The organism is Burkholderia sp. Bp9142 (genome assembly GCF_003853415.1).
Classification (GTDB): domain Bacteria; phylum Pseudomonadota; class Gammaproteobacteria; order Burkholderiales; family Burkholderiaceae; genus Burkholderia.
The window spans coordinates 1-46534 of sequence record NZ_QTPP01000053.1; the positions used below are offsets into that span (position 1 = coordinate 1).

Sequence of the window (46534 nt, forward strand, 5' to 3'; positions counted from 1 at the left end):
AACCCTTGCGCGCGCAACTGGATCGCGACCTGCTTGCCGTAGTCGTACGACAGGCGGCGATCCCAGCTCGCGGCGACAGCGATCGTGGCGGGGAACGTCGAGCTTGTTTGCCAGCTGCTGCCGGAGCCGGTCGCCGAGTCGACCATATCCAAATCGGGAATGCCGAGCCGTGGCACACCCTGGATGTAGCCAGCACCACCACCGGGGACCTTTATCCACTCATATTGTGAATGGATGAACTGCAGTTTTTCGTCGAGCGTCATCTTGCGCACGAGGAGGTCGGCGCGCTGCTGCGCGGCGGACGACGCGAATGCGTCGGCGGCGTCGCCTTGTGAATTGAAATCTGTGTCGCCTGCATATGCGTTGATACAGAGGATTACTGACAGAACGGCGGCTGGCAAGATTTTGTCCCGCATATTTCTCTCCATGTTGAAGTTTGCTCGTTATTCGAATGAGGTCTGGAGTTGCATGCGTCCGATGGATTCGCATCGAACACAAGCGGCTGACAATGCGGGATGATGTGGCGTCGGCATGCCAGATCAGGCGAGGAGCCGCTACGGCCGGTTAAGCCCGAACGGTCGACGTGAGTGCCTGCATACGGGCAGCCCGGCGTTACCGAATCGGATGTAGCGATTCTCTGCAGTGACCAATGGTAGGGGTGTAGTCTCGCTACGGCAATGGTATTTCTACTTATGAGTAGGTTTTTTGTTTCTCGTAGTGGAGCGGCGAAAAAATGACGGTCGTCGTTGCCGATTGCGTTGTGCGGTGGAGTAAGAAGTACTCGTGTAGTAGGCCATAAGGAAGTATGCCGGCGCGCTACGCGGACTGAGTTGAGTGCCCAGTGCCGTGAACTAACGCGGCAACGATCCGTCGGGTGGTTTGGGTGCGCCTGGACAGACGCGCGGCACTGTTGCTGCATGCACTGCGTGTGTTCTGATGCCGAACGTCTTGGTTTTGCGGAATGAAGCGGAAAGGGAGGGATGGAACTCAATCGTGGCGCAGCATGTGACAACAGTCACCGGATGCAGGAGTGGATACGGCGGGGTTCGATCCAGTAGTCGCCGATTGCGCATCGGCCAAGCCTTCATCGTGCTCGCAGGCCGTTCAACAAGATGGAGGTGGCTTGGCGAGCGATTTCCTCGGCGGTCATTCCCCCGTCTTCACGATACCAGCGGCCAATCCAGCTCAGCGCGCCTGCGACTACGAAGGCGCCAAGCTTGGGCTCGATAGGGGCGAAGGCCTTCTCCTCGATGGCCTTTTCGAGAAGAATCCGGAACTCGTGATCGATGTCTGCCTTGAGCCTGCGAAGCTTGACCCGGTTCTCCGGAATCAAGGATTCCTCACCGATGCGAATCACGCACATGCCAAAATCCATCGTGACGATCTTCGCGTATTCGAGCATGGCAGCTTCAAATTTCTCGACTGCGCTGCCACCCGTCACGGTGATATTGCGGATCGCCTGCTGCATCATGTCCAGGCCCATGCGTACGCATTCGAACAGGATTTCGTCCTTGTTCTTTGCATAGTAATAGACCGTCGGCTTCGTGATGTGGAGCCGCTCGGCGACCTCATCCAGCGACGAGGCATGAAACCCCTTTTCATTGAAAAGACGTGCGGCGGTTCGAAGAACGGCTAGCCGTTTTCGTTCTCTCTCGCTTTCGCGAGCTTCAGCCTTCTTCCACGGTGAAGCGGTAGCGCCCATGAAGACTCCCTCGGATTCGTCGTGTCCGCCTCCCGTGAATGTCTGCCTTTCACAAACAGATCGACACCCGGTGGCGGCAACCGCAGTATGCGAATGGCGGATGCTACCATGACGTCGAATCTATACTTTCGGGTAGTGCCGCGCGTCGGGAAGTCTTCCCGGGAAGCGTATCGCCTGCCCGGCATCGCGAGACACTGGCTTCGGCGAGGCGCTGTTGCAAGAGTGAGTTCGTTATCCAGGTGGTCACCCAGATAACGAGTCAATCGATGCATTACCGGGTTACGATCGTGGCAACCTGATCCAGCGGAGCCCTTTCGGTTCGAAATGCATTCGCGGGATGCGAAGGATCCGCGTAACCGAAGGAGATGCCGCAGACGACGCGTCGCTCCGGCGGGATGGACAGGATCTCGCGCAGGGCATGCGCCTTGGACGCAAGGGCGGCTTGTGCGATCGCCGACACACCAAGGCTCGCCGCGGCCAGCATGAAGTTGTTCACGTATGCGCCGCAATCGAGAACACCATAGGTGCCGAGCAGCGCTTCGGTCGTGACGACGGCCACATGTGGCGCGCCAAACAGCCTGAAATTCTCCTCGGCTTGACGGGCGGAGGCCTCCCGATCCCCAGCGGCAATACCGACACTCTCATACAACTGCAAGCCGCAGGTGCGTCTGCGATCGCGGTAAATTCCGCGGTATTCCGCCGGCGGCGCGATTTCCCACTGGTCGTTGGGTAACGCGGATGCTGCCTGTAACGCGGAACGAAGCCGGTTCGTGGCGGCGGGCCGGGTGACGATGATTTGCCACGGCTGCGAATTGCACCAAGACGGCGTGCGTTGAGCGATCGAGAGAATCGCGTCGATCGTTTCGGCGGGCACCTCTCGGGAGAGGTAGCCGCGGCAACTGAATCGCGCGTCGAGAACGGATCGCAGAGCGTCGAAAAGGGGCGTGTCTGTCATGGACTCTATCGCGCGTGTGCGCGTGTGGCTTGGATCGAAAAAGAGGCGGCGTACGGGGGATCGGACGGCATCAAGCGTAATGAATGTTTCCCGCACGATCGGGTCGCTCGGTCACTCCGTTCACCAGCCGAGTGGCCTGCCAATTGATATTAGCGACGCCCGGGATGGTCTCCTATCGTCCTAATGGACGACCTTGTTTGTCGGCTTGAGCTCACGCGAACTATCGCATGTTCGCGTCGGGAGATCTCACAAGCCTTTGAAGACCGGTCTGCGTTTCGCGAGGAAAGCAGCAATACCCTCTTTCGCGTCATCGGTTTCAAGCACACGCCGCATGAGTGCAGCCTCTCTGTCCATTCCGGCCTGGTCGGCAGGGCCGTCGGTCGGGGGAAGACAGTCGAGGATGCTCTGATACGCGATGGCGCTGAATCCCGCCACCTCGGTCCCTAACGCTATTGCATGCTCCAGTAGAGCAATGCGGTCTTCTTTCACGAAGCTCACGAGCCCCCACATCAGGGCTTCCTGAGCGTCCAGCACTCGTCCGGTCAGCATCAATTCCGCCGCGCGCGAGCGACCAATGACCGCCGGCAGGAATTGAGTCCCGCCGTATGTCGGCATCACACCCAACCGAATTTCCGGCATCGCGAATGTGGCACTTTTCACAGCGGTCCGAACGGTGCAAGCGAGGGCGAGTTCCAGCCCTCCGCCAAACGCGGTGCCATTCATCGCAGCGATAGTGAACAATGGTGATTGTGAAAGTCGCAGCAGCAAATTGCGAATGCGGTCGTTCTTCCTGGCTTGCTGATCCCATGTCTCGATAGCGTTGTCCTTCAGATCGCTACCGGCGCTGAAGGCACGTTCTCCTTCGGCGGTAATCAGCAGAAATCGCGTGCCATCCCGTTCCACTGCGTCCAGACAAGACTCCAGTCCGTCCCAGACGACTCGATTGAGGGCATTCAACCGATCGGGACGGGTGATGGTGAAGACGGCACCGGACTCGATGCGCTCGAATCGACAATCCAAAGTTGCTCTCCGCGGAGCGGGCACCACCGGACGGCGCCCGCGAAACATCAGCGACGTCACTTACCGCTGCCGAACACGCCGGCCATGAGCTCGTAGCGTGTGCCGTCGAATTGCATCAACTGCAGCTTCTTGATCGGATAGGCATCTGCTGGCGACGTCTGCACGTTGATTCCGGGTTGAAGCATCGGCAGCGTCATGTTCAGGCTCAGCGCCTGCTTCATCACGTTCTCTCGCGTGAGGTTGTCGCCCGCCTGCTTCAAGGTCTGCACCAGCGTCTGGGCAATCGAGTAGCCGAGCACGTTCAGCGTGTCCGATACGTCACCCGCGGGGTAGTACTGCTTCATGAAGGCCGCGTAATCCTGGTACTCCTTCGTTGCCTTCGTGGCCGGATCGGTCGGATCCCTCAGATAGGTCGCGCTGATAACACCCTTGGACGCGCCAAAGCCGGCCGGCTTGAGCACCGTGCCCACTGAGCTTGCGGAGCTGACGACATACCGAGCCGGTTGCCAGCCGATTTCGGCCGCTTTCTTGATGGCCATGGCCGAGAACTTCGGCGTGGTCAGCAGAATCAGCGTATCGGCGCCCGAGCCCTTCATCGACACGATCTGGCTGTCGACCGTCGGGTCGGTGGTCTCGTACGTCTGGAACGAAACCATCATCGACTTGGCCTTGCTTCCCAGACCGTCGATGATGCCTTGGTAATAGTCCTTGCCGAAGTCGTCGTTCTGCATCAGGATCGCGACCTTTGCATTCGGCTGGGTTTGCAAGATGTGCTGTCCATATGCGATGGCCTCGGCATGATTGGTGGGCTGCCAGCCAATGGTCCAGGGATTCTGCCTGACGTCGCCGAAACGGGTGGCGCCCGAGCCGACGAAGAGTTGCGGCACCTTTTTGACCGTCAGGTATTTCTGAATCGCGAGGTTGTTGGCCGTCCCGAGCGGCAGGAAGATCGCCAGTACCTGATCCTGTTCGACCAGTTTGCGAGCCTGCTCGACCGTCTTGGACGGCGTGTAGGCATCGTCGACCGAGACGAAATTGATCTTGCGGCCATTGACACCGCCTTCGGCGTTGATCTTCGCGAAATAGGCTGCAGCCGATTTGCCGATCGTGCCATAGGCCGACACCGGGCCCGAGTAGGGCAGGATGTTGCCGATCTTGATCTCGGTATCGGTGGCACCGGGGTCATATTTCTTCTGGGCGTAGGTCCCGGTCGTGGCCAGCATCAGTGAAGCGGCGGCCAAGCCTGCGATAAACGCTCTGCGGTCGATTCGGACGGTCATGTTGTCTCCTGGAATGCAGGGTGCGGATGCCCCTGGGTTTTTTTCTGCTAGTAGTCCCTTGGCATCCTAGGCGCGGCGCGGCCGGCCCCCCATCGTCGGAAGCGACGAATTGCACATCCGCAGGCAAGCTGTTCAGCGTACGATGCCCAACCGGCGCGCGATTGCCACGGCCTGGGTACGGCTGCGACTGTTGAGCTTGGTGTTGATGTTGCGAAGATGTGTGCGTACGGTACTGTCGGAGATGAACAGCTTTTCAGCCATCGCGGTATTGGAGTAGCCCTCTGCGAGCAGCTGGAGAACGCGAATCTCTTTACGCGTAAGCGGTTCGGCTGGCCCGGATACGGCCTGGCCGGTGTCGGCTTCGTCGTCGGCGCCGACCGGGCCCAGGCGATCGGCCAGACGCTGGACGTACTCCTGCAGGATCGGGTCTTGGGCGGAGTCCGCCGAACCCGATTGCATGCGATGCAGGAGCGGAGCCACGATAGGCCCTTCATCCAGCAGCAAGCGAACGAATCCCTCGCGACAGGTTTCCTGCAGAAGCGGATTCGCCCAGTTCATCGCTCGACCCACGTCACCATTGCGGAAGAAGGCCAGCGCCAGAAACAGGCGGAGCTTGAGGGCGCGATGCTGGCGGCCGGACTGCTGGGCAAGTCGCAACTGGGCTTCTAGCGGTTGCACCAGGGAACCGGGATCGCCAGCATGAAGATCAAGCCGCATCTGTGCGATGAATGAATCATCGACGTCCTGTGCGGGCTTCGTATCGGAATTGAGGGCGTCCAGCGCCAGGGCCCGCCCCAATTCCTCGCGCGCTGCAACGGCATGACCTTGCAACGTCAGAAGTCTCGAACGTTCCAGCTTCGCGCTGGCAGTGACGCGTGGCAACTGGCGCTGATGGCCCAGGTATTCGAGCTCCGTCAACGTCAGCAACGCGGTGTCCACTTCTCCGCGGAAGAACGCAAGGCGCGCGCGCAGGCGGTGACTGGATATCATGTGGTCGGGCAGCCCGACATCCCTCGCCAAGGGCAGGTAGACGTTCAGCAGGCGTTCGGCCGCCACGAGGTCGTCGGCTTCGTAAAGCGCCGCGGCATAGGGCACACCGGCCCATGCGTTGCCATGTGCGTAGTTGTAGGCAGAGGTGCTCGACGTAGCCGTGACCGCCATACGAAAGCGGGCCGTCGCCTGGCGCAGATGGCCTTCGCGCAGGTCCAGCATTCCCCCGACGGTCTCGGTGTACATGCGGTTGAAGGCTCCGTCTGCCTGGGCATGGCGTGCGTCCTCGAGGAAGCGGTGCGCTTCCTTGCGTTCGCCGATGACCGACAGGATATGGGCCATCGCATTGAGCAGCACGCTGTCGACGAACGCATTGCCGGTCGGTAGTCGAGCCAGGCCGGAATGTCCCGCTTCATTGGCCTCTTCGTAGCGATCCATCATCGCCAGCAGCACCGGAAGGAGTGCCCGGACATGGGCCTGAACCTGCGGATCGGTGCTGTCCTGGCAGCCTGACTCCTCCAGCCACTTCATCGCGGTCCAGGGGCCCTGGCTGAAGCAGCGTGCCCATACCGCGATCACCTGCAGCCGCGGTCGAGCGCGCAGCAATTCGGGAGTGATCGTGGCAAACCAGCGATCGAGCAGGCGCATACGGCCTTGTTCGAGGAGTCCGTGCGCATGGTGTTCGAGCAGTTCCAGCGCGTGCGGATAGTCACCGCCGGCAATGGCGTGGTCGATTGCGGGCACGGGGCGCTGCTGCGACTCATACCAGCCGGAGGCGGCCAGGTGCAGTCGCGCGGCGTCGTCGGGGCGTTCCCGCTCGAGCTGGCGGCGCAGGAAGTCCGCGAACAGGCTGTGGTAGCGGAACAGATCGGGCGTGTCTTCCACAGGGATAAGAAAAACGTTGCCGCGATGCAGCGACTGCAGCATGGCATCGCAATCCACCTGCGGGAGCAACGCCTGGCACACGGGTGCGCTAAGGTGATGCAGCACGCTCGTGCGCAGCAGAAACTCCCGAACCAGGGGCGCTTGCTGAGAGAACACCTCTTCGGTGAGATAGTCCGCCACGTCGCGGTCCGATGCGGATAGTCGTGCGACGACATCCGCGGATTGATCCGAACGTTGCAGCGCCAGCGACAGCAGCCAAAGGGCTGCTACCCAGCCTTCGGTTTTTCCAAGGACGCGGTCCAGCGTTTCCAGTGACAGTTCGGCCCCTCGCAGCCTAAAGAATTCAGCGGCCTCCGACGGCGAGAAACGCAACGAATCCGTTTCGAGCTCCAGTAGCAGGCCCCGCGCGCGCAGACGACCGACACCAAGGTCGGGCAGATTGCGCGAGCCGATGATCACTTGGCCGTTGCGCGGCAACTGCTCCAGCAACTCACGCACCAGGCCGAGCACGCCACCTTCCCGGATGACCTCGAAATCGTCCAGGAACAACGCGTAGGGGGTTTGTTCCGATACCAGTTGGGCCAGTGGGTCCTGCGCGGAGGCCCCTCGCTCGAGGCCCATCTGGCCGAGTGCGGCTGACAAGCCGGCCAGAAAACGCGGCACGTCGTTGTCGGCGGCATCCAGCGTCAGCCAGGCAGTCGCCACCCCGCGATCTTCGAGTGCTTCGCGGATCTGGACCATTGCCATCGTTTTGCCGAAACCGGCGGGGGCGCGCACGAGGATCAACTTGACCGCGCCGGCGTTAGCGAGTCGGCTGGCGACGCCGGCGCGCTTCACCTCGGCCGCGCGTTGCACCAAGGGTGCCAGCTTGGCCAGGGAAATCATCGGCGTGGTCTGGTGGGGGGGATAGGCGGACACTGGGGGCACTGAAGTGGATCGCATGCTGGGATGTGTCGAATTGTTGCGTGTGAAGGTCCTGCGTGCACTCGTCTCTTCCGACGATGGTATCGCACCAGGTGCGTCCCTAGACTACGAATCGCAGTGGACGGATGGCCGTCCAGCAGACATCGCGCTCACTATGCTTCTTGATTCTTCTATTGCCGCCGTCGTGACCGGTGGCGCCTCCGGCCTGGGGGCCGCAACCGCCCGCCGTCTGGCGGCCAGCGGCGTCAGGGTCGCCGTATTCGATCTCAACGCCCAACTGGGTGAAGCCCTGGCCAACGAGATCGGCGGGATCTACTGCTCCGTGGACGTCACGTCCGATGAGCAGGTGGACGCTGCTTTCGTCAGGGCGCGGGCTGCACACGGTCAGGAACGCATCATGATCAACTGCGCCGGTATCGGCCACCCCGCGAAAACGGCGAGTCGTGACAAGACCACCGGTACCGGGCGACATTTTCCAATGAAGGATTTCGAGCGAGTCATTCAGATCAACCTGCTCGGGACCTTCCGCTGTGCAGCAAAGTCCGCGGCAGGCATGCTCGATTTGCCGCCGGGCCCGGACGGAGAGCGCGGCGTAATCGTCAACACGGCGTCGGTCGCCGCGCAGGATGGCCAGATGGGGCAGGTGGCGTACGCTGCGTCGAAAGCAGCGATCGCAGGTATGACGCTGCCGATCGCCCGCGACCTGATGGACGACGGTATCCGCGTCAACACCATCCTCCCCGGCATCTTCGACACCCCGCTGATGCAGGCCGCGCCCGACAAGGTGAAGGACGCGCTGGCCGCGTCGGTTCCGTTCCCCAAACGGTTCGGTTCGCCGACCGAGTTCGCTCAGATGGTCGAAATCACGATTACCAATGGATACCTCAACGGCGAGTGCGTCCGCCTCGATGGCGCGATTCGCATGGCGCCCCGCTGATCAAACCCTTCATTACCGCAGGAGAAGCATTCATGGCTGAAGCATATATCGTCGCTGCTCGCCGCACCGCTGGCGGCCGTCGCAATGGCCGCCTGTCGGGCTGGCATCCCGCCGACCTGGCATCCGTCGTCCTGGACACCCTGGTGGGGGACACCGGGATCGATCCGGCTGCAGTCGAGGACGTGATCATGGGCTGCGTCGGCCAGGCCGGCGAGCAGTCGATGAACATCGCCCGCAATGCGGTGCTGGCATCCACGCTGCCGAATTCGGTGCCCGCGACGTCGGTCGACCGGCAGTGCGGTTCGTCGCAGCAGGCTCTGCATTTCGCGGCGCAGGCCGTGATGTCGGGCACCATGGACTGTGTGATTGCCGCAGGCGTCGAGAGCATGACGCGCGTGCCGATGTTCACGCCCAGCGAACTTCCGCGAAAGGCCGGACTGGGCGTATACAACAGCCCGCGCATGGACGAGCGATTCCCCGGTGTCCAGTTCAGCCAGTTCTCCGGCGCCGAGATGATCGCGCGGAAGTACGAACTGACCAAGCAACAACTTGACGCGTATTCGCTCGAAAGCCACCGGCGTGCTGCCGTGGCAACGCGAGAAGGGCGTTTCGCGCGCGAGATCGTCGCGCTGGAAGCCCGTACCAAGGAAAGCGGCGCCACGGGTGAAATGCATGCCGCGGACGAGGGCATCCGCTTCGATGCAACCCTCGAGGGCATCGCCGGCGTGAAACTGCTGCAGGACGGCGGGCTCATCACTGCGGCCAATGCCAGCCAGATCTGCGATGGTGCCGCTGGCGTCCTTGTGGTCAGCGAGCGTGCCCTCAAGACCTTCGGGCTCGAACCCATCGCACGCGTGCATCACATGTCGGTGATGGGCCACGATCCGGTCATCATGCTCGAGGCGCCCATTCCCGCGACCGAGATTGCGTTGCGCAAGGCCGGTCTGACAATTCAGGACATCGATGCCTACGAGGTCAACGAAGCATTTGCTCCGGTGCCTTTGGCCTGGCTGCAAGCGATCGGTGCGGATCCCGAGCGGCTGAACGTCAATGGCGGCGCGATCGCGCTGGGCCACCCGTTGGGCGCGTCGGGAACCAAGTTGATGACCACGCTGATCAACGTCCTTCGACAGCGCGGTGGTCGCTACGGCCTTCAGACCATGTGCGAAGGCGGTGGCATGGCGAACGTCACGATCGTCGAGCGACTCTGATACAGCGCCGCGGGCCGGGCAGGCTCACCCATGGAGACTGGGATGCAACAAAGACAAGAACGCGCGGAGGCGCCTTTGCTCACGGTGGACAGTGTGTCCGTGCGCTTCGGTGGGATCGTGGCACTGGACCGTGTCAGTTTCGATGTGCGTCGGGGTGAAGTTCGTGGCTTGATTGGCCCGAACGGCGCGGGCAAGAGCACCTTGTTCAACTGCCTGTCCCGACTCTATCGCTGCGACAGCGGCACGATCCACTTCGATGGCCATGCGTTGTCCCGAATGCCGCGACATCGAATCGCGAAGCTGGGCGTGGGCAGAACCTTCCAGAATCTGGCGTTGTTTCGGACCATGACGGTGCGCGACAACGTACTGGTCGGTGTCCACTCGCATCACCACAACGGCTTCCTTGCGGACGCGCTTCGACTGCCGGGGGCTGTCTGCACCGAGCGCGCGGCCCAGGCACGCGTGGATGAAGCACTGGAACTCGTCGGATTGCAGGCGTTTTCCCACCGGATCGTCGCCGACCTGCCGTTCGGAACGCAGAAGCGGGTCGAACTGGCGCGTGCGCTTGCAAGCGAACCGTCCTTGCTATTGCTGGACGAGCCGGCATGCGGCTTGAACCACGAGGAGCTAAGCGGTCTCGGCGAACTGATTCTGGACATTCGCAAGCGCCTGAACCTGACGGTATTGCTGGTGGAGCACCACATGGGTCTGATCATGGGGGTGTGCGACCGAATCGTTGCATTGAACTTCGGCCGCAAGATCGCCGACGGGAGCCCTGAGCATGTGCGCAACCATCCCGACGTGATTCGGGCCTATCTCGGAGCGGAAGAAGGGGAGACAGCATGACTCGGCTCTTGGAAATCCGCGATCTGCGGGCGAGCTATAACGCGTCGGAGGTCTTGCACGGCATCGACATGAACGTGGAAGCCGGTCAAGTGACGGCTCTGCTCGGCGCGAACGGAGCGGGCAAGACGACCACGTTGCGCGCGATCTGCCGCTTCATGGCGCGTACGAGCGGCAAGGTGACGTTTCGTGGGCAACAGATCGAAGACCGTTCGACCGAACAGATTGCCGTGCTCGGCGTCGGGCACGTGCCTGATGGCCGTGGGACGTTCCTGGGGCTGACGACCAAGGAAAACCTGTATCTCGGGTGTCATGCGCGCAAGGACCGGCGGGCGGTCGAGGAAGACGTGGAGCGCATGTACGACTACTTTCCCCGTTTGAAGGAGCGTCGCGCGCAGCAGGCCGGCACGCTTTCCGGTGGGGAGCAGCAGATGCTGGCGATCGCGCGCGCGCTCATGGCGCGCCCCGCGTTGCTGTTGCTGGATGAGCCTTCTTTTGGCCTGGCACCGATGATGGTGCGCGACATCTTCGCCATCATGCGCCGTATCCGTGACGAGCAGCAGGTTGCCATCCTGCTGGTGGAACAGAACGCGCGGATCGCGCTGGAGCTGGCAGACACGGCCTATCTGCTCGAGTCGGGCCGCATCGTCAAGCACGGCACCAGCGAGTCGATGCGTGGCGACGATGCCGTGCGTCGCGCCTACCTCGGAGAGTGAGCATGGAGTCTTTCATTCAACAACTGGTAACCGGCCTGTCGACAGGCGGTATCTATGCCTGCCTGGCGCTCGCGCTCGTCATGATCTACCAGGCGACTCATCAAGTGAACTTTGCACAAGGCGAGATGGCGATGTTCTCGACCTTCATTGCATGGGCGTTGATTCAGGCAGGCGTGCCGTACTGGGGTGCGTTCTTCCTTACGATCGTGTTGTCTTTCGCGATGGGGGCGGCACTGGAGTTCGTCGTGATACGGCCGTTGCACAAGGCGCCCGAACTGAGCGTCGTGGTGGTTTTCATCGGTCTCCTGGTGATCTTCCATAGCCTGGCCGGCTGGCTGTTCGGCAGCCAGATCAAGGCGTTTCCGAGCCCGTTTCCGAAAGATGCGTGGTTCGGAAGTGCGCTGATGTCGGCGCATCAGGTCGGAACGATCTTCGTCGCGCTGTGCATCGTCGCCGCACTGTTCACCTTCTTCCGCTTTACCACGCTGGGTCTCGCAATGCGCGCTGCCGCGCAAAACCCGGGATCATCCCGTCTACTCGGCATTCGTGTGGGCCGGATGCTGATGCTCGGGTGGGGCTTGGCGGGCGCCATCGGCGCGGTTGCCGGAATGATGGTCGCGCCGGTGGTTTTCCTCGACCCCGGCATGATGAGCGGTGTCCTCATCTATGCGTTCGCGGGGGCGCTCATCGGGGGCATCGACAATCCGGTCGGTGCCGTGATCGGCGGATTCCTGGTTGGGGTGCTTGAAAACTTGATTGGTACCTACGTTGTAGGCACCGAACTCAAGCTTTCGGTGGCTCTGGTTCTTATCGTCGTCGTCCTCATCGTGCGGCCCGCAGGTCTGCTGGGTCGTCGCATCGTACAACGTGTCTAAGCCATGAATCTGAAGTCCATGACCTCTCATCCCGCTCCCTTTTCGGGACCCGCGCGCAGTCAGCGTGCCCGTTTGCCGCGAAGTCTGATTCTGCTGGCCCTCGCGATCGTCCCGATGTTCGTCGTTCACGGGTATGTCCTGTTCCAGATCACCATGGTGCTTTCCTATGCCGTCGCGCTGGTCGGACTGAATATGCTGACTGGTTACAACGGCCAGATTTCCTTGGGACACGGTGCTTTCTACGCGATCGGCGCGTATACCGTTGCCATCCTGATGGACAAGGCCTCGGTTCCCTACTGGCTTTGCATTCCTGCAGCCGGTCTGGTCTGCTTGCTGGTCGGATACCTGTTCGGTCGCCCGGCGCTGAAGTTGCAGGGGCTCTACCTGGCGCTCGCGACCTTTGCTCTGGGTGTGGTGACGCCGCAGTTGCTGAAATACAAGTACCTGGAACCGTGGACCGGCGGTGTAGGCGGTATCGTCTTGACCAAGCCGGATGCGCCGTTCGGTCTGCCACTCGACTCTGATCAGTACCTCTACCTCTTTGCGCTCATCGTGGCAGTGGTGGTTTTCGTACTGGCCCGGAACATGATCGACAGCGGGACGGGGCGTGCCCTGCGTGCCATTCGTGACCACGAGATCGCCGCCGAGTCCATGGGGATTGACAACCGACACTACAAATCCATGACCTTCGGCGTGTCCGCTGCGTTCACCGGTATCGGAGGTGGCCTGTCTGCGCTGGCCGTTCAATTCGTTTCACCGGATTCTTTCACGATGTTCCTGTCCATCTCGCTGCTGGTCGGCGTGGTCGTCGGTGGCATCGGTACGCTGTGGGGCGCGCTGTTTGGCGCCGCTTTCATCATGTTCGTACCGAGCGTTGCCGAGACTATTTCCAAGGATGCTGCCTGGGGAATCTACGGTCTCGTATTGATCCTCTTCGTCTTTGTTCTTCCGGGCGGCGTGATGGGTCTGATCACACGCGTGCGAACGCGTCTGCAGGGGCAAGGGGGGGCGCAAGCATGAGCCACCACCTCGAGTTCGATCCGGTTGTCCTTGCCGACTATCTGCAGACCTCTATGCCGGAGTTGCGTGGCCGGATGGCGCTGGAACGCATTGGAGGCGGTCAGTCCAATCCGACGTTCTTCGTCACTTTCGAAAAAGGTCCGCGCCTGGTCCTGCGCAAGCAGCCGCCGGGGGAATTGCTCAAGTCGGCGCATGCGGTAGATCGAGAGTTCCGGATCTTGCGTGCGTTGCATGAGACTGACGTACCGGTACCCAATGCACTCTTGTACTGCGAGGATCGCGAAATCATCGGAACGCCGTTTTACGTGATGGAGCGCCTTGAAGGTCGGGTCATGAGCAACTACGCGATGCCTGAAATTGACCCGGGACAACGGCGCAGCTATCTGTTCGCTCTGGCCGAAACGCTGGCTCAGCTGCACGCAGTCGATTGGGCCAGTGTCGGTTTGGCCGACTACGGAAAGCCGGGCAATTTCTTCGCGCGTCAAATCGATCGCTGGACTCGCCAGTGGCAAGCGTCCAAGACCCAGGACAACTCGGATATCGAGCGTCTGATTGAATGGCTGCCGAGCCATATTCCGCTAGGCGACGAAACGACGATTGCCCACGGAGACTTCCGGCTCGGCAACGTGATGTTCCACCCGACCGAGCCGCGCGTGATCGCGGTGCTGGACTGGGAACTCTCGACGCTGGGCCACCCGTTGGCGGACGCGGCGTACAGCAGTCTGCCATGGCTGACCGAGCCGGACGTGTTCGAAGGCGTCAACGGCCTGGATCTGCAGGCATTGCATCTGCCCGATCAGCGGGAGTATCTCGCAGCCTACTTGGCCGCGAGTGGCAGAGGGGACGATGTTCGCCCCTTCCATCATGCGTTTTCGCTTTTCCGCTTTGCCGTGATCCTGGAGGGAATCACGGCCCGAGCGAAGGCTGGAAATGCCGTCGGCGATGACGCCGTGGCGGTCGGTCGCTTGTCGTCCCGCTTTGCGCGTTATGCGGCGGAATTGATCGCAATCGATAAGGGAGAGCAATGATGGCGGGACCCCTTGCAGGATTGAAGGTTGTGGAATTCGCGGGGATTGGTCCCGGCCCTTTCTGCGCCATGGTGTTGGGTGACCTGGGCGCCGACGTGGTGCGCATCGCACGGCCCGGTCAGTCACCTGACGCGCGTGACGTGACTACCCGCAACAGACGCACGGTACAGCTGGACCTGCGGGCCGCTGGCGCGAGGGAACAAGTCGTGTCGTTGATTGGTGCGGCCGATTGCCTGATCGAGGGATTCCGGCCCGGCGTGATGGAGCGGTTGGGCCTGGGGCCACAGGACTGCCTTGAGGCCAACCCTCGGCTGGTCTATGGCCGAATGACGGGGTGGGGTCAACATGGGCCTCTGTCGCAGGCGGCCGGGCATGACATCAATTACATCGCCATCTCCGGTGCGCTCAACGCGATCGGTCGGCCTGACGAGGCGCCACCGCCGCCGCTGAATTACGTGGGCGATTTCGGTGGGGGCGGCATGCTGTTGGCCGTTGGACTGCTGGCGGCATTGCTCGAGGCCAAGGGGTCCGGCCGCGGTCAGGTCGTCGATGCGGCGATGACTGATGGTTCGGCTTTGTTGTCGGCTTTCCTGTATGGCCTCAAGGCCATGGGGCAATGGGGCAACCAGCGCGGTGAAAACCTGCTCGATGGTGGCGCTCATTTCTATGACACGTATGCGTGCGCTGACGGCAAGTTCATCGCGATCGGCGCCATCGAGCCTCAGTTCTACGCAGAATTGCGCACACTGTGCGGACTCGATGATCCGTTATTCGACGAGCAACTGGATGCTGCACGGTGGCCGCTGTTAAAGCTGCGCTTGGCGAACGTCTTCCGCACGCGTACTCGCCAGGAGTGGTGCGACCTTCTTGAAGGTACCGACGCCTGCTTCGCGCCGGTGCTGGATTGGGATGAGGCGCTGGCGCATCCTCACAACGTCGCCCGGGAGACCTATCTGACAGTAGAGGGTGTGGCTCAGCCGGCACCGGCGCCGCGATTTTCAAGAACCGTCAATGCTGCACCGCAGCCGACACGCTCCGTGTCGATACAAGAAGCATTGGCGACCTGGAGCGTCAATGCGTTACGCAGCACCGCCTGACGCTTGCCATCCATGGAAACGTCAAATTTTGATGGTGAAATCGTGAGGCATTGATTCCGTTCCTTGCAGTGCCTTTCGCCTCTCACTCGTGAGGGGCGGTTTTTTTGAGACGAATATTTCGTAGTGCGACTTATATAGGTGTGTCGGACGGAGCAGTTTTTCGGGGCAGTAGCCACCTTTGCGACCCACGATGAAAAGCTGATTGATGAGGTTGTCGCACATATTCTGCGACGCGGCGTTGATCGGGCTCGGTTCGAGTTTCAGATGGTGCTCGGCGTGCGCGAAGATCTGCTCGACGCTGAAGCGCTTGCGTTTCATCGTGCGGCTCCTTTCTTACTGGAAACGTCCGCCGAAAACTCGCTTACATCATGGCACTGTTATCTGGCATACGCGATCAGCTCGTCGGCCGAGCCGAATCCGAAAAATTGAAGCGCGGCAACAGGCAGTTGCCCTGTCATCGTCGTAAGCCTGAACAAGGCAAGCCAAGCAGCTGAAGGGGGAACTGGCCGCTCCTTCCCCCAAATCAGCTGCAACAGCGCTCTAAGCTCCACGTGACGCACCCGGGCACCTGGTCAGGCGTTTCCTGTCACTTGGCGGGAAAGCTCGCTCTCGTTGGAGTAGCCGGAAACAAAGGGTTTCAGGGTGCTCGTGTCGGGATCGAAGACGTACCGCGAAATTCTTCCGATGTTTCCACCGTAGACGTGAATACTCACCGAGACGCGATCTTCATACGTGTTGGATACCCGATGAATGTCGCCGGTGCACGGTGAAATGCTTTCGACAGTTCCCGGCTCGAGATAGTCGACTCCGCATGACTGCATGGGCTGACCCTGGCGACCGACTTCAAATGACTCTGCACGCTCTCCGCCTCGCAGCATGCCGATCAATGCCCACACCGTATGGTTGTGGATTGGCGTTTTCTGGCCAGGGCCCCAGACAAAGCTGACCACCGAGAACCGATCGGCGGGATCGGCATGGAGCAGGTACTGCTGATAGTACTGAGGATCCGGCCGAGCGTATTCGTCCGGAAGCCAGTCGTCATGGCGGACAATTTCAGCAAGGAGTTCACGTCCGCGCTCCAGGATTTGCCGCTCGTCGTTGGCGAAAGTGTCGACGAGCTGCGTAAAGTCGCTGACGAAGCGATTGAAGCGAGCAGATGGAACTGGCATCAGATGTCTCCGGGTGATTGATCTTGTCGCAACTGCCCCGAAGGTTTTCCGCAGACTTTTGCGAAAGCTCCGTAGTGAGTCTTCGGGCATGACAGATTCTTGCCTCATGAACCGTCATGAGCAATTGAATCTTGTTTCAATCATCCGGCCAACTTCATGTTTGTGCGGGATTGTCCGGAGCGTCAGGCGCGAGGTGCCGATTTGAGGATCGCTTGATGTCGACGAGTTTCTTGCCAGAAGGCGCGAGCGACAGGTGAAAGGCGATTTTCGTTCAGGCATACCAGGCCGATACGTCTTGACGAACTGGGTGACAGAGGACGGAAGGCGGTGCCGGCGTACTGATCCGGGAGTGCGAATTTTGCGAGGACCGAAACTCCTTTCCCGTTCGCAACCAGTTCAAGTATCGACATCAGTTGTAGCAGTTCGTACGTCACGCGTGGACGTAGCCCGTTCCGTGAGAATAGCTTGGTCACCAAGGCCTCCGAACCCGCGCGGGTGAGGATGAATGGGTCTACCGTCAACGCCTTGAGCGGAACAGTGTCCAGCTTTGCCAGCGGGTGGTTGGAGGGTACAACAGCGACGAGCTCGTCGACGGCGAGCGTTTGTGCATCGAAGTCCGACTTCGGCAGCGTAACGGCGGCGAGCTCCAGACGACGCTCGATCAAGTCTCGCGATGTTTGTTCATCCGGCTTTTCCGTGACCAGGATTTCAACGCCAGGGTAGCGAGCCTTGAATCGCTCTATCAGCGGTGGAAGAACCCGGATCGTCGCGCTCGCGCCGAAAGAACCCAGACGCAGCAACCCGGTCTTCAGCTCAGCGCCCGCCAGTGCCGTCGCCTGAACCAGTTGAAGAGACGCAAACACATCGCGGACATGAGGAAGAACATGCTCGCCGGTGTAGGTCAGCGTGATGCGCGATGTGTTTCGATCAATCAACTCCGTTCCCAGCGCTTCCTCCAGTGCCCGCAGTGCGTGACTTGTAGCGGAAGGGGACATACCAAGCTTGGCGCCGGCGCTGGCAATCCCATCCGAAGATGTCAGCGCGAGGAGAAGCTGAAGCTGTCGAAGCGTCGGTGTCGTCGTGCCGGATCCATGCCCCATTTGAATTTTCCCTCAAGCCGTGCTCAGCGAAATGAACATCGTATGGGCAGGCGGATGCCAGGGCAAGTCCGGTGGCTTAGGGGAAACCATTGCTCCGAGCGCGAACTTGGTCACTGAAGACATGTTGATTTAAATATCAATTGTTTGTGAATCTGATGAACCAATACGATGACTCCAGTTCGAGGTCGAGCTGAGATCGGTACCACGTGACCTGTCCTTCCTGACGACCGCGAGAGGCCCGAATTTCGTCGAGGAGACCACGCCATGCATGCGCTCGCGATACAAGACCGCTATCCGCCCGAGTTTGGCCACTGCTACGGCTGCGGCGCACACAATCCGCATGGCCATCATTTGAAGAGCTACCTCGTCGGAGACGAAACGGTTGCGACGTTTACGCCAGACCTCCGATACAGCGGTGGTGTTCCGGACCACGTCTACGGCGGAATGATTGCCTCGCTTCTCGACTGTCACGGCGCCGCATCCGCAGCCGCCTTTTCTTGTGTCATTGAAGGTCGGCATGAAGACGAAAGGTCAGCGCCAATACGTTTCGTGACGGCGTCTCTGCGAGTCGACTTCAAGCAACCGACTCCATTCGGAGTTGAGTTGGTGATCAAGGGGCGCCTTCGTTCACTCGAGGGACGAAAGGCATGGATAGATCTTGCGCTAACCGCTGGCGAAATGACGTGTGCTGTCGGCGAGATGTTGGCGATCCGGTTGCCGGATCATCCGCGCCACTGAAGAGGACTCGCTGTTCGTGCCGCGCCAAAGAGGGCCAGCGGGCGGCTGTACGGCTTTTGAGGCGCTCAGCCTCGCGATAACAAGAACGATAAAACGTAGCGATGCCTTGTCGCGTTTGCGCGTCATGGTGTTCACATACAAGGAGACAGGCTTGAACACGTTCACTGAGTTGGAAATTTCCGCTGAATCGCTGGGCAGGGTACCGTTCACCAGATACGACATGGGGTGGGTCATCCTGTGCATTGGGATGGCAATTGGTTCCGGCATCGTATTTCTGCCGGTGCAGGTTGGTATCACCGGTGTCTGGGTGTTTGCTGCATCAGTAATGATCGCGTATCCGGCAATGTACATGATGCAGAAGCTCTACTTGCAGACGCTATCTGAAAGCGAGGAGTGTGAGAATTATGCTGGGATCATCACGCAATATCTTGGAAAGAATTGGGGCATCTTTCTCGCGGTGGTGTACTTCTTCATGCTGGTCAAAGGGATGCTGACTTATTCCCTGGCGGTTACTTTTGATACGGCCAAGTACTTGCAGAGCTTTGGTGTGACGAAGGGATTGCTCTCCGATAGTCCGCTCTTCTCCTTGACGCTACTGTGTCTCCTGGTGCTCGTTGCGTCGCAGGGGGAAAGGCTGATCTTTAAGGTGTCGAGCCCACTGGTGCTCTTCAAGCTCGGTGTCGTGGTGCTTCTCGGGGTAGTGATGATCCCGCATTGGGATTTCCGAATTGGTTTGCCGCAGGTCCCGCAGCTCAAACGGTTCGTGATCGACACTATTCTGACCGCCCCGTTCACCCTGTTTTCGATCATGTTTGTGCAGATCCTGAGTCCGATGAACATCGCGTTTCGCAAGGTGGAGAAGGATCCGCGCATTGCAACGTATCGCGCATTTCGTGCCAATCGCATAGCGTACGTCATCCTCGTAGTTGCGATTCTGTTCTTCGCCACTTCGTTTTCCTTTGTACTCACGCATGAGGAGGCGCTGTCGGCCAAGGCGCAGAATATCTCGGCTCTGGCACTGGCGGGCAGCGTCATTCCCGGTAACGGCGTGCTGTATATGGCGACCGCGCTCAATCTGTTCGCTATCGTCACCGCGTTTCTGGGCATTTATCTTGGACTCGAAGAGGCAATCAGAGGCGTAGTGATGAACGTCATCACCCGGTTCATTCCGTGCGAACGCATCAATGTTCGTCTTGTATCCGTCGGAATCTGCGTCTTCATTGTGATCGGCCTGTGGTGCTGGGTGCAGACTCGGTTTTCGATCCTGTTGCTTCAGCAGCTCGCGGCACCCATCTATGGTATTGCCTCATTCGTCGTTCCTTGTCTGCTGGTGTATAAGGTGCCTGCCCTCAGGAAGTTCCGCTCTCCCCGCGTGTGGTGCGTGTTCGCGTTTGGCATCGTTTTGTGTCTTTCTCCGGTCATGAAAGCTTTGGGATACTAATATTTCAAATGACGCGATTCGTGCAATGGAAAATTGAAAGAGGGTGAAAGCAATGAGGCAAGATGCGGGCGTGATCCCGATCAGCGGGACTCGATTCGACTTCGACACCGTGGTAGACCGCAGCGGCACCAACTCCCTGAAATGGGGGGCCGCGAGCGACGCCATGACTCCAGCACAGGCGCAGGCGAAACCATTGCCCATGTGGGTTGCGGATATGGACTTTCGATCTCCACCTGCCGTGATCGATGCGTTGCACGACGCCGTCACACATGGTGTCTACGGCTATGCAGCGGGCCCCACGAAGCACTACTTGAATGCGGTGATCGGCTGGCAGCAACGGCGTTTCGATTGGGATGTACCCCCTGGATGGGTGGTGCCGATTGCCAGCGTGATTGTTGCGCTCAAGACGGTGGTGCAGGCGTTTTCGCAACCGGGTGATTCCGTCCTTATCCAGCCACCGGTCTATGCGCATTTTCATCATGACGTGATGATCAATGGTCGCCAGGTCACCACGGCACCACTGCGCTTCGACGGGGGCCGCTACCGATTCGACGCAGAGGCGTTCGAAGACGCCATTCGCGGGAACACCAAGATCTTCATCCTCTCGAATCCGCACAACCCGACGGGAAATGTGTGGACCGAAGAGGAGCTGTGGACCATGGGAGAGATTTGTCAGAATCACGGCGTGCTCGTGGTAGCTGACGAGATTCACTGTGATTTCGTACTGGCTCAAGGACGCAAACACATACCATTTGCATCGCTGGATCGTCGGTTCGCTCACAACAGCATCACGTGTACATCTGCGAGCAAGACATTCAATCTCGCCGGGCTGCAGTGCGGCAATATGTTCATTGCCGACAAGGTCAAGCGGGATGAGGTCATGCGGACCATCGACAGGAACCATAACGCCCGCATCAATTTGCTGGGCATGGTTGCCACCGAAGCGGCGTTCACGCATGGAGGCGACTGGGTCGATGAGCTTGTGGCCTATATCGCGTTGAACCAGCGGCACTTCGCCGAGCGTATCAACGCATTGGACGCGGGTCTGAAGGTTGTCGACATGGATGCGCTTTACCTGGCGTGGATCGATTGCCGAGGACTGGGCATGTCAGGCGACGAGCTTGAAGATTTCATGCTCACGAAGAGTCGAGTGTGGCTCGACAGAGGCACCAAGTTCGGTGTTGAGGGAAATGGCTTCATGCGGGCTAACCTCGGTTGCCCACGTCAGACGGTGGACCTGGCGATCGAGCGAATCTCGCAGGCGCTTGCTCGGCATTGATCGCCGATGTCGAGTTGGCAATTTTTAATGTTTCCCGGAGTGCCGTCCTCGCTTCGATCTGGATCAAACTCTTCTGGATGATGATCCTTGTAGTGTTCTCATGAAATCGATGGCGAGTACGGATTTTTGTAAGCTTTACTAACGTTATAGTCAATGGAGAAGGAAATGATCAACGACTGGACCGAACTTCTTTCGAAGCAACGCGCTGCCGGTGCAAACCTCTCAAAAGCAAACGTGCCGGTTGTCAAGGCATTCTTTGGCTTGAACGAGTCCTTGAGTGAGGGGCAGGCGCTCGATCTCAAGACCCGCGAACTGATCGCTTTGGCGGTGGCGGTGACGACGCGATGCGAGGGTTGCATTGCGTCCCACGCAGCGGCCGCACAGAAAGCAGGGGCAACGAAGCAGGAAGTTGCAGAGGCATTGGGGACCGCGATTGCACTCAATGCCGGCGCTGCCTTTGTCTATTCCGCGCGAGCACTGGAAGCCTTCGATCAGTTCGGTAGCTGATGTGGAACATCCCGACGGTGATATCGCATGAAATCTGACCAGATGGTGGCGCTGGCAGGCATCAAAGTCCTGGATCTATCCCGCATCCTGGCGGGACCGAGCGCAGCTCAATTGCTTGGCGATCTCGGGGCTGATGTCGTCAAGGTGGAAAAGCCCGATGAAGGAGACGACACGCGTAAATGGGGACCACCCTATGTACGTGGAAGTGCGGGCGAGAAAACGAATGAGAGTGCCTACTACCTTTCGGCCAATCGCAACAAGCGATCGATTGCGATCGATATCGGCTCTGACGAAGGGCAGGAACTCGTGCATCAGCTGATCGCCCAGGCCGACATTCTGGTGGAGAACTACAAGGTCGGTGGTCTTGCCAAGTACGGTTTGGCTTACGAGCAGATAAAAGAGCGCTATCCGCGACTCATTTATTGCTCGGTCACTGGATTTGGTCAGACGGGGCCCTATGCCAACCGCCCCGGTTACGACTTCTTGATCCAGGGTATGGGCGGCATCATGAGTCTTACCGGGGAGCCGGATGGTGAGCCGATGAAGGTGGGAGTTGGTATTGCCGACGTCATGACCGGTATGTATGCCACCGTCGGGATCCTGGCGGCATTGCAGCATCGACAGCGAACAGGGGAAGGGCAACACATCGACATTTCCCTCCTCGACACCCAGATTTCCTGGCTCGTGAATGCAGGAACCAACTACCTGAGCGACAGAAGGCTGCCGGCCCGGTTGGGTAACGGGCACCCGAACATCGTGCCGTACCAGGTCTTTTCGACGGCAGATTCACCGATGATTCTGGCGGTTGGAAACGATGCCCAATTTCGCCGATTTTGCGAGGTGGCGGGGTTGAACGCGCTTTCGTCCGACGAGCGCTATGCAACCAATCCGATGCGAATCCGTCACCGAGCCACGCTATGCGAACACGTTGACAACGCCCTCGGAACTCGGACGCGTGCCGAGTGGCTGCGGGAACTCGAGGCGGTCGGTGTTCCGTGCGGGCCGGTGAACAATCTGGAAGAGATATTTGCCGACCCGCATGTCAAAGCCCGCGGTTGCGAGCTGCGCATGCCGTGCGAATGGGCAGAAGGCGGAGAGATTGGTCTGCTGGCAAACCCGTTGAAGATGTCCGCAACGCCGCCGAGCTATAAGCGGCCACCGCCGCGGCTCAACGAGCATGCAGCTGAAGTGCTGGCGGATTGGCTTGGGAAAAACTAGATATTTTGGGAGGCGTCATGTATCACCTTACCCCTGAACAGTTGAAGCTGCAGGCTCGCGCGCGCGAGCTCGCGCAATCGGCATTTGCGCCGACGGCCGCAGAGACGGACCTTACGGAGCAGTATCCTTGGGCGAATGTTACGCAGCTCCGCGATTCAGGATTCATGGGGATGACCTTGCCCAGAAGCATGGGCGGAGGTGGGCTTTCTTACCTCGATACGGTGGTCGTCATTGAGGAAATGGCCAAGGCGTGCGCCACGATGGGGCGCATCACGGTCGAGGCCAATATGGGAGCGATCGGCGCAATCGCGAAGTACGGGACCGAGGAACAGCTGAAGTTGGCGGCCGAACTGGTTCTATCGGGAGATAAGCCGGCGATCTGTATCTCGGAGCCGAACGCCGGCAGCGCTGCCAGCGAGATGACCACGCACGCGGACAAGAAAGGGGATCACTACATCCTCAATGGAGAAAAGTACTGGATCACCGGTGGCGGCGTATCGAAGCTGCACCTGATCTTCGCCCGCGTGTTCGATGACGGTGTCGAGCAAGGCATCGGTGCTTTCATCTGTGTGCGGAATGATCGCTCGCCGGCGGAACTCGTGGTGGGACGGAGGCTTTATGCAATGGGGGTGCGCGGGATCCCCGAGACTCACCTCGAGTTTCGTGACCTCCAGATTCACAAGTCGATGCTCGTGGTACCGCCGGGCGGCCTGAAACGCGGTTTTGCGTCGCTGATGACTGCCTACAACGCACAGCGTGTCGGCGCCGGGACCGTGGCCCTGGGTATTGCGCAGGGCGCATTCGAAGAGGGCATGGCCTACCTGAAGTCCAGGCATCAATTCGGACGTCCCATTGCCGAGTTCCAGGGGTTGCAGTGGATGTTGGCCGACATGTCGACCCAGTTGGAAGCGGCCCGGTTGCTTCTGCGCTCCGCTGCTTCAAGCGGTGTCGATTTTCCGGACATCGACAAAGCTGCGCGAGCAAAGATCTTTGCGGCCGAAACAGCCAACAAGGTCACGAACGATGCACTGCAGTTCCATGGGTCGTCGGGTTACGGGCGGCACAATTCGATGGAACGACACGTGCGCGACGCTCGTATGTTTACTATCGCCGGTGGCACGGCTCAGATTTTGCGCACGCAGGTCGCGTCGACGCTGCTGGGAATGAAACTGCCACAGACACGCGACGGGTATCTTCGAGCAGCACAGGGTGGCCACGCCTGATCCAGGGAAAACAATGCTGCAAGGACGGGATGAGCCACGAGATGCAGCATGCCGTGCCGCGCTTGCAACACGCTGACTTGGTGGAAATCAACAGGCTGCGCTAGCCGGCTCACCGGCTAGCGTACGCTAGAGCGTCCTTCGGACGTCGTTAACCCTACATCGGAGACGCGGACACTTCCGTTAGCCGTTGATCACGCATTTCAATTTCCTGGCAATTACCGTGCCTCGCACCCACTCTAGTCATCGTGCACGTCATTCGAGGCGATCCGAGTACACCGCCACGCGGAGGCGGATATGAATCGCCAATTCCTGCTGTGCATGAGTCGTGTCGGCACGTGCATGGGCACGATGGCATTCGCCGGCGCGTTGCCGGTACTGCGTTCGACGTGGCACATGGACGCCGCGACTGCCGGAAGCATCCAGACCGCGTTCAATCTCTCCAACGCATTCGCGCTTCTGGTTACCGCATGGCTATCCGATGGTCTGGGGGCAAGGCGAGTGTACTTGGCCTGCACATGGGCCGGTGCCGCTGCGTTGGTGATCTTCGCGATTTTCGCCCGAACCCCTCATTCAGCATTGCTCTTGATCGTGCTGGTGGGGCTGACGCAGGGAGGCGCTTACGCCCCCGCGCTACTTCTGATCGCGGACTTGAGTTCGCCGGCCGACCGCGGTCGCGCAATGGGACAAATACTCGCCGCAGCTTCGCTGGGCTATCTCCTTTCCGTCTTTTTCTCGATGTGGGCGGCCAGTGCTTACGGCCCGGCAGCAGGATTTGCCATGTGCGCGACAGGTGCATCGGCCGGGGCGGTATTGGGTCAGATCGGTCTCAAGGGGGTGGAGAATCGACGACACGGACACGAGACGGCAGCACGTTCCGAGCCTCTGGAATGGCGTCGCGTATTTGGCCCTGCGTCGCTATGTCTTCTTGTTGGCTATGTGGCGCACTGTTGGGAACTGTTGGGCAGTTGGGCGTGGACTCCGACGTTGCTGGCGGCCGCACTTCAGCCCAGCAAACTGGGGGCAATGACCACGAGTCTGATCGTGAGTGTCACCATCCATCTATCCGGCATGATCGCGACAGGAGTCGTCGGTGCGCTGTCTGATCGATTGGGCAGAGCGCGCGTGCTGATTTGCGTTGGGGCGATTGGAGCCATTTGTTCAATGCTGATCGGCTGGTCGCAACAGTGGGGTCCCGGTTGGGTGATCGCTTTGGCAGCCATCGGCAGTTTCTTCATCCTGGCCGATTCGGGCGTGTTATCAGCCGCGATGACCGACGAGGTGCCTGCTGCCTACCTCGGCCGCGTCATGGGGATTAGATCGATTCTGGGGTTCGGGGCTGGCGCGTTCGCCCCGATGACCTTCGGGGCAACGCTCGACTGGACTCATCGATGGGGCTGGGCCTATATGCCGCTCGCTGCGGGCGGGATCGTTGCGGCCCTCGCGGCGTGGGCATTGCGGAAAATCGGCCAACCGGTCGACGCAGGTTCAGACCGTAGGCAATCTGCCGTTTCCTGATGACGATGCGCCGGGGAGCGGCGATTGCCGTCGCGACCCCGGTCGACCTTGGGGACAAAGATTTTTCTTTTGATGATCGCTACTTGAAATGAATCCTTGATTCGCCATAGGTCGAATTCATGATGCCTGGTTCAAGACTCAATACCTCCGTCTGGCGCCTGAGCGCCGCACAAGCACTGTCGGGTGCCAACACGACTGTCGTGTACGCGACGGGCGCGATCATCGGCAACATTCTTGCGCCAAGGCCTGCGCTTGCAACATTACCGATCTCCGTGTTTGTCATCGGTATGGCAAGCGCGACACTGCCCGTCGGCGCATTGGCTCGTCATCATGGCCGGCACGCGGCCTTCCTGTTCGGAAATCTATGCGGCTTGATTGCGGGGCTCGTCGCGGCGCTCGCACTGTTCATTTCGTCATTCTGGTTGTTTTGCCTTGCCATGCTGTTTGGCGGCGCGTATGCGGCTGTCGTGTTGACATTCCGGTTTGCAGCGACAGAATGCGTTGGCGAAGACAGCCGCCATCGCGCACTATCCGCAGTTCTGGCCGGTGGCGTTGCGGCGGGTGTATTCGGGCCGCAGCTCGTGACGGCGACGATGAATCTTTGGTCGCCCCATGCATACATGGTGACCTATATCGCTGCCGCGGGTGCTGCGATACTGTCAGCCGTCGTACTGTTGGGTGTGAAATTCGAACATCAGCCTCCTGTCGCGCGTTCGGAACGAGGGCGGCCGATAGCAACGATTCTCCGGCAACCTCGATTCATCGTGGCTATGCTTTGCGGTGTCGTGAGCTACACGATGATGAATTTCATGATGACATCGGCACCACTTGCGATGGAGTTCTGCGGGATTTCGCGTACCGACTCCAACTACGGTATCGAAATGCATGTCATCGCGATGTACGCGCCGAGTTTCGTGACGGGGCGCCTGATTTCCCGATTCGGGGCACTCAACGTGACATTGGCCGGTCTTGTGCTGATCGGGTTCGCCGCGATCGTTGGAATCGGTGGCATGACCGTTGGCCATTTCTGGGGCGCATTGGTGCTGCTGGGTGCGGGCTGGAACGTCGGATTTCTTGGCGCCTCAGCGCAGGTGCTCGCTTGCCATTCTGCGGACGAAGGACCGCGCGTTCAGGCGATCAATGATTTCGTCGTGTTCGGCGCAATGGTCATCGGTTCGTTCATATCCGGTGGACTGTTGAGTGCGCTCGGGTGGTCGATTGTATCTGGCCTGATCCTCCCACCGCTCCTGCTTGCGGCCGTCGGTGTGATGTGGATGAAATGGTCGCGGCAGGGATCGACTGTCCGTGCACTTGAGTAGTCCACGGAGCGCTCTCCGGATTGTGAATCAGATGATCAAACGACAAGATGCGCGTGTTCCAGGAGGAGATCTTCGGGCCGGTCGCGTCGGTGATGACGTTCAAGGACGAGCAGGAAGCGATCGAACTCGCGAACGACACGTTCTACGGGCTCGGCGCGGGCGTGTGGACGCGCAACGGCACGCGTGCGTACCGGATGGGCCGCGAGATCGAGGCCGGCCGCGTGTGGACCAACTGCTACCACCTGTATCCGGCGCACGCGGCGTTCGGCGGCTACAAGCAGTCGGGCATCGGTCGCGAGACGCACAAGATGGCGTTGTCGAACTACCAGCAGACGAAGTGTTTGCTGGTCAGCTACCAGGCCGAGGCGCTCGGGTTCTTTTGATCGTGACCTCCTGCGACCAGGGGGGAGCCGGGCGCTGCGACGAGTCAGAACTGCTTACGTTACGCCGGCGGGTCTGATAGGGAGCAGGGCGTGGAACTCAACCGGGCCGCATGCCGTGCGGCCCCTTTTGAGCATTCATTTCCTATCGGCGGACGCAGTTCATTCAACCCCTTCCACGATCATCAGATCGGCGACTGCCTTTCCGTCGCGATGGGCCTTTGCCGCTTGATATTCGGGTGAGTTGTAGCATGCAAACGCGGTTTCCATGCTGTCGAACTCGATCACCACGTTTCGCGGCCGCTGCTGTCCTTCCAGATGCCGAGTGAATCCGCCTCTCGCCAATGGCTTTCCGCCGTATTTCTCAAAACTCTCCGTCGCTCCCTTTGCATAGATTGCATAGGATTCGGCGTCGAAAACTTCCACATGAGCAATCCAATAGGCCTTGGCCATGACAGTCTCCTTGTTCAATCGGGTTGCGGGTTTTTGTAATAAAAATGCTGGATGCTGGATATATCGAGCAACGAGTTTTCGTCATTCGCTTCGTCATGCAGGGCAAAGAGGTTTCTTGCCAATGCCCCAAGTGGAACGCTCGCCTGCGCGGCCTGGGCGCAGTTCAATGCCAGACCCAGATCCTTGAGCATGAGATTGACCTGGAAGCCGCCGTTGTAGGCATGGCTGGACGGTACGTCCGGCAGCACGCCGGGCCACGGATTCCACCGGTCCACCATGAAGTTGCGTCCGCTGCTGTTCCGGATCACATCCGACAGGATGCGGGGCGAGAGCCCGTTCCTGGCACCGAGTGCCAACGCTTCCGCGGTGCCGATCATCAATACGGCGGCGAGCAGGTTGTTGCAGATCTTCGCCAACTGTCCCGCACCGTGTTCGCCTGCATGAATCACGGTCTTGCCCATGGCGCGAAGGATCGGATCGATTTTCTCAACCGTTTCAGTTTCGCCGCCGACGATGAAACAGAGCGACCCTTCCCGCGCGCCCATGATTCCGCCGGACACCGGTGCGTCGACCACCTCGCGGCCGTGCCGATGTGCTGCTTCCGCGATGGTCTTTGACGAACCCGGGTCGATCGTCGAGCAGTCGATATAGACCGGGTTGCGGTTGGCAGTCCGCAAGATCCCGCTGTCTCCAAGGTACGTCGACTCGACGACCTGGCCGTTCGGCAGCATGGTGATCACGGCGTCCACATCCTGCGCTGCATCGATGGCATGCGTTGCGACTGCGGCGCCAAATGCTTCGGCCGCTTCCCGTGCGGCCGGATTCAGATCGAATACCTTCAGACGATGGTTGGCCTTGAGCAGGTTTTTCGCCATCGGCAGCCCCATATTGCCAAGCCCGATGAAACCGATGTCTGACATGGATGTGTCTCCGCATGTTGAATTTATCGATTGACGTCAGGGGATTGCAGCACGCGTCCGCCGTTCGCTATTGCGTATGTCCACCTGTATTTCCGTCGTTCGATCGAACGTATCATGAGAGAAACCTCGGAGGCAGTCGGGTATGGTGCACAGTCGATGTGCAGAATTGCACACGGCTCCATGTGGAACGCGCGATGAACCGGGATGGCCTCGGATTCGTTCTGGCTGAATACCAGAGAGGCTGCGTAACGCCGGCAGCGACCGAGACAGGTCGGTACATCGAATGGCTCGCCCACGAACTGGCGGGCCATTTTTTCGTCGGGCGCCCGCGATAGCGGGTGGGCCGCACGGTCATCGGCGGATTCAGCCATCACTTCCGACATTTTTGCACAGCCGTTGGCCGCAGGTGCGCTGTGCACCCCGGATTCCCGATCCTAAGATTCCTCGCAGTCTCGGAGCATGCCCTTGTCCAGGAGACGCAGGGACCGAGCGATCCAGACTTCGTTGCGACTACCCACATCGTTAGAAAAGGAGCACCGTCATGCCCACTATTGCGTGGATCGGCCTTGGCCTGATGGGTAACCCCATGTCCAGACACATGGTCAGATCGGGCTACGCCGTTCGCGGCGTAGACATCGATGCCACGGCGCGCCGGAACGCCGCCGCCAATGGCGTGCAGGTAAGCGATTCGATCGCGGACGCATGCAGGGACGCCGACGTGGTGTACACCATGCTGCCTTCGGGCGCAGACGTCCACGACGTCATGACGTCGGCCGATGGCGTATTTGCAAGTGCTCGTCCCGGCACGATCGTGATCGACTGCTCGACGATCGGCATCGACTATGCGCGCAAGCTGCATGTCGCCGCCGAGAAGGCCGGTATCGTATTCGTCGAAGCGCCGGTGTCGGGCGGAACCGAGGGCGCGCGCGATGGCACGCTCACGTTCATGATCGGCTGCGACAAGAAGCATGCGGGGCAGGCCGCGGAGTTGCTGCAACCGCTTGGCGACTACATCGCGTATGTCGGCGGCCCGGGTGCGGGCCAGGCCGCCAAGGTTGTGAACAACCTCATCATGGCGGTCAGCGTCACGGTCAACTGCGAGGCAACGGCATTGGGACAACGGCTCGGTCTCGACATGAAAGCCTTTTTCGAGATCGCGACGCGTTCGTCCGCCGACAACTGGTCGTTCCGCCTGTGGAACCCCGCACCGGGCGTCGTCGACGCATCGCCGGCGTCGAATGGGTACAAAGCCGGCTTCAAGACCTGGCTGCTCGCCAAGGATCTGAGCCTCGCCGTCGAAGCCGGGCGCGAAGTCGGTGCGCGTCTCGAAACCGCGGAAACCGCATATGCGCTGATGACGCGGCATGCGGAAGCCGGCGGTGCCGATCTCGACGCGACATCGCTCGTTCTGCATTTGTCCAAGAACGGCTGACGGGTTTTCAATGCCCAAAACGGCGATCGGCGCCAGGCGCCGTTCGCCGTCGACGCTGGCATTCCGCAAGCATCAGCCGAGATGCGTCAGCCCCTTTGCGCGGCTGATGCAAGCCGTTGCACGCAGGCCGCAACGCGGCACCCAAAGGAAAGTGGCTCACGAAAGTCACTTCCAGTACGGAGACATACCATGATAAGCACGACAATCGACAGGTCGGCGCGGCCCGAAGCAATGACGGTCCGCAGCCGGACAGTAGTGTTCGCGTCATCGTTGGGGACCATCTTCGAGTGGTACGACTTCTTCCTGGCGGGCGCCCTTGCGCCCTTCATCAGCAAGGCCATCTTTTCCGGAGTCAGCCCGTCTGCTGCTTTCATCTTCACGCTGCTCAGTTTTGCCGCCGGCTTTGCCGTGCGACCTCTCGGCGCCGTCGTGTTCGGTCGTCTGGGCGACAAACTCGGCCGCAAATACACGTTTCTGGTGACCATCCTGCTGATGGGTGCGTCTACGTTCTTCGTGGGGCTGCTGCCCGGGTACGCCACGATCGGCATGTCGGCCCCGATCCTCTTCGTTGCAATGCGGCTCGTGCAGGGGCTGGCACTGGGTGGCGAGTACGGCGGCGCTGCAACGTACGTGGCCGAGCACGCGCCGGCGAACAGGCGGGGCACCTGGACGTCATGGATTCAGATGACCGCCACGCTGGGGCTGTTCCTTTCGTTGCTCGTGATTCTTGGCGTGCGCACCGCGATCGGAGAGGAGCGATTCGGTGCCTGGGGCTGGCGTATCCCGTTCCTGCTGTCGATCGCATTGCTGGGCATCTCGGTATGGATCCGCATGAAGCTCAGCGAGTCGCCGGCATTCCAGAAGATGGTGAACGAAGGCAAGACGTCGAAGGCGCCGGTCAAGGAGGCCTTCGGCCAGTGGAAAAACGTCCGGTTGATGCTCATCGCACTTTTCGGCGTCACGGCCGGGGAAGCCGTGGTCTGGTACACCGGACAGTTCTACACGCTGTTCTTCCTGACCGAAACGTTGAAGCTGCACGGGTCGATGACGAACACCATCCTCATTGCCGCCCTGCTGATTTCCGCACCGTTCTATGTCGTTGCCGGGATGCTTTCGGATCGGATCGGCCGCAAGCCGATCATGTTCATCGGTTGCCTCCTTGCCGTGTTGACCTATATGCCGCTGTTCAAGGCGTTGACGCACTACGTCAATCCTGCACTGGAAGCCGCGCAAACGCGTTCGCCGATTGTCCTCGTCTCCGATCCGAAGACGTGTTCGTTCCAGTTCAATCCGGTCGGTACCGCGAAGTTTACGAGCGCGTGCGACGTGGCAAAGGCGGCGTTGTCGAAAGCGGGGGTGAGCTACGAGAACCAGGCAGCGCCGGCGAGCCAGCAGGCCGTGATCGTGGTGGGCTCTGTCCGGATCGCCTCCTATGATGCGACTTCCGGGGATGCCAAAGCCAAGGCGGATGTATTCAACGCCGCGCTTCGAAGCGCGTTGAGCGACGCCGGCTATCCCCATGCCGCGGATCCGGCGCGTGTCGACGTGCCGATGACCGTTCTCGTCCTCGTGGTGCTCATGCTGTACGGCACGTTGGTCTATGGGCCGATGGCGGCCATGCTGGTCGAGTGCTTTCCCGCACGCATTCGCTACACCTGTCTGTCCGTCCCGTACCACATCGGCAACGGCTGGTTCGGCGGCTTCTTGCCGGCGTCGGCATTTGCAATCGTCGCGGCGCGAGGCAACGTCTATTCGGGATTGTGGTACCCGATCGTGATCGCCGCGATGAGCTGCGTCGTTTGCCTGCTCTTCGTTCGGGAGACACGTGGCACGAGCATCGACTAGGCGTGTCGTATCGGCTACGCGGACCAACCGGCGAGGCGCTTGCCCGGCTTCGTCACGGTTTTGACTGATGGTTCATCACAAGGAGTGTTTCGTGAATATCGCTGTTGAAAACAACCACCATGCCGCGCAAGGCCTGCGCACCGCAAAGCTGCTGATCGATGGCGCGTTCGTCGAATCGACAAGCGACGAATGGCGCGACATCGTCAATCCGGCGACGCAGGAGATCATTGGCCGGGTGCCGTTTGCCACCACGGACGAATTGAACCGCGCGGTAGCGTCCGCAAAGAAGGCATTCCGTACGTGGAGCGTGACGCCGATCGGTACGCGTATGCGGCTGATGCTGAAATTCCAGGCACTGGTTCGCGAGAACATGCAGCGCATTGCGCGGACGCTGACTGCCGAACAGGGCAAGACGCTCGCCGATGCCGAGGGCGACGTCTTCCGTGGCCTCGAAGTGGTCGAGCACGCATGCTCCGTCGGCACGCTGCAACTGGGAGAGTTCGCGGAAAATGTCGCGGGCAAGGTGGACACATATACGCTGCGACAGCCGATCGGTGTGTGCGCAGGCATTACGCCGTTCAACTTTCCGGCGATGATTCCGTTGTGGATGTTCCCGATGGCGATCGTCTGCGGCAATACCTTCGTCCTCAAGCCGTCGGAACAGGATCCCCTTTCCACGATGGAGCTGGTGGAGCTCGCGATTGAGGCGGGCGTCCCCGCAGGAGTCCTCAATGTGGTTCACGGCGGGAAGGATGTCGTGAATGCCATTTGCACGCATCCCGACGTCAAGGCCATCTCGTTCGTGGGCTCCACCCAGGTCGGCACGCATGTCTACAACCTCGGCAGCCAGCACGGAAAACGCGTTCAATCGATGATGGGCGCGAAGAACCACGCCGTGGTCCTGCCGGACGCAAACAAGGAACATGCGCTCAATGCGCTGGTGGGCGCCGGCTTCGGCGCGGCAGGACAGCGGTGCATGGCCACGTCGGTGGTGGTGCTGGTGGGTGCATCGAAAGCATGGTTGCCGGAGCTCGTGGATCGTGCGCGCCAGCTCAAGGTCGATGCCGGCACGGTTCCCGGTACCGACGTCGGGCCGGTCGTGTCCCGCGCGGCCAAGGAACGGATCCTCGGCCTGATCGATGCCGGTGTGAAGGAGGGCGCCACGCTCGAGCTCGACGGGCGCGATATCGCGGTAGAAGGCTACCGTGACGGCAACTTCATCGGCCCGACGATCTTCTCGAACGTGACGCCGGGCATGACAATCTACGAAACGGAGATCTTCGGCCCGGTGATCTGCGTCATGGAGGCGGATTCGCTGGACAGCGCGATCGACCTGGTCAATCGCAACCCCATGGGAAATGGCGTCAGCATCTTCACCCAAAGCGGGGCAGCGGCACGCAAGTTCCAGAGTGAAATCGATGTCGGGCAGGTCGGCATCAACCTTCCCATTCCGGTGCCGGTCCCGATCTTCAGCTTTACGGGTTCGCGCGGCTCGAAGCTCGGCGACCTGGGCGCGTACGGCAAGCAGGTGATCCAGTTCTATACGCAAACGAAGACCGTGACGGCGCGCTGGTTCGACGACGCGACGGTCAGCGAAGGCGTGAACACCACCATCGCACTGAAATAACGGCAAGCGGCACGATCGGTGGACCGGGCGAACCGCTGTCGCGCACGTCGCGTTGCCCGGTCCGCATCCACGACAAGGAGAGGAGCGCAATCATGCATTTCGTCATCTACTGCCTGGACGATCCGGCGACACCGCACGCACGCGAGCGGCACTATGCGGCACATCGTGCCTATCTTTCGTCGGTGCCTGTCCCGATCGTGGTTGCCGGACCGCTGACCGACGCGGTGGGTGAGCGGCGCATCGGCAGCATGCTGCTGGTCGACGCGCGCGATCTGGAAGAGGCGCGGGCGTTTGCGGCGAACGATCCGTTCCATGTCAACAAGGTCTGGAAAGACGTGGCTGTGCATCCCTTTATCAAGGCGGTCTAGGCCTTCACGGTCGTATCGAGCGGACCGCGCGGGTCCCGCGCGCCGGTCGCGTGCGACATTGCTGCAACGTATGCAGCACAACGATGCATGGGATGCCATTGATGAACACGGATCGAGTGCGTACTGTGGTCACCGACGATTGCATTCCCGGAATACAAGGAGCAGACGAATGGCCGTGACGGTTCGGATAGCAGGAACAGGTGACGTGGACGTGCTGGAATGTCTCGAAGTCGGCCGCGAAAGTCCGGGGCCGGGTGACGTCTGGCTCGAGCAAGAGGCGATTGGCGTCAACCCGCTCGATGTCAGTCAACGCCGGGGAGATGCGCCGGTGGCGCTTCCGTCGGGCCTTGGTCTCGAGGGGGCCGGCGTCGTTGCCGCGGTTGGCGATGGCGTCGTCGATTTCCGGGTGGGGGACCGAGTCGGTTATGCGACCGGCCCACTGGGCGCCTATGCAAGCGGCAGACGATATCCGGCGGAGCGGTTGGTCGCGCTGCCGGATGCCGTGAGCTTCGATGAAGCGGCCGCCGTGCTGTTCAAGGGGATCACCGCGCAGTATCTGTTGACCACGACCTTTCAGGTTCGCGACGGCAGTGTCGTCGTCATCTACGGCGCAGCCGGCGCACTCGGACAGATCATGGTCCCTTGGGCCAGGCATCTGGGCGCGCATGTGATTGGCGTCGTCTCGCGATCGGCGAGTGTCGAGCGTGCCCGCCAGGCCGGTTGCGATCAGGTGCTGGTGTTCGACGCGGCAACGCTGGGCGAACAGGTGACCGACATCACCGGGGGCCGGAAGGCGGATGTGGTTTACGACGGCGTGGGGAAGGCGTCTTTCGATGCATCGCTCGACTGCCTTCGTCCGCGGGGGCTCATGGTCTCGTTCGGCATGACCTCCGGTGCGCCGTCGCCGGTCAACGTGTCGACATTGAACGCGAAGGGCTCCCTGTACCTGACTCGCCCGTCGCTGGCAGCGCATACGGCGTCGGCCGAGGTTTACCGCCAGCGTGCGCACGAGGTGCTGGGCGCGATCCGGGCGGGATTCATTCGCGCCAATCCGCGGCACACGTTCCCGCTCGCCGATGTGCGGAAAGCCCATTCGCTGCTGCAGCAAAGCCAAACGGAAGGGGCCGTTATACTGAAACCCTAATGTCATTGGAAGCCGACTCCACGGCGTCGTATGTCATCTGCCACAACGATGAGCGCATTCGGAAGTCAATACGCGGACCAGATCGGGGCGCTGCTTGCGTTGCATGACGGCGGTACGTTCGCGCAGGCCGGCAAGATTCTGCAACGACATCCGACCGTGATCTCGAAGCGTGTCTCGGAGCTCGAGGCGAGGCTTGGCATCCGGCTGGTCGAGCGATCGACACGTCATGTCCGCTTTACCGAGGCGGGGACGCGCTTCATCCAGCGATTGCGCGAAGCGGAGGCGGTACTGGCGGATGCCGAGCGGGAAGTGTCCGAATCGGCGATACGGGCGACGGGGTCGCTTCGTCTCGCCCTTCCAGGCGCACTCGGTCGGATGTGGCTGGCGCCGTTGATCGCCGAGTTCGCATTGGCCCATCCCGACCTGATCGTTCACGCGGAATATTCCGAACAGTTCGCGGACATCATCGGCGAGGGGTTCGACGCGGCAATTCGTGTAGGCAGACTGAACGACAGCGTCCTGCGGGCCAGGAAGCTTTGCGACCACCAAAGGATTCTGTGTGCATCGCCCGCTTATCTGCGGGCGCACGGCGTACCGGAAACGCCGCGTGATCTGAGCCGCCACAATTGCCTCGGCTTCACCGGTCTTGCGACCTATCCCGCGTGGAAGCTCTCGAACGGCAGCCAAGCGGAGACGGTTACCGTACGCGGCAACCTCTCCAGCAACGAGAACTCGACGCTGCTTCTCGCCGCGGTGCGAGGGGTGGGCATCGTGGCTGGCGGCGACTGGCTGATGAGCAAGGATATTGCATCGGGGCGACTCGTCAGGGTGCTGCCGCAATGGCATCTCGACGAGCGTTCGGGCGTCTATCTGGTGACGCCGTCGATCAAGCACACGCCGGCGAAGCTGAAGCTTTTCAAGCAATGGATCGAGGAGCAGTTCACACCGAAACCGCCTTGGGCATCCGTGTGAATTTGCCGGGCAGCATCCTCGGGAACGGCCTCGTAGTCAACGAAGGTGCATCGTGGCATCCAGAAAGCTATTGGAAAACTGGGACGATTATCGCTACTTTCTGGCCGTCGCGCAGACCGGAACGCTATCCGCGGCCGCGGAGCGACTCGGCACGGAGCACACGACAGTGTCCCGGCGGATTCGCTCGCTGGAAAGCGGACTGAATAGCCGACTGTTCCATAAAAGCACGACAGGCTATGTGCTCACGCCGGAAGGGGAGCGCGTACTCGAGGTCGTGCAAGGCGTCGAGAGCGCGTTCCATACGTCGCGCGCGATCGCTGCCGCGGATGCCGATGCGGTGGAGGGGATCGTGCGCATCGGTGCACCGGACGGATTTGGTTCGATCTTCCTTGCTCCGCGCATTCCCGAACTGAGCGCAATGAACCCGCGCCTGGAGATTGAAATCCTCGCCGCGCCGAGGATCTTCAGCTTGTGGAAGCAGGAGGCGGATATCGCGATCAGCCTGTCCGGCGCGCAGCATCTCCGGGTGGCGTCACGGCGGCTCACCGATTACCGGATGTTCGTGTACGGCTCCAGAACCTACCTCGATCATGCGGAGCCAATCAGGGCGATCCAGGACTTCAGGAAGCATCCCTTTGTCGGCTACGTCGAAGCGGGCCTTTTTGCGCCGGAGCTGAATTATCTGCACGCCATCGATGCAGGTATTCAGCCACGTATCCGGAGTTCGGCACTGTTGCCCCAAGTCTTCGCAACCGCAGCCGGGCACGGTCTCGGGATCCTGCCGGCATATGTCGCTGAATCGTTTCCGCATCTCGTTGCGGTGCTTCCAGCCGAGTTCAGCCTGACGCGTTCGTTCCACATGCACATGCATGAGGACCATCGCAAGGCCGCGCATATTCGAGTGGTGGCCAACTTTATCGCGAAGGTGGTCCAGGACAATGTGGCGCTGTTCATGCGAGATGCCTAGTCGCGGCACCTGGGGCGACGTTGAGACTTCGCATCGTCTTGACTCCGCGGCGGCGTGACATTCCGCGGATATCCGGGCCGAAGTCGCGACGGCGCTGCTCGCCGCCGTCCGCGTGCGTCGGACGGTCGGCGGCGATGCGTGTTTCGCGGACATCTTCGGCGACCGCGACCGGACATCGCCGGGATCCGGGCTGTGGCAGCGCGTCCGCGGAGACGTCGAAGGCCGCGCGGCCTCGCGTTTGTCCTGTTCGCCGCCGGACCGACATTTACTTCGAAACAGCAGCGGTCGCGTCGAGGATCACCTTGGCGATTTCAGACGGCTGCGACAAGTGAGGCGCATGGCTTGCGCGCAGCGTCGTGACATGCGCCGAAATCTTCTTTGCCATCGCGACCTGCAGAGCCGGGTCAAGCATGTGGTCGTGCTCACTGACCACGTACCAGGACGGCTTCGTCTTCCAGGCCGCGGCCGTCACCTTCTCCTCGAAGTTCTTTCCACGGGTAGGCGTTTGCGTCGCATACATCAGCCGGGTTTGTTCCGCCGGAACGTCCTGTGCGAGATGCTTTTGCACGCCCTCCAGGCTCAACGTCAGAAACCCGTCCTTGTCCGCAACGATGTGGCTGAAACCGGACGGAGTCGGGTAGTCCTTCGAAACATCGGCAACCGACTGCCCTTCGGAGGGCGCGAATGCAGCAACATAGACGAGGGCTTTGACGTTGTCCCGCGCTCCTGCTTGAGTGATGACGGCACCGCCCCACGAATGCGCCACGAGAACGACCGGTCCCGTTTGCTGGTCGAGAACGCGTTGTGTTGCCTTGACGTCGTCGGCCAGCGAACTCAGCGGATTTTGCACGGCCACGACATTCAGCCCCTTTTCCTGGAGCAAGGGGATGACCTTGTTCCAGGTCGAACCATCCGCGAATGCCCCGTGAACGAGCACGACGGTGGGCTTATGTACCTCTGCCGCAATGGCGGACGTGGAAGTCGAAACGGCTGCTGCGCTCCCGAGAGCGGCTGCGACGATCGCTGCTTTTGAGACGGACATCTGATTTCCTTGGAAATGGGTCTGAGGAGGCCGCCGGGCAATGTGGCGCCGATGGCGAAGTTGCACTGTAGACATGAAACAAATTGAGTACAATTTTCGTACCATTTCAAAACTGGAAACAAAATTTTTCTAATGGACAGACTGGCATGCATGAAGGTGTTCGTCAGGGCCGTCGAAGCGGGTTCGATCTCGTCAGCAGCCAACGAACTGAATATGTCGCCGCAACTGGCTGGCAAACAGATACGCGCGCTGGAAGAGGGGCTCGGGATCAAGCTGCTAAGCAGAACGACACGTCGGCAGAGCCTGACGGACAGTGGCCAGCTGTTTTACGAGCGTGCGAAAAGCATCCTCGCCGAGATGGAGGCTGCGGAGGCGCTCATGGCGGAAACGCGCGCCGAACCAAGGGGCAGGCTGCGCATCAGCGCGCCCATCACATTCGGGAGTCATGGGCTCGCGCCCGAGATTCCCGAATACCTCAGCCAACATCCCGAGGTATCGGTGGACCTCAACCTTTCCAATCGCACGGTCGACCTGGTGGAAGAGGGCTTCGATGTCGTCTTTCGAACCGGAGATCTTCCCGACAGCAGCTTGATTGCGAGGCGCCTCGGTTGGTATCGCCTGGTGCTCTGTGCGGCACCCGATTACATCAGGTCTGCAGGGAAGTTACGGAGTCCGGAGGATCTGGCGAACCATGAATGTCTTGTTTTCTCGCACACCGTGCTTCGTACCCAGTGGACATTCGACGGCCCGGATGGGCGGGTGTCCGTGCCGATCAAAGGCCGTTTCTCCACCAATAGCGGAGAAGCGCTTCGCTCGACGGCAGTCGCAGGCATGGGCATTCTGCTGCAGCCCTATGAACTTGTGGCGGACGAGATTGCGGCCGGACGACTGGTACGGCTTCTGCCCGAGTATGAGCCACCGGCTCGTGCGCTGCATGCGCTGTACGCGTCAGACAGGCAGATGACGCCGAAGCTGCGGAGCTTTCTGGAGTTTGCGGTCAACCGGTTCGGCGAGAGGCGGTAGTCCTCGCCGAAATTCGCTGAATTCCTCTACCGGAGCGACTTTCTATTTTCAAGTGATTCGCGCTGCTGCGGGTGCGTGTCATTCAAATATAAACAGATTGGTTCGTTACTTAACGGGCGAGCGCCTTGAATGGATTTGTAATAAATGTCGGGCCGATGGCATGCGGCAGTTCGAAAATCTCGTGGCGCCACCAGTATCATTTTTGAAAGAATGTTGGAGAATTGCCTTCCCGAAAATAGCTCGTGTCGATGTTTACGATGGCATGGCTTCGATCTATCGCATGAAATTCTTCAATAACGTTTCTCCACGAGGGATCGATGCGATGGAACATTCGCTGTCGGGTCAAGCAACTGTATGCGAGGTAGCGATTATTGAACAAACATGACGATTGTTTCTGCTTTCGATCGTGTTGAGAAATAATCGAGCCCTATTTATTTAGATTCCCGAGCGAATAAATCCCTCTACACTGTCTTGAGCAACGGCTGCTATTCAGTCGCCCGGATTGCCACAACCGGGGCCGAACGGTTGGTGTGTGAAATGCCGTGGTGGTGTCTGGTTTTAAAAAAACAAGAAAATTGAAAAAGAACCGCTCTAGAGCCTGACCGTATAGGAAAGAGCATGCAAAGACCGGGGACAGATGTCCGCAGCGCGGGCACATTGCACGATTTCGGCGCGACAGCGTGCACCGAGGCCACCATCCATCGGCTCGACATCGTCTTGCCTGCCCAGGTATCGCGATTGCCGGGCGTCGTGCGATGAAGGGGATCCGGAACAGGGCCGCTTGCGGCCCGGACGGGTGCGCGCACGGCGGCGACGGTACGCTTGACGCGCATGTCCTGATCGGCGTGTCGACGGCATTTCGCCAACTGGTCAGGATGATCGATCGGGTGGCGCCGACCGACCATACGCTGCTGATCGTCGGACCTACCGGCTCCGGAAAGGAACTGGTGGCGCGGCGCCTTCACGCAAACGGCCCGCGGTGCGACAAGCCGTTCATCGACGTGAATTGCGGCGCCATTCCCCATGATCTGATCGAGGCGGAGTTCTTCGGTCATGTCCGTGGCGCCTTTACGGGCGCTGTCGACGACCACCGCGGCCTGTTCGACCAGGTCGGGGCCGGCACGCTCTTTCTCGACGAGATCGGCGAACTGCCGCTTGCGCTCCAGCCCAAACTGCTGCGCGTGCTCGAAACGCGCACGTTCCGGCCGATCGGCGCATCGGCAAGCCAGCGCTTTGCCGGACGCATCGTGGCGGCCACCCATCGAAACCTGCTGGAAGAAGCGCGCGTTGGCCGGTTCAGGGAAGACTTGTTCTACCGGCTTGCGGTGTTCATCCTCAATGTGCCTGGGCTCGCGCAACGAAGCGAGGACATCCCGCTGCTGGCCGCGCATTTTGCGGCCCAGCAAACGCGCGCGATCGCGTTCACGCCGGCGGCGATCAAGCGGATGTGCGAGCATCCGTGGCCGGGCAACGTTCGCCAGTTGCGCAATCTCGTCAGCCAGCTCAGCGTGTTCGCGGAGCATGCGCGGATCGACGCCGAAACGCTCGCGCCGTTTCTGGCCACGGACGCGCCCGACGCGACGGCATGTGCGCTGCTCGCGGACCGCCTGCTCGAGTTCGGCGGCAGTGACAAGCTGGCCGCGGCCGAACGCCTGCTCATCGACCGCGCGCTCGAGAGAACTTCGTATAACAAGAGCGCAGCGGCCGCGTTGCTCGGTGTCGGCCGCAAGGTCGTCGAGCGCCGGCTCAAGGCGCGCGAGGCGCAACACGGGGAGGCCCGACAGTGCCTGGAGCGCGCGGAAGCGCTGGCCGGCGCCACCCAGTATCGCGAATCCGTCGCGCTGCTGCACCGCTGCCTCGATCTCCTGCAAAAGGCCAGTCCGACCGAGGAGAGCCGCCGATTGCAGTTTGGCGCGTATCGCCTGCTTGCCGTCGTGCTGCGAGGCGTCCATGGCTGGCAGTTTCCCGAAGCGACCGCTTGTTACGAGGCGGCGTTGTCGATCGGCGATGGCGTATGCGACGCGCGCGAACTCGCCACGGTGCAGTTCGGCATCTGGACGACGCAACTGGTGACGCTGCAACTCACGCGGGCGCGTGCCACGGCGCAGGAACTGCTTCACCGCGCGCACGCGTTGGACGACCGGGCGATGCTCGACGACGCGCACGTTGCACTGGCCAACACGCTGTTCTGGCTCGGCGACAGTGAGGAAGCGCTGGCGTTGCTGTCCCGTGGCGGGCTGACCGGCCTCGGCCGCGCCGATCGGCGGCTCGGCGTCTCGGGCGCCGATGTCGCGGGACTTGCATTGACGTTCGAGGGTCTCGCCGCTTACCAGACTGGCGCACTCGACGACGCACGCGCTGCGATGGACCGTTTGACCGAGCGAGCGGAAATCGATCCGCCTGACCTGCCCGGTCGCGCGTTCGACCTGCAAGGCGCCGCGTGGCTTGCGATGCTCTTCAACGACGTCGAGCGGCTCGGGAACCTGACCCGTGCGTTCGACGCCCTACCGGCGACCGGCGCACCGGCCTGTTCGGGCGGTGCGCTCCGGATTTTCAGGGCGTGCTATTTGAGTGCGATCGGCGAGTTCGGCGACGCCGAGGCGATGCTGCTGGACGGCTATGAAAACGAAATCGAAAAGCAGGGCGGCGCGCTGTTCCATTCGATCAAGGTCTGGAAGCATGGCGAGATTCTGTTGAACACGGGGCGCGCGCGGCAATGCGAAGTGCTCGTTTCCGACGCGCTCGACAAGGTGATCCGCAGGCAGGAGCGTGCGTATCTCGGTGAGCTGTTGATCCTCAAGGCGCGTGCGCAATCGATGCTGGGCGATACGGCGGGTGCCGAGCAAGGGTTGCGCATCGCGATCTCGACGGCGTTGGCGCTGGGCTCCGTGCCCGCTCGCGTTGCCGCAATGGGACGTCTCGCGGATCTGTCGCGACAGACCGCCCGTCCGGCGTCGATCATCGAAGCGATCGACCGGCCATTGCACGTGCCCGTCGCTGCACGCCCGCCCGCCATGCCGCTCCAGGATCCAGGCCTGCTGTAGCGATCGCGTCAACGCGATGTCCTGAGCGCGCGGCTCGGCGGCTTGCGCGCGTCACCCCCTTCATCCCGAGACCGTGGCGCGAGGCGAATGCTGGCGCCTTGTCGACGTGCGCCGAGCCTTTTCCGACATGTCACGCCGGTACGCGTCCCCGGCACCGGACCTCGCGCGCTTGCATCCGGGAGATCGGGCGATCGCGCTGCACATGGACACATTCGTCCATCGCGCAGCAAACGGCCGGACGAATTCGTCCTCGGATTGTCGAGCGGCAGCACCGCGCACGGACACAGGCTTGTCGATCCACGATTGGCACATCGGTTGCTTGATCTCGTGTTCGCGGAGATTCCGCGAATCGGCACGACGACCTTTTTAGCGAGAACGTTTATGAACAGGGAAACCGGCCATGTCATTCCGCCTTACGGCGTAGCGATCCACCAGGCCATATCGGAAGGCGATGTGTCAAGGATGAAGGCTTTGCTCAGCCAGGCCGAAGAGGTTCTGAAGCAGCACGAGGACCTGGCTGCCGCGGTCGGCAAGCTCAAGCAGGAGATCGTGAGGCGCGAGCGGGCCTGAGCTGCCGTCGCACGCATCGTCGTTTCGTTTACCACCCAGGAGGACCAAATGTCAGAGAACACACGTACCGGGCTGTTCCCGGCGGGCTACGTCATCGGCACCGGAATGCCGGGCGCACCGACGCTCAGGCTCGCATTGCTCGTGGATGCGCCCGAGGGCAGTGTGGTTGGCACCGCAACGATCGGGCAGGCGGTGAATCCGCCGGTCGACTTCCATGCCGACGTCTGGGGCAACTACACCTATATGGCGCTGATGCCGCCGGTCAACACGCGCATCCTGGTGACGCTGCAGGGCAACGACGGCGGCCCGAACTCGAATTCGATCGTGACGTTCCGGCTGCATCTCGTGCTGGAAAGCGACTGGCAAAGCGGCGTTGCGTCGTACAGCTATTTCGACAACGGCAGCTGGCATGCCTTCGAGAATGTGCCGGCAAGGATCGATCGGGAATTCATCCCCCTCGAGCCCGGCCCGGTGATCGTCGAGCCGCACGGCGGGCCGCGGCCTCTATACGGTGCGCCCATTCAGCAAGCGACGGCCTCCGGCGATCTCGCGCACATGAAGACGGTCGCGGCCGCGGCGAAGCATCAGTTGCAAAGCCGTGACGAAATTGCTGCCGCGCTGGCTGCGCTGAAGACTGAAATCGCGCGCCTGGAAGCCGGGAGCTGAAACCGGCCCGGTCGTCCCGATCCTTATTCGTTACAGGAGCCATCCCATGTCCGTCGCTCTTTTTCCCGTGAATTTCCGCGTCGCAACGCCGGCTATCGGCGCACCTGTCCTCACGCTGGCGCTACTGGTCAACGCGCCGGCCAAGAAGGTCAGCGGCGTGGCACGCATCACCCAGACAACCTGGCCGCCGCTCGAATTCAGTGCGCAGGTGTGGGGCCAATTCAGCCAGATCGTGCTGACGCCCGGCGGCAAGACGCAACTCGTCCTCAGCCTGCTGGGCAACCCTTCCGGGCCGACCAGCGGCCTGGCCGAAACGTTCCGGCTGCAGGGCATCGTCGAGGCGGACTGGAAGTCGGGCGTGGCCAGCTACCGGTTCTTCGAAGGGGAGCGCTGGCATGAAGTGGATCACGCGATCATGACGGTGGCCGGTGCGCTGCAACCGTTCGAACCCCGGCATCCGGTCACGCCGCTGTATGGCGTCGGCCTGCAGCAGGCGAGGCAATCGGGCGATCTCGGCCGAATGAAGGCGCTCGCCCGCCAGGCCGAACAACAGCTCGCCGACGCAGGCCGTATCGAGGAGGCCCTTGCCGGCCTGAACGCAGAGATTGCCCGGCTGGAAGCCGGGCGCTGAGCACGCGCGAGGCGGCGGTGCCTGCCGCGGTTTGCGGCGGCCGCCGCCGACCGGTCGGTGAGTGGCGGGTGCGGGATGGACGATATTCGAGGACATCGAAATGGACGAGAATCAAGTGCGCCCGGTTCGCTTCCTGAGCGAACAGGACTACGAACGGTTCGTCCCGGTTCACGTCGTGTGGGAAATCACGCTGGCTTGCGACTTGAAGTGCCTGCACTGCGGATCGCGTGCGGGCCACCGACGCACCAACGAACTGTCGACCGGCGAGTGTCTCGAAGTGATCGATGCGCTGGCGAGGCTCGGTACGCGGGAAGTGTCGATGATCGGAGGTGAGGCTTACCTGCGCAAGGACTGGGCGCAACTCATCAAGGCAATCCGGTCGCACGGGATGTACTGCGCGGTGCAGACGGGTGGCCGCAATCTGACCCCTGCCCGGCTCGCGCAGGCCGTCGAAGCGGGCCTCAACGGACTGGGCGTATCGCTGGATGGCCTGGCGCCGCTGCACGACAAGGTGCGCAATGTCCCGGGATCGTTCGACCGGGCCGTGGATACGCTGAAGCGTGCCCGTGCGCACGGTCTCGCGGTCAGTGTGAACACGCAGATCGGCTCGGCGACGATGCGCGATCTCCCGGCGTTGATGGATACGATCATCGAGATCGGGGCGACACACTGGCAGATTCAGTTGACGGTCGCGATGGGCAACGCGGTCGATCACGACGAATTGCTCCTGCAGCCGTACCAGCTCGAGACGCTGATGCCGCTGCTCGCCGATCTCTACAAGCGGGGGCTGGAGCGCGGCCTGCTGATGAATGTCGGCAACAACATCGGCTACTTCGGGCCGCACGAGCATCTGTGGCGCGGCTTCGGCGACGAGCGGGTGCACTGGACCGGATGCGCGGCCGGGCAGACCGTCATCGCGCTCGAAGCGGACGGCACCGTCAAGGGGTGCCCGTCGCTCGCGACGGTCGGTTTCGCCGGCGGCAACGTTCGGGATCTGTCGCTGGAGGAGATCTGGCGCACGAGCGAGGCGATCCATTTCGGCCGGCTGCGCTCGGTGGACGACCTGTGGGGCTTCTGTCGCACGTGTTACTACGCCGATGTGTGTCGTGGCGGCTGCACGTGGACCTCGCATTCGCTGCTCGGCAAGCCGGGCAACAATCCTTATTGCCACTACCGCGTGCTCGAACTGAAGAAGCAGGGGCTGCGCGAGCGCATCGAGAAGATCGAGGACGCGGCGCCCACGTCGTTCGCGGTGGGTCGCTTCGACCTGGTCACCGAACGCATTTCGGACGGCACACCCGTATCGAGCATTTCCCGCTCGGGACAAACCGTCGAACTCGCGTGGAAACACAAGGGCAAGCGTGCGCCGGAGGTCGGGAGAGTGCCGCCGAGGCTGGTCGTCTGCCGCGCCTGTAACAGCTACGTCCATCAGCACGAGTCGCGGTGCCCGCACTGCGGGGCGGACATCGCGGCAGCCGAGCGTGCTTACGAACACGACGCGCGGCGTCGTCATGCACTCATCGAGGAAGTCGAGCGGCTGTTGAGTTGAGTGAGCCGGAGCGCATCTCGTCGATCGTCGAGTGGAGTCCAGGAACCACTATAAAAACGGTGACCATGTTCGATCGGTCATGAAATACGGACTTTATGGGGAATATTCATGAGCAACGTCCAAGCGGAAGTGGCGCCGGTGACCGGTGTCGGTACCTACACCTGGGAGCTGTCGTTGTATGAATACCAGGGAACCTGCTGGATCAAGTGGTCCACGAATGCGCCGTTTCGAGCACAGCAAGGGCGCGTCTGCCTGTATTCGGGAAGCTTTCCATCCAATCCGACCGATGCGAAGGCGTGGAGCTGGGATAACGAGAACGGCCACAATTTCAATACGAAGCAGCCGTGGGGGGCCGGGTGGTGTGCGGCCTACATTGCCGAAAAGAGTCCGAACGGGCCGTACACCTATCTCGCGAAAACCCAGGTGACGAAAACCTGAGTCCGCTTGTCGCCCGACAGGACTCACACCGGCAGGCGATGGGGGCGCCGTCCCGATTTCACGGGTTGCTGTCGAATCGTTCGATGTGCCGGCGTGCAACGCGCACGCCCCTGTCTGCCACGCGTGCTGAATGGTCAGTCAGAGGCCGGATCGGCGGACGATCTTCTTGCGAGCCGGGACACGCCGGCTGGCATGCTGCTCAGGCTGGACGGCAACCGCGTGAGCGGCATGCATGTCGTCTAACGGCGCGTGTCTTCCGGTCTCGCCGGATTCATGCGGTGATGCGGGCAGGCGATGGCGCCTGCTCGTCGGCAATGGCAGTATCTGATCCGCTACGTCGACGACAGCCGTCTGCCCATAGACAACAACTGGGTTCATGCCGCTAGCGGCATGAACCCAGTTATGCCGACTTCCGGATTATGCCGCGTCATACATGCACGTGGCGGTGGGTATGGCCCTCCGTGATTGCTG

At 61.0% G+C, this 46534-nt stretch carries 43 protein-coding genes and 2 pseudogenes; 33 read left to right on the top strand and 12 right to left on the bottom strand.

Annotated features, from left to right (window positions below; translation table 11 throughout):
• From DIE22_RS34600 to DIE22_RS34625, 6 genes and pseudogenes are all read right to left on the bottom strand, one after another.
• A pseudogene (locus tag DIE22_RS34600) lies at positions 1–416 on the bottom strand (glycosyl hydrolase); the annotation flags it as partial.
• 668 nt (positions 417–1084) lie between these two features.
• Positions 1085–1702, bottom strand: coding sequence for a TetR/AcrR family transcriptional regulator (locus DIE22_RS34605; RefSeq protein ID WP_124607204.1), 618 nt, complete (start codon positions 1700–1702; stop codon positions 1085–1087).
• Between the two features lie 271 nt (positions 1703–1973).
• A complete protein-coding gene (locus tag DIE22_RS34610) occupies positions 1974–2657 on the bottom strand; it encodes a nitroreductase (protein ID WP_124607205.1) in 684 nt (227 codons plus the stop codon).
• Positions 2658–2903: 246 nt separating this feature from the next.
• Positions 2904–3737: an enoyl-CoA hydratase/isomerase family protein gene (locus DIE22_RS34615; RefSeq protein ID WP_124607206.1), complete on the bottom strand. Its 834-nt coding sequence runs from the start codon at positions 3735–3737 to the stop codon at positions 2904–2906.
• Positions 3734–4957 (bottom strand): ABC transporter substrate-binding protein, encoded by a 1224-nt coding sequence (locus tag DIE22_RS34620; protein ID WP_124607207.1) that lies wholly within the window; start codon positions 4955–4957, stop codon positions 3734–3736. Before DIE22_RS34620 ends, DIE22_RS34615 begins: the two co-directional genes overlap by 4 nt.
• Before the next feature lie 132 nt (positions 4958–5089).
• Positions 5090–7717: a LuxR C-terminal-related transcriptional regulator gene (locus DIE22_RS34625; protein WP_124607208.1), complete on the bottom strand. Its 2628-nt coding sequence runs from the start codon at positions 7715–7717 to the stop codon at positions 5090–5092.
• Positions 7718–7910: 193 nt separating this feature from the next.
• Here DIE22_RS34625 and DIE22_RS34630 point away from each other — a divergent pair, with 193 nt between their 5' ends.
• The 8 genes from DIE22_RS34630 to DIE22_RS34665 are packed head-to-tail and all read left to right on the top strand — an operon-like array spanning position 7911 to position 15483.
• Positions 7911–8693, top strand: coding sequence for an SDR family NAD(P)-dependent oxidoreductase (locus tag DIE22_RS34630; RefSeq protein ID WP_124607237.1), 783 nt, complete (start codon positions 7911–7913; stop codon positions 8691–8693).
• Positions 8694–8725: 32 nt separating this feature from the next.
• On the top strand, positions 8726–9904 hold the full coding sequence (locus DIE22_RS34635) for an acetyl-CoA C-acetyltransferase (protein WP_124607209.1): 1179 nt from the start codon (positions 8726–8728) through the stop codon (positions 9902–9904).
• 42 nt (positions 9905–9946) lie between these two features.
• Positions 9947–10750, top strand: a complete 804-nt coding sequence (locus tag DIE22_RS34640) for an ABC transporter ATP-binding protein (protein WP_124607210.1) — start codon at positions 9947–9949, stop codon at positions 10748–10750.
• Positions 10747–11463: an ABC transporter ATP-binding protein gene (locus DIE22_RS34645; RefSeq protein WP_124607211.1), complete on the top strand. Its 717-nt coding sequence runs from the start codon at positions 10747–10749 to the stop codon at positions 11461–11463. Before DIE22_RS34640 ends, DIE22_RS34645 begins: the two co-directional genes overlap by 4 nt.
• 2 nt (positions 11464–11465) lie before the next feature.
• Positions 11466–12338: a branched-chain amino acid ABC transporter permease gene (locus DIE22_RS34650; RefSeq protein WP_124607212.1), complete on the top strand. Its 873-nt coding sequence runs from the start codon at positions 11466–11468 to the stop codon at positions 12336–12338.
• A 3-nt stretch (positions 12339–12341) separates the two neighbouring features.
• On the top strand, positions 12342–13358 hold the full coding sequence (locus tag DIE22_RS34655) for a branched-chain amino acid ABC transporter permease (RefSeq protein WP_124607213.1): 1017 nt from the start codon (positions 12342–12344) through the stop codon (positions 13356–13358).
• Entirely contained in the window at positions 13355–14386 is a 1032-nt protein-coding gene (locus DIE22_RS34660) for a phosphotransferase family protein (RefSeq protein ID WP_124607214.1), read from the top strand. The genes DIE22_RS34655 and DIE22_RS34660 overlap by 4 nt, the downstream gene beginning before the upstream one ends.
• Positions 14386–15483, top strand: coding sequence for a CaiB/BaiF CoA-transferase family protein (locus DIE22_RS34665; RefSeq protein ID WP_124607238.1), 1098 nt, complete (start codon positions 14386–14388; stop codon positions 15481–15483). The genes DIE22_RS34660 and DIE22_RS34665 overlap by 1 nt, the downstream gene beginning before the upstream one ends.
• A 21-nt stretch (positions 15484–15504) precedes the next feature.
• Here DIE22_RS34665 and DIE22_RS34670 read toward each other — a convergent pair whose 3' ends face one another.
• The 3 genes from DIE22_RS34670 to DIE22_RS34680 form a co-directional block, all read right to left on the bottom strand.
• Entirely contained in the window at positions 15505–15801 is a 297-nt protein-coding gene (locus DIE22_RS34670) for a hypothetical protein (protein WP_124607215.1), read from the bottom strand.
• Positions 15802–16055: 254 nt separating this feature from the next.
• Positions 16056–16652, bottom strand: coding sequence for a cysteine dioxygenase (locus DIE22_RS34675; protein ID WP_124607216.1), 597 nt, complete (start codon positions 16650–16652; stop codon positions 16056–16058).
• Between the two features lie 182 nt (positions 16653–16834).
• Complete coding sequence (locus tag DIE22_RS34680; protein WP_124607217.1) at positions 16835–17752, bottom strand: LysR family transcriptional regulator; 918 nt, start codon at positions 17750–17752, stop codon at positions 16835–16837.
• A gap of 264 nt (positions 17753–18016) precedes the next feature.
• Here DIE22_RS34680 and DIE22_RS34685 point away from each other — a divergent pair, with 264 nt between their 5' ends.
• The 9 genes and pseudogenes from DIE22_RS34685 to DIE22_RS34725 form a co-directional block, all read left to right on the top strand.
• Entirely contained in the window at positions 18017–18490 is a 474-nt protein-coding gene (locus tag DIE22_RS34685) for a PaaI family thioesterase (protein WP_124607218.1), read from the top strand.
• A 151-nt stretch (positions 18491–18641) separates the two neighbouring features.
• Positions 18642–19931, top strand: a complete 1290-nt coding sequence (locus DIE22_RS34690) for an amino acid permease (RefSeq protein WP_260426843.1) — start codon at positions 18642–18644, stop codon at positions 19929–19931.
• A gap of 52 nt (positions 19932–19983) precedes the next feature.
• Positions 19984–21210 (top strand): MalY/PatB family protein, encoded by a 1227-nt coding sequence (locus DIE22_RS34695; RefSeq protein WP_124607219.1) that lies wholly within the window; start codon positions 19984–19986, stop codon positions 21208–21210.
• Between the two features lie 165 nt (positions 21211–21375).
• Positions 21376–21717, top strand: coding sequence for a carboxymuconolactone decarboxylase family protein (locus DIE22_RS34700; protein ID WP_124607220.1), 342 nt, complete (start codon positions 21376–21378; stop codon positions 21715–21717).
• Positions 21718–21744: 27 nt separating this feature from the next.
• Positions 21745–22935 (top strand): CaiB/BaiF CoA transferase family protein, encoded by a 1191-nt coding sequence (locus DIE22_RS34705; protein WP_124607221.1) that lies wholly within the window; start codon positions 21745–21747, stop codon positions 22933–22935.
• Between the two features lie 17 nt (positions 22936–22952).
• Positions 22953–24158: a 3-sulfinopropanoyl-CoA desulfinase gene (acdA, locus tag DIE22_RS34710; RefSeq protein ID WP_124607222.1), complete on the top strand. Its 1206-nt coding sequence runs from the start codon at positions 22953–22955 to the stop codon at positions 24156–24158.
• Between the two features lie 294 nt (positions 24159–24452).
• Entirely contained in the window at positions 24453–25673 is a 1221-nt protein-coding gene (locus tag DIE22_RS34715) for an MFS transporter (RefSeq protein ID WP_124607223.1), read from the top strand.
• A gap of 122 nt (positions 25674–25795) precedes the next feature.
• Positions 25796–26992, top strand: coding sequence for an MFS transporter (locus DIE22_RS34720; protein ID WP_124607240.1), 1197 nt, complete (start codon positions 25796–25798; stop codon positions 26990–26992).
• A gap of 38 nt (positions 26993–27030) precedes the next feature.
• Positions 27031–27375, top strand: a pseudogene (locus tag DIE22_RS34725) (aldehyde dehydrogenase family protein); the annotation flags it as partial.
• Positions 27376–27534: 159 nt separating this feature from the next.
• On the opposite strand, the gene DIE22_RS34730 reads toward DIE22_RS34725, so the two are convergent.
• Entirely contained in the window at positions 27535–27825 is a 291-nt protein-coding gene (locus DIE22_RS34730) for a DUF1330 domain-containing protein (RefSeq protein ID WP_124607224.1), read from the bottom strand.
• A gap of 14 nt (positions 27826–27839) precedes the next feature.
• Positions 27840–28745 carry a 3-hydroxyisobutyrate dehydrogenase gene (gene mmsB, locus DIE22_RS34735; RefSeq protein WP_124607225.1) on the bottom strand — a complete coding sequence of 302 codons (906 nt, stop codon included), beginning with the start codon at positions 28743–28745 and terminating at the stop codon, positions 27840–27842.
• 541 nt (positions 28746–29286) lie between these two features.
• Here mmsB (DIE22_RS34735) and mmsB (DIE22_RS34740) point away from each other — a divergent pair.
• The 7 genes from mmsB (DIE22_RS34740) (at position 29287) to DIE22_RS34770 (ending at position 37100) form a co-directional block, all read left to right on the top strand.
• Positions 29287–30177, top strand: a complete 891-nt coding sequence (gene mmsB / locus DIE22_RS34740; RefSeq protein WP_124607226.1) for a 3-hydroxyisobutyrate dehydrogenase — start codon at positions 29287–29289, stop codon at positions 30175–30177.
• 231 nt (positions 30178–30408) lie between these two features.
• Positions 30409–32022 carry an MFS transporter gene (locus tag DIE22_RS34745; RefSeq protein ID WP_124607241.1) on the top strand — a complete coding sequence of 538 codons (1614 nt, stop codon included), beginning with the start codon at positions 30409–30411 and terminating at the stop codon, positions 32020–32022.
• 91 nt (positions 32023–32113) lie between these two features.
• Positions 32114–33649, top strand: a complete 1536-nt coding sequence (locus tag DIE22_RS34750) for a CoA-acylating methylmalonate-semialdehyde dehydrogenase (RefSeq protein WP_124607227.1) — start codon at positions 32114–32116, stop codon at positions 33647–33649.
• A gap of 92 nt (positions 33650–33741) precedes the next feature.
• Positions 33742–34017, top strand: a complete 276-nt coding sequence (locus tag DIE22_RS34755) for a YciI family protein (protein WP_124607228.1) — start codon at positions 33742–33744, stop codon at positions 34015–34017.
• Positions 34018–34186: 169 nt separating this feature from the next.
• Positions 34187–35161: a quinone oxidoreductase gene (locus DIE22_RS34760; protein ID WP_124607229.1), complete on the top strand. Its 975-nt coding sequence runs from the start codon at positions 34187–34189 to the stop codon at positions 35159–35161.
• A 48-nt stretch (positions 35162–35209) separates the two neighbouring features.
• Positions 35210–36133, top strand: coding sequence for a LysR family transcriptional regulator (locus DIE22_RS34765; RefSeq protein ID WP_124607230.1), 924 nt, complete (start codon positions 35210–35212; stop codon positions 36131–36133).
• Positions 36134–36185: 52 nt separating this feature from the next.
• A complete protein-coding gene (locus DIE22_RS34770; RefSeq protein WP_260426844.1) occupies positions 36186–37100 on the top strand; it encodes a LysR family transcriptional regulator in 915 nt (304 codons plus the stop codon).
• Between the two features lie 265 nt (positions 37101–37365).
• Here the strand turns inward: DIE22_RS34770 and DIE22_RS34775 are convergent, their stop codons facing one another.
• Positions 37366–38142 (bottom strand): alpha/beta fold hydrolase, encoded by a 777-nt coding sequence (locus DIE22_RS34775; RefSeq protein WP_124607232.1) that lies wholly within the window; start codon positions 38140–38142, stop codon positions 37366–37368.
• Positions 38143–38274: 132 nt separating this feature from the next.
• Here DIE22_RS34775 and DIE22_RS34780 point away from each other — a divergent pair, with 132 nt between their 5' ends.
• From DIE22_RS34780 to DIE22_RS39115, 9 genes are all read left to right on the top strand, one after another.
• Positions 38275–39165, top strand: coding sequence for a LysR family transcriptional regulator (locus DIE22_RS34780; RefSeq protein ID WP_124607233.1), 891 nt, complete (start codon positions 38275–38277; stop codon positions 39163–39165).
• A 181-nt stretch (positions 39166–39346) separates the two neighbouring features.
• Positions 39347–39550, top strand: a complete 204-nt coding sequence (locus tag DIE22_RS34785; RefSeq protein ID WP_124607234.1) for a hypothetical protein — start codon at positions 39347–39349, stop codon at positions 39548–39550.
• A 370-nt stretch (positions 39551–39920) separates the two neighbouring features.
• On the top strand, positions 39921–42209 hold the full coding sequence (locus tag DIE22_RS34790; protein WP_124607235.1) for a sigma-54 dependent transcriptional regulator: 2289 nt from the start codon (positions 39921–39923) through the stop codon (positions 42207–42209).
• A gap of 381 nt (positions 42210–42590) precedes the next feature.
• The gene (locus tag DIE22_RS34795; RefSeq protein ID WP_124499073.1) at positions 42591–42779 is read left to right on the top strand and encodes a DUF1843 domain-containing protein; all 189 of its coding nucleotides are present in this window, start codon (positions 42591–42593) and stop codon (positions 42777–42779) included.
• Positions 42780–42827: 48 nt separating this feature from the next.
• Positions 42828–43445: a DUF1842 domain-containing protein gene (locus DIE22_RS34800; RefSeq protein ID WP_124607236.1), complete on the top strand. Its 618-nt coding sequence runs from the start codon at positions 42828–42830 to the stop codon at positions 43443–43445.
• Positions 43446–43491: 46 nt separating this feature from the next.
• Positions 43492–44076, top strand: a complete 585-nt coding sequence (locus DIE22_RS34805; protein WP_124499071.1) for a DUF1842 domain-containing protein — start codon at positions 43492–43494, stop codon at positions 44074–44076.
• A 100-nt stretch (positions 44077–44176) separates the two neighbouring features.
• Positions 44177–45625 (top strand): GDL motif peptide-associated radical SAM/SPASM maturase, encoded by a 1449-nt coding sequence (locus DIE22_RS34810; RefSeq protein ID WP_124499070.1) that lies wholly within the window; start codon positions 44177–44179, stop codon positions 45623–45625.
• 108 nt (positions 45626–45733) lie between these two features.
• Positions 45734–46063 (top strand): hypothetical protein, encoded by a 330-nt coding sequence (locus tag DIE22_RS34815; protein ID WP_124499069.1) that lies wholly within the window; start codon positions 45734–45736, stop codon positions 46061–46063.
• A 294-nt stretch (positions 46064–46357) separates the two neighbouring features.
• A complete protein-coding gene (locus tag DIE22_RS39115; RefSeq protein WP_260426845.1) occupies positions 46358–46528 on the top strand; it encodes an IS66 family transposase in 171 nt (56 codons plus the stop codon).
• The last annotated feature ends 6 nt before the right edge of the window (positions 46529–46534 follow it).

What these genes read in the sequence shown, in the direction of transcription:
- DIE22_RS34605 (WP_124607204.1), bottom strand. Translation starts at nt 1,702, where the DNA reads ATGGGCGCTACCGCTTCACCGTGGAAGAAGGCTGAAGCTCGCGAAAGC.
- DIE22_RS34610 (WP_124607205.1), bottom strand. Translation starts at nt 2,657, where the DNA reads ATGACAGACACGCCCCTTTTCGACGCTCTGCGATCCGTTCTCGACGCG.
- DIE22_RS34620 (WP_124607207.1), bottom strand. Translation starts at nt 4,957, where the DNA reads ATGACCGTCCGAATCGACCGCAGAGCGTTTATCGCAGGCTTGGCCGCC.
- DIE22_RS34625 (WP_124607208.1), bottom strand. Translation starts at nt 7,717, where the DNA reads ATGATTTCCCTGGCCAAGCTGGCACCCTTGGTGCAACGCGCGGCCGAG.
- DIE22_RS34630 (WP_124607237.1), top strand. Translation starts at nt 7,911, where the DNA reads ATGCTTCTTGATTCTTCTATTGCCGCCGTCGTGACCGGTGGCGCCTCC.
- DIE22_RS34635 (WP_124607209.1), top strand. Translation starts at nt 8,726, where the DNA reads ATGGCTGAAGCATATATCGTCGCTGCTCGCCGCACCGCTGGCGGCCGT.
- DIE22_RS34640 (WP_124607210.1), top strand. Translation starts at nt 9,947, where the DNA reads ATGCAACAAAGACAAGAACGCGCGGAGGCGCCTTTGCTCACGGTGGAC.
- DIE22_RS34645 (WP_124607211.1), top strand. Translation starts at nt 10,747, where the DNA reads ATGACTCGGCTCTTGGAAATCCGCGATCTGCGGGCGAGCTATAACGCG.
- DIE22_RS34650 (WP_124607212.1), top strand. Translation starts at nt 11,466, where the DNA reads ATGGAGTCTTTCATTCAACAACTGGTAACCGGCCTGTCGACAGGCGGT.
- DIE22_RS34655 (WP_124607213.1), top strand. Translation starts at nt 12,342, where the DNA reads ATGAATCTGAAGTCCATGACCTCTCATCCCGCTCCCTTTTCGGGACCC.
- DIE22_RS34660 (WP_124607214.1), top strand. Translation starts at nt 13,355, where the DNA reads ATGAGCCACCACCTCGAGTTCGATCCGGTTGTCCTTGCCGACTATCTG.
- DIE22_RS34665 (WP_124607238.1), top strand. Translation starts at nt 14,386, where the DNA reads ATGGCGGGACCCCTTGCAGGATTGAAGGTTGTGGAATTCGCGGGGATT.
- DIE22_RS34670 (WP_124607215.1), bottom strand. Translation starts at nt 15,801, where the DNA reads ATGAAACGCAAGCGCTTCAGCGTCGAGCAGATCTTCGCGCACGCCGAG.
- DIE22_RS34675 (WP_124607216.1), bottom strand. Translation starts at nt 16,652, where the DNA reads ATGCCAGTTCCATCTGCTCGCTTCAATCGCTTCGTCAGCGACTTTACG.
- DIE22_RS34680 (WP_124607217.1), bottom strand. Translation starts at nt 17,752, where the DNA reads ATGGGGCATGGATCCGGCACGACGACACCGACGCTTCGACAGCTTCAG.
- DIE22_RS34685 (WP_124607218.1), top strand. Translation starts at nt 18,017, where the DNA reads ATGCATGCGCTCGCGATACAAGACCGCTATCCGCCCGAGTTTGGCCAC.
- DIE22_RS34695 (WP_124607219.1), top strand. Translation starts at nt 19,984, where the DNA reads ATGAGGCAAGATGCGGGCGTGATCCCGATCAGCGGGACTCGATTCGAC.
- DIE22_RS34700 (WP_124607220.1), top strand. Translation starts at nt 21,376, where the DNA reads ATGATCAACGACTGGACCGAACTTCTTTCGAAGCAACGCGCTGCCGGT.
- DIE22_RS34705 (WP_124607221.1), top strand. Translation starts at nt 21,745, where the DNA reads ATGAAATCTGACCAGATGGTGGCGCTGGCAGGCATCAAAGTCCTGGAT.
- acdA (WP_124607222.1), top strand. Translation starts at nt 22,953, where the DNA reads ATGTATCACCTTACCCCTGAACAGTTGAAGCTGCAGGCTCGCGCGCGC.
- DIE22_RS34715 (WP_124607223.1), top strand. Translation starts at nt 24,453, where the DNA reads ATGAATCGCCAATTCCTGCTGTGCATGAGTCGTGTCGGCACGTGCATG.
- DIE22_RS34720 (WP_124607240.1), top strand. Translation starts at nt 25,796, where the DNA reads ATGCCTGGTTCAAGACTCAATACCTCCGTCTGGCGCCTGAGCGCCGCA.
- DIE22_RS34730 (WP_124607224.1), bottom strand. Translation starts at nt 27,825, where the DNA reads ATGGCCAAGGCCTATTGGATTGCTCATGTGGAAGTTTTCGACGCCGAA.
- mmsB (WP_124607225.1), bottom strand. Translation starts at nt 28,745, where the DNA reads ATGTCAGACATCGGTTTCATCGGGCTTGGCAATATGGGGCTGCCGATG.
- mmsB (WP_124607226.1), top strand. Translation starts at nt 29,287, where the DNA reads ATGCCCACTATTGCGTGGATCGGCCTTGGCCTGATGGGTAACCCCATG.
- DIE22_RS34745 (WP_124607241.1), top strand. Translation starts at nt 30,409, where the DNA reads ATGACGGTCCGCAGCCGGACAGTAGTGTTCGCGTCATCGTTGGGGACC.
- DIE22_RS34755 (WP_124607228.1), top strand. Translation starts at nt 33,742, where the DNA reads ATGCATTTCGTCATCTACTGCCTGGACGATCCGGCGACACCGCACGCA.
- DIE22_RS34760 (WP_124607229.1), top strand. Translation starts at nt 34,187, where the DNA reads ATGGCCGTGACGGTTCGGATAGCAGGAACAGGTGACGTGGACGTGCTG.
- DIE22_RS34765 (WP_124607230.1), top strand. Translation starts at nt 35,210, where the DNA reads ATGAGCGCATTCGGAAGTCAATACGCGGACCAGATCGGGGCGCTGCTT.
- DIE22_RS34775 (WP_124607232.1), bottom strand. Translation starts at nt 38,142, where the DNA reads ATGTCCGTCTCAAAAGCAGCGATCGTCGCAGCCGCTCTCGGGAGCGCA.
- DIE22_RS34780 (WP_124607233.1), top strand. Translation starts at nt 38,275, where the DNA reads ATGGACAGACTGGCATGCATGAAGGTGTTCGTCAGGGCCGTCGAAGCG.
- DIE22_RS34790 (WP_124607235.1), top strand. Translation starts at nt 39,921, where the DNA reads ATGAAGGGGATCCGGAACAGGGCCGCTTGCGGCCCGGACGGGTGCGCG.
- DIE22_RS34795 (WP_124499073.1), top strand. Translation starts at nt 42,591, where the DNA reads ATGAACAGGGAAACCGGCCATGTCATTCCGCCTTACGGCGTAGCGATC.
- DIE22_RS34800 (WP_124607236.1), top strand. Translation starts at nt 42,828, where the DNA reads ATGTCAGAGAACACACGTACCGGGCTGTTCCCGGCGGGCTACGTCATC.
- DIE22_RS34805 (WP_124499071.1), top strand. Translation starts at nt 43,492, where the DNA reads ATGTCCGTCGCTCTTTTTCCCGTGAATTTCCGCGTCGCAACGCCGGCT.
- DIE22_RS34810 (WP_124499070.1), top strand. Translation starts at nt 44,177, where the DNA reads ATGGACGAGAATCAAGTGCGCCCGGTTCGCTTCCTGAGCGAACAGGAC.
- DIE22_RS34815 (WP_124499069.1), top strand. Translation starts at nt 45,734, where the DNA reads ATGAGCAACGTCCAAGCGGAAGTGGCGCCGGTGACCGGTGTCGGTACC.
- DIE22_RS39115 (WP_260426845.1), top strand. Translation starts at nt 46,358, where the DNA reads ATGGCGCCTGCTCGTCGGCAATGGCAGTATCTGATCCGCTACGTCGAC.